This is a genomic window from Paenibacillus sp. sptzw28 (genome assembly GCF_019550795.1).
In the GTDB taxonomy this organism is placed as follows: domain Bacteria; phylum Bacillota; class Bacilli; order Paenibacillales; family Paenibacillaceae; genus Paenibacillus_Z.
This window is the reverse complement of record NZ_CP080545.1, coordinates 887,501-945,171: the sequence shown is the minus strand read 5'-3', so window position 1 is coordinate 945,171 and position 57,671 is coordinate 887,501. Positions and strand designations below refer to the sequence as shown.

Genomic DNA, 57,671 nt, shown 5'->3' with positions numbered 1-57,671 from the left:
AGTCAATGGGAACTCATAATCAGAAATCATCCGAACACTGCCATTTATAATTAGAATGTCTAATGGATTTACACCCGCAGCTTTTACGTTAATGAGAACCTCATCGCTATTGATTATCGGTATTTCCACCTCATTCAGTTCCAGTCGAATTTTTTTTGAATACTTGTGCATTTGCGCTGCTCTCATGTTTTATCCTCTTTCTATGCATAATCAGTGTTTGCGGAAGATGTATGGCGTACAATTTTCAGTTGTACGCCATTTTCACCTATACCTATTGTTACCTGTCTTGAGCAGCTAATTCATTCATCGTTGAGTAATCCGTATATCCCTTGCTTCCGTGACCAAAGAATGTTGCCGGATCCGCTTCATTCAATGGCGCACCTTTTTGAAGTCGTTCCACTAAATCTGGATTAGCTAATGACCATACACCGACGGGTACGAGATCAGCAAGACCACTATCTATGTCAGCGCTAAGATCTTCCAGTGCCCGTCCAGCCCGATTAACTAACAATGGATTCGTCCAGAGGGAACGAATGTCTCGGAGCAGTTCTTCATTTCCGAGGTGCATAATATGAAGGTAAGCTAAATCCAATTGGGCTAATTCTTGCACCAGGTAACGGTAAAGTTCAGGACCTTGTTCACCATCTTGAATTCCCCCAAGAGGGGTCCCTGGCGATATGCGGAAGCCAGTTCTTTCGGCTCCAATCTCATCGACGATAGCTCTTGCTACTTCAATGGCGAAGCGAGCACGATTTTCTATTGATCCGCCATATTCATCCGTCCGCGTATTCGAACTTAACCCGATAAATTGATTAATCAGATAACCGTTAGCTCCATGAATTTCAACACCGTCAGCTCCTGCTGCAATAGCTGCCGCAGCCGCCTTGCGGAAGTCTGCAATGGTCGTTTGAATATCTTCTTTACTTAACTCACGTGGTACGGGGATATCCTGCATGCCTGTAGCAGTAAACATTTCTACACCTGGCGCGATGGGGGAAGGTGCTACGGGTTGTCGATGATGGGGTGTATTGTCGGGGTGCGACATACGACCGGCATGCATCAATTGGATATACATATACCCACCTGCTCCATGCACTGCATCTGTAACTTTTCTCCACCCTTCAATATGCTTTTCCGTATAGATCCCGGGAGACCACAAGTAACCTTGACCATCATCTGAAGGTTGCGCACCTTCTGTAATAATAAGTCCCATGGATGCGCGCTGGGCGTAATAAAGGGAAGCGTCCTCTCCTGGCGTACCGTCTTCTTGAGCTCTACTACGTGTCATTGGTGCCATCGCTAACCGATGAGGCAAATTCATTTTTCCGATATTCGTTTTACTCCACAATTTTTCCATTCTTCCATATTCCCCTTTTCCAATGATGTTATCCCATCAATCGAATAAATATTACAGCTCTTCAAGGATGGGATAGATTTGCCCTCTCAAATTGAAATCATAGTTCTGGTCTACGATCCCTACCACTTCGTTGCTATCAAAAAGATCCAGCATGAAGCTCGCCATTTGCTTGGCAGTATGGTACTTAGGCAAGTTGGCTTTGTAATCAAAATCTTCGACATCGATTGATTTTTTCACGAATTCCGTTTCCGTTATGGCTGGTGCTAGAATTTTTGCCTTTGTTTTCGCGCCTTTCAGTTCGAGTTCTTTTGCTAGCCCTTCTGTGAAGGCACTCACATAATATTTAGATGCAGAGTAGGCAACACTACCGACAGCAATGACATATCCGAGTGCTGATGATACGTTAATTAACTGAGTACCTTCAACGTCAGCATAATCTCGCACATATAGTGTTGAAAGGATGGTCAAGGATTCGATGTTAACGCGTAACATGGTTTCGACTTTTTCCAGTTTCTGCTCGGCTACGAAGGAGCCTTCACCAAGTCCTGCATTATTAATCCATGTCTCGATTTGATATTCCTTTAAATCGTTATACAGTGTATAGGCTTGATCCGTAACCGACAGGTCGCTTGTACGAATCACAATATCTACTTCAGGATGGTTATTTTGGATCGTCGATTTAAGCTCTTCTAATTTGTCCAATCTTCTGGCTACCAAAATCAAGTTTTTGCCACGTGCAGCAAACGCCAATGCTGTCTCATATCCAATGCCGGAGCTTGCTCCTGTAATCACGGTGTACTTCATATTAATCTCTCCTCCAAAAGTTCGGATTCATGTATAATTAAAGAACGATCGTTCTAATTAGAATGAAAAAAGTTAGATCTAACTTGCTTTTTACTATACCATTTCTAGAACGATCAGTAAAGAATTTTTTAAAAGGATTAAATCCTACCTCTGCCCAGAAAGTGACCCCGTTGGTCATCATACCTAAAGTTCCGCTCTTTTACGATCAGGATACAAGTTTTTTTCTCAGAGAAAGACAAGAACTTCTATCGTTGCAACAAATAAGGGTGTTCAGCTGCCCCTTCAGCTATACCTGCTGTTTGCCCGCATTATTATGGTATTCAAAAATGACGCTGGTTGTAATCACGTTCAATCTAATACAGCCAGCGTCGTATCAACAATATCCTTTAGCTTTTGTTGATCCGTCGTGGTTTTAACCAATGTGCGTAGTCCCAACCAGGCATTCATTAGAAAGCGAGACATAACTTTAGCTTCAAGGTTAGCCCTGATTTCACCGGTTTGCTGCCCTTCCTGAAGAAGTTGAGTCAAAAACGCTTCAGTCTTGGAATAACTTTTCTCAACCAAGGATGCAACTTCCGGATCCAATACGCCCAATTCCACACCCGAATTCACAAGTAAACATCCCAGAGGCTCTCCTTCATTTCTCAATGTCGATTCGAACATTTCCCGGATTAATTCCTTGACCCGCTTTTGCTTTTCAACGAGGAATCTCATTTTTTGGGTTTGCTTAGCCTCATACCGTTCAAGAGCTTTCATAAACAAGGCATGCTTATCCCCAAACGTATCATAGATACTTCTCCGATGAATGCCCATAAAATCAACTAATTCCTGCATTGAAGTTTTCTCATATCCTTGTGTCCAAAACAGTTGTATTGCTTTATCCAATACTTCATTAACTTCAAATTCTTTGGATCTTGCCATTGTTATCACCTCAGATAATCATTATACATTTAAGTGAACGGTCAGCAAACTGGATGTGAAAAAAACAAGAATAAAATCAAGCGTGGCACTCGATTTTATTCTGTGAAAACAATACACGATGATTCAGATCGGTTTAACGAAGGATTCTTCGTTTGTCCGCTTGTAACCAAACCGGATTCCAGCCTTTTTCCAACGGGGAATGTTTAGGTGAATCTTTCATTGAATTAAGTTATGTTCTATCCCATAAACGCTTTCAACGCAATCACCGCATTGTGCCCACCGAAGCCGAAGGAGTTGGATAAGCCTATGGTCGCCTCCGCTCTTCGAGCCGCGTTCGGTACGTAGTCCAAATCGCAATCGGGATCCGGATCCTTCAGGTTTATGGTCGGCGGAATGATCCCCTCCTGTAAGCTTTTCACAAGCGCGATGGCCTCGACTCCGCCGGCTGCACCAAGCATATGGCCTGTCATGGATTTGTTGGCTGTAACCGGGATTCGGTAGGCATGCTCGCCAAACAGTTTTTTTATGGCAGCCGTTTCCGATTTGTCGCCGATATCCGTACTCGTCGCGTGCGCACTTATGACATCCACTTGTTCCGGATGAAGGTTCGCTTCGTTGAGTGCCATTTTCATGGCTTGGTAGGCTCCTGCTCCCTCGGGATGGGTCGCAACCATGTGATAAGCATCTGAGCTGCTGCCGTATCCGATTACTTCTGCATAAATATTGGCGTTTCTGCGTAAAGCGTGGGAGAGCGACTCCAGCACCAGAACACCGGCGCCTTCCGCCATGACAAAACCATCTCTTCCGGCGTCAAACGGACGGCTCGCCTGAAAAGGCTCCTCGTTTCTAGTCGATAACGCGGTGGCATTTCCAAAACTCGCTAACGAGATTTCGGTAATGGCTGCTTCCGTTCCCCCTGCTATTATCACATCCGCGATACCGGAACGAATGACACGCATTGCTTCTCCGATAGCTGTATTTCCGATGGAACATGCGGTTACCGGAGATAGTGTAGGACCTAGGGCTCCGAATTTGATGCTGATAAGTGCTGCGGCCATATTCGATATCATCATAGGCACTAATGTCGGACTTACCCTTCCTGGCCCGCGTTTACTTAGAATGTCTTTTTGCTCCAACAGCGTTTGGATGCCGCCGATACCCGAGCCGACGTACACCCCCATACGTTCACGGTCAATCCGCTCCAAAACAAGGCCTGAATCGTTAATTGCTTGTTCGGAAGCTGCGACGGCGAACTGGCAAAATCGGTCCATTCGCCGCACATCCTTACGCTCGAAATGCGCCTCAGGGTCAAAATTACGCACGATTCCCGCTATTTTCGTCTTATGTCTCGAGGTATCGAAAGTATCGATCAGGGAAATACCCGATTCGCCACGAATCAAACGACTCCAGAAGCTCTCGACATCATTTCCGAGCGGCGTGATAAGGCCCATCCCAGTAATCACTACCCGTTCCATTGTTATTCCTCCCTTTGTAAGTCCTGTCTTGCTCTTATCTTGTCACTTCAGTTATCCTATTACAAGTTGTAGTTTATTATAGTATAATAAGTACCACTTTAAGGACATTCCCGAGGAGGGGATCGCATAAATCGCCAAACGAGACTGCAGGCGCTATCCGTGTTCCTGAAAGCTCAAAGAGCCAAGATTAGTCCGGAAGCGGCCGGAATACCCCCGGGAACACGAAGAAGAACTTCTGGATTAAGAAGAGAAGAAGTAGCCCAATTGGCAGGCGTCAGTCCTACATGGTATACATGGCTGGAGCAGGGAAGGGACATCAAAGTCTCGTCGTCAGTATTGGATTGCGTAGCTTCTGCATTGAAACTAACTGTCGATGAACGGAAATATTTGTTTTCTCTTGCGCTGGAGACTAGCTCGAACATTTCAGGAGCAAGTCTGTTCCAGGAGGGGCAGCCGCAAATTAGCGCAGCCTTGTCCAGAATTCTTCGGGAACTGCGCTACTGCCCGACGATCATCTCCGATCGGCGATGCTGGATTGTCGGCTGGAATGAGGCTGCATCCCACGTGTTTATCAACTTTGACGACGTGGATCCGGAAGAACGCAACTTGATTCCACTACTGTTTACGAGGAAGGAATTTCGGAGACTGGCTGTCAATTGGGAGCATTTTGCAAGCGGATTTCTTGCGATTTTTCGCTCTTATTACGGGCAATATGTGGAGGATGAGTGGTATGATCGATTTCTCGATGAGATGAAGGAGCGACATCCTGATTTCAACCGGCTGTGGGAGCAAAGCAAAGTAAGCTCCGCTCCAGAGGTTACAATCGAATTTCGCCATTCAAAGGCAGGGAAAATGTTGTTCGAGCTAACGTCTCTGCAGTTGCACGGCAGTGCTGATTTACGCTGCAGCATTTATACGCCTGTGCTGGGATCCTCTACGGAATCCAAATTAAAGCAACTGCTTGATGCTTAATCCGCTGGCTCCCGAAGAGTGTGCCACTTCTTCGCAGAATTCACTACACTAAACTGCTCGTCCGTATTATGAGGTCAGCCATTGCGCACGGGATCACGGTCCCACGGGCACCCCATTCTAAGTTCAGCAATTGTTTTCTTGGAGAATTTCACCCTTCTCTAAGGCTACTCCATATGTAGAAGCCAATTTAAGTCGATGTTAAGCTGCTTTCTAAGTTGAATCAATGTTTCCGAAGATGGCTTAGTAATATCTTTCTCAATTTCACTTAGCCTTCCTTGCAATACGGCGTGCTGTGTTAACAGACGGTCCATTGCGCTTAACCAACTGGGTAGCTATTTGTGTCGATAACAATACACCCGCCCGTGGCGGGTGTATTGACAGTAATGATCTGCCCGGTTGAGCTAAGCTTTAGCGGGTCTGTAGGTTACCAAGAGGGAACCAACCGAAAGTGTTTTGACGTCCACGAGATGGAAGTCCTTCCGCTCCTTAAGATTGTCAAACAAATGCTCACCTACGTTGACCACAACCGGGTGCATGACTATCTGATATTCGTCAATAAGATTTGCGTTTGCAAGTGATCGCACGAGCGTTGGACTACCGAAAATAACAATGTCGCCACCGTCACCATTTTTTAGGTCCTTAATTTGCTCTTCTATATTACTGCCGGTCAATTGTTTTGGAGCTTCAAATTCTCCCCATTTTAGCTTGTCGAGCGGGCGGGCGCTTGTTACAACTAGTTTGTGGGCGTTGTTTATCTTATCACCCAGGCTTGAACCACCATCGTCCCGTTTGGCCCCTCGAATAGTCGGCCACTTTCTAGAGAGGTCTTCGTAGGTTCCGCGGCCAAGCAAAATGGTATCAGCTGTCTCGAAAATATTTAATAGATACTGAGAACCTTCCTCGATGCCAGCGCTATTTCTCCAGACCGCCCAGTTGGTTTTGTCCTCGCTTGGGTCGCCAGTGACAACTCCATTAATAGTACTGTGAATGAATAGAATGATTTTACGCATTAACTATCGTCCTTTCTATATTTTATTCGACATTGCTACTATAGCGGCCTAGGGCATTACATATTGGCCTGCAAATCATTCTCCGCTTTTGGCGCTTGCCCCTCCTCTGAAGCTTGATTCCACTTCGTTATGTGACTCTACTCGGTCCAATATCTCCATACTTTGGATTGTTTCGATTTTGAAGGACACCTCACTAATGATAATCGTAATTTTGTTTCTCATTTATTTAGACGAAATCAGATTACGATATTCATCGGTGTATTTGTTCAGGAAGCCCAAATCGGGAAAATAATTTTGTACTAATGAAATTTTGGACGTGGTATACTTTCTTGTCCTTTATTTCAATAATGTGAATACCCCAGGGTACCAAGTAGGAGTCTTCACCGCTTGGCACATACTGTGCGAAAGCAGGATAACCCCCATTCGCCATAATCGGCAAAAACCGGGATCCCTCACAATGCCAGCGTGTAAGCGCAAAAAACTTGAACAAATCGTCTTTGCCGCGTACCCACATTGCGAAAGGCGGCATTGACAGACGGCCTTCCTCATGAAACAACGCTACCAGCGCATTGATATCAAATTGTTCGAAGGCTTCCACATACCGTGATAGCAGCTCACGATCAGGTTCGACATCCATCATGCTAAATTCGTCAGAATGAAGTTTCGCTCGGTCCATCGTTTCTCTGGCTCTTTGAAGGGCGCTGTTCACCGCTGCTGGTGATATTTCTAAAGTTTCACCGATCTGTTTGGAGGACCATTCGAATACATCCTTCAAAACAAGAACAGCACGTTGACGGGGTGGTAATATTTGTAAGAGTGCAATAAAACAGAGTTGAAGGGTATCTTTACGAATGAGAATATCTTCCGGACTATCCGAGAAATCAGGGGCAGGCCAAATCCAAGATGAGTCAGGAAACTTTTCGCGGGGTTCGACGATGAGTAACGCTGGGTCGGATAGGTCAACGGGACGAGTGCGGCGTTTGGCTTGTCTTAGCTTGTCTAGACATAAGTTTAATGCAATACGATAGGCCCATGTTTTGTATGAGGATTCCTGCCTGAATGAATTCCAACTTTGCCAAAAACGAATAAAGGTTTCCTGAACAGCATCGTCTGCGTCATCGATGGATCCTAGCATTCTGTAACAGAACGATGTTAACTCAGGCTTTAAGTTCTCAAATAACTGAAGCTCTAATGCTGTTTCGTTCATCTTGGCCTCCTTTTGACGGGCGAAACATCCTTTTCACACACGCCACCGAACCGATCGTCTCAATTTTATAAGCCACTGTTCGTCTTGAATAAAATGAGAAAGTACTACCTAAATAATGGGGAGAAACTTCGCCACGTATCTCTGAATCTATATAATCTGACTATTATATCCTTAAATTAACATTAACCGCAACTCTCCGCTTTACCACTAATTTTGTGATACGGTTCACCGCGCTGTCTGTAACGGCACGTTTTTTTGAACGCCACTTGCAGGGCAGCACCAAAAGACAATTGTATTTTTATTCAATGTATAATTTAAAAATATGAAAACTGCAGGAATAACTATGTCTGCTTTAGTAAGATCCGCTGAGCTTAAAGATTTAACGAGTTTGACCGAATTAATGTATGAATATATCGTTGGCTTTTATCAAAACCCTGGCCCGCCTATCGATAACGTCCATCATTTGATTCGAACCCTCTTTGACAAACAACATGGTATCCAATTCGTTGTAGAAGAAATTGGTAGACTCGTCGGTTTTGCTACACTCTACTTTACATTTAGCACGATGAAAACAGATAAAATTGCTGTCATGAACGATCTCTTCGTCAAAGAACCCTTTAGAGATACAGAACTGGAATCCCAACTCTACCTGGCATGTAAAAAATACTGCATAGATCGGGGATACGCCAATATGACTTGGATAACATCAATCAATAACACACGAGCTCAATCTTTCTTCAATAGAATGAACGCGATCCAAGGGAAAGACTGGGTTCACTTCTCCATTAACTAAGCAGCTCCGGGTGGCGTCTTCCAAAAAAAAACTTGCCGTTACTTGTGATACGGTTCACCGCGCTTGATCTTAAACTATTCTGCCCGTCCCTCAATTTTAATGGTTTATCTTACATATACTCATTCTTTAGTAGGATTTCATCGCATATTCTACTACGATCTCCTATTGATGAAGTCATGATTAGTCCTCCTAATAATAGAGAAGTCCCAATGGAACCATCGGGACTTCTCTGGGTGTGAATATAACTTTGGGTTACACGCTTTATTTGTCAGTAACAATCTTTATTTACCAGTTACAATCTCTATTTAGCAGTTACGACCTATATTTAACGCATTCATCCTTCACATAAATAGTCCCGATGAGCTAACAGAGCATCATCGGGACTGTACTAGAAGTTCCTTAACTTATTATCAATAAACACCCGTTAACTGAGTTCTACTCACTATTACCAGGTTCCAACTTTAATGTTTAGTTTCCATCTTTTTCAGTCTAATACTTTATTTTCCAGTCTAAAACTTTATTTTCACAAGACCCCGGCGTTCAAATCGGACCTGATCTTACTCCCTTATACTGCCAACATTGTGCTTCACCTCTCCTCATTGGGACGGTATCCTTATCGCACATATACGTTACAGTCCGGACTGACAGGTAAACAATGAGTTCCGTCAAAGACAGAACTCATTGTTGCCTATAAGGAATTACTCTTACTGATTTAACTCTTTATTTCAACTCTTGGTTCGCTCATTCCGCAGCTGTGTTGTACACGTTAAACTCTGCGACGGACCACCAGTAACCCTCACTGCCGGTGCAGACGACCTTGATGTAGCGAGCTGTCTGCATTGGGAAGGTGATCTGTTGGAGTGGACCGGTTCCTGTTACAGAAGTAACCTTGGTCCAGTTCGTTCCATCCGTAGATACGAATACGTCTGAGCTTCTCGCATAGTCATTGCTGCCGCTGCCGGAATCGATCACGATCTTGTTGAAAGTCTGCGTTTGCCCCATATCCACTGTAAACGAAAGACCATTATACTGCCCTGTTCCGGAGCTATACCGAGTGCCAAGACTGCCATCCAGCATATTTCCGGGCACATCGCCCCACGGACTTACATCCGTAGCCGTTGCGGTCCAACCCGTCCGATAATCTGCAGCTGCGTTGTACACATTAAACTCTGCGACGGACCACCAGTAACCCTCATTGCCGGTGTTGACGACCTTGATGTAGCGGGCTGTCTGCGCTTTGAAGGTGATCTGTTGGAGTGGTCCTGTTCCTGTTACAGAAGTAACCTTGGTCCAGTTCGTTCCATCCGTAAATACGAATACGTCTGAGCTTCGCGCATAGTCATTGCTGCCGCTGCCGGAATCGATCACAATGTTGTTGAATGTCTGCGATTGTCCCATATCCACTGTAAACGAAAGACCATTATATTGCGCTGTTCCGGAGCTATACCGAGTCTCAGAATTGCCATCCAGCATATTTCCGGGCACATCGCCCCACTAGCTTACATCCGTAGCCGTTACGGTCCAAGTCGACTTTGAGTTGTACACGTTAAACTCTGCGATGGACCACCAGTTACCCGCACTGCCGGTGTTGACGACCTTGATGTAGCGAGCTCTCTGCGTTGCGAAGGAGGACAGTTCGACTGGGCCGGTTCCTGTTACGGAAGAAACCTTGGTCCAGTTGGTTCCATCCGCAGATACGTATACGTCTGCGCTTCGCGCATAGTCACCGGTGCTGCTGCCGGAATCCATCACAATCTTGTCGAAAGTCTGCGTTTGCCCCATATCCACTGTAAACGAAAGACCGTTATACTGCCCTGTTCCGGAGCTATACCGACTGTTAATATCGCCATCCAACATTTTTCCGGGCACATCACCCCATGGACTTACATTCGTAGCCGTTGCGGTCCAACCCGTCCGCTGTAGCGCAGGAGGAAGTCCTATAACATTGAACGGAGATCCGCCTGCATATACTCCGCTGCTTCCGTATACAGAAGCCGTAACCGTCCCCGATGGAACCCCGTTCGGAACGTAAGCGGTGATGCTCGATTCCGACCAGCTCTCTATGTTGGCCGGGATCGATCCGAAAGTCACCGTACCCAGCCCCTGTAAGTTACCGAAATTAGAACCGTTGATCGTAATCATATAGCCCGCTATCCCTTCGTTCGGCGTCATGCTGCTGAAGGCCGGTGCCCTGAAGCTTGACGAATCCCTAGTTGTGAACATCGCTGAAGTCCCGCTGGGGAGCGTATAGGTAAACGAGCTATCGGTGGATATCGGGAAGCTCTGGCTGCTGCCGGTTCCATTGTATACGACGGTAACCTGAGTTCCTTCCGGGCTGGTCCAGTTCTGCAGCTGAAGGCCGTTTGATACCGATGTCGGAGCTGCGATCGAACCGGAATCCGTTCCATTCGAAGGCCCGTATACATTGATTTCACCAATAGACCACCAGAAACCGGATGGTGCGGTATTGACGATGCGAATGTACTGTGCCGTCTGTGTTGGCAGCGTGATGTCTATCCTTCCTATGCCCCCGCTGCCGTTTGCAATCGCGCTGCCCCAATTGACGCCGTCATTTGAAACATATACCTGATATTTATTAATGTAGTCGAATGAACTGTTTACGCTGTTATCAAGGACAATTTGATTGAAGCTCGCAGGGCTCCCCAAATCGATCTGGAACCAGTCGCCGTTCTTCTGCCCATGTCCGTTGGTCCACCTTGTGTTGATATCGCCGTCAATCGCGTTCTTGGCCAAATCCCCGGCTGCATTCCCGGTCCCATCCCCAACCGAATTCGAGGAAGACGTGACGGTCCACCGGCTGCGGTTCAGCGCCGTTCCTCCTGTCTGGATCGAAGCTCCGGACGGAAAGGAATACGTGAGAAAGCTATTTCCGGTACGGATGGTATTCTGGAGGGGCAGTAATGCCGGATCGTACGTGATCGTAACCGGACCTGATCCCGGCTGGAACGTAAAGTCATGTGTCGGATCCGAGACATTCGTCGCTGCCGGGGCATGATTTCCGTTCTGCGGAGGTCCAGCCCACTTAAACGTGACGGCATTGCCGGCATTCAAGGTGTAGTCGAACGATCGCGTTCCATTTGCAACGCTGAAGGTCTTCGCGGCGTCCCCCGAGTTATACGCGATCAGGACCTTCGATCCATCCGGGTTCTGAAACGCGACATCCTCTATGCTGCCTTGCCCAAAGGTATTCGAGTAAATTCGATAGGCTCCGGGCTTCACAAACTTGCTGGCTTGAGCGAGTGCGTGATAGTCCACATTGTAGGATACTTTTCCGTTAGTCGGATCAATGGTAACCAATCCGCGCATCATAGGTATACCATTCGTGTCGCTGTTGAGCGGACCCATATCGGGGTCGAGTGCAATGTTCCATAGCATCACTCCATTCGCCCAATTGCGCGTACCATTGATAATCCAAGTATGAAGTGCATCAGAGAACGCTGCCTGGTCACTTGCTTGCCAAGTACCCCCAGTGGCTTCCGTGATGAAAGCTTCTTTACTTGGATAGTTGTTGTGGACCAGAGTTTGGTAAATAGGACTGCCGCTGTAGACATGCCATCCGGTTCCAACGGCGTACTTGGAGGCAGCGGGGTCGCTAAAAATCTTCTCGGGATACGAGGGAACATCCCAGTTGTGATCCCAAGCTAAAATCTTCGCGGGAATATTGTTAGCATCAAACGCCTTGCCCATCTCCTGTATCAACTGGGTTTCCTGGTAAGCGGACAGGAACATGCCGGGCCAGGTGGGAGTGCCCATCGGTTCATTTTGCGGCGAAACATAGGATATGGGCACACCGGCTTTTTTATAAGCTTGTATGAACTTTACAAAATAGCTCGCGAGCGTAGAATAGTACTCGTCCTTAAGAGTACCTCCTATCATAGAACCTGAGGTCTTCATCCAACCTGGCGGGCTCCACGGGGTAGCCGTGATTTTGATAGACGGATTAAACGAGAGAGCCTGCTTCAATGCCGGAATGATGTACGCCTCATCATGCTGGATCGAGAAGTTGGCTAGCGCCCCATCCGTTTGTCCCGCTGGCATGTCGTCATAGGAATAATTCCCGGATGCATTTACATCCGTAGCGCCCATCGGAGTGCGGAGTAAGCTCAGGCCGATGCCTGACGAGGGATCAAACAGATTTTTTATCAGCTCCGTGCGCTGAGCATCCGACATTTTGTTCCCAATAAGCCAAGCGGAAGAGTCGGTCATGGCCGCCCCGAAACCTTGAACTTGTTGATACTTGCGGCTTTCGTCGACCTGGATCGTAAGCGGGTTATCCGTTTGCTTTGGTGTGAATGCCAAATCGTCTTTGCGGTCAACATACGTGCCGGACTGTACGTCTGTCAGCCAAACCTGCACGGAAGCGCCATTTGGAGCTTGCAACGGCTGCGCTGATGCTTGTTCAGCACTTTGGAAGGCGGGTGCGACAGCGAGGCTCATACTCAAAACAGGCACTAAAAGTAACTTATTTTTTAATTTGCCCATGCTCATTCCTCCGAATAAAATTTTTCAATGGATCACGGTCTTTGTATACGCTTCCATGATCGCCGAAATACAACCCTCCGCATTTCGGCGGAGAGCCGGTGTTCAAATCGGACCTGGACTTACAACGTAAATTCACCGCTCACGCTATTAATTTAGACAACTACAATTTATACATTTTTACTTTATAAGGTATCTCGTTCTTCCCATTGCAAAAAAACGATAATCCTAATGAGGATGGGGACGGGTAAATCAAATCTGTGATCGCGACAAGTCCATCGCCCGCAAATAACTCCACTGATGAGCGATCTACAATAAGACGCAGCTGCAGATACTGCAGATCTGGCGGCAAGACAGCTTGATGTTTGCCGGGGAAATGCTCATGAAAATCAACGACTCCCGATCGAGTGCGGTCTACAAATACTGCCGATTCCTTCACGGAATATCCTGCCACTGTTTCTTCCTGTTGTGATGTTCTTAGTTTAAACCCAAAGGAGTCGATGCCCTGGACAGGCTCAAATTCGGCTACAATTTCATACGTTACCAGTTGCTGATCCTTCAATAACAAATTAAGCTCGTTTACAGCTTCCCCTTCCACCTCTAGAAGAGGAGTTCTGAACTTCTCCAGTTCCAGCACAGGACGTTGAATCAATGCTGCTTCGCCATTCCTTGATTCCAGTGTAAGCTCTCTTGGAATCGTCATGGCCCCCCTCCAGCTCTTGGTAGGAGTCGTACTTGCATATCTCCAATTACTCATCCAGCCGATATAGATTCGGCGTCCATCTTCTTCGGGGATGTCCGACCAACTTACGCCTGCATAATTATCCCTGCCATAATCAAGCCAGCGAATGGTTTGGGAAGCTTCATCCGGCATGAAGGTACGACCGTCAAAATGCCCGGTAAAGTACTGGGTTCTTGAACCTTCCTTGATGTCAGGCTCGTTGCCAATGCTTACTAGGAAGACCCATTTCAGTTTCGTTTTGTCCCCATCAACCGGTAACGCGAACAAATCAGGACACTCCCAGACGCCGTCATGGGAACCGATTCCTTTACCGAATTCGCTGCTAAAGGTCCATTCTTTTAAATTGGTCGAATGGTAAAAGCAAACCGTTTGACCGCAAGCGAGAACCATCACCCATCGCTTCGTTTCTTCATGCCAGAAGACCTTCGGATCCCGAAAATCGTCATATTTGTCAGAAGAGATAACCGGATTACCTTCGTATTTGATCCAGGTCCTTCCGGAATCATGACTATATGCAATACTTTGGGTTTGATTAAGTGTCAACCCGTTATGGTGAGTAAAAATAGCGACAAGCCCAGGCTTTCCGCCGAAAAAACCCGTTGTATCGTTCCAATCTACCACAGCGCTGCCTGAAAAAATCATGCCATTCTCATCGGGAGCAAGCGCTACAGGGAGATGTTCCCATGTCATAAGATCCCTGCTTACCGCATGTCCCCAATGCATCGCTCCCATTTCCATTCCGTATGGATGGTGTTGGTAGAAAAGATGATATTCCTCATTAAAATAAACCAGCCCATTCGGGTCATTCATCCATTCCGCCGCAGGAGAAAAATGAAACTTGGGACGGTACTTCTCAACTTTTAAAATAGACAAAATCTTCTCTTCCTCCCTATCCTTATCTCATATACGCTGTAGTCAAAAATTGGCAGGCAAACAATGAGTTCCGCCCAAAGACAGAACTCATTGTGACCTGTATGGATGAATTGAGCTTACTGATTTAACGATTCTTGAATTTCTTGCGTGATTTGGTCGCCGCCTTCTTGTTTCCACTGCTGTACAAATGTATCGAAGCCGCTGATCGGTTCTTGGCCGACAATGATTTTGGAGAACGTTTCATACTCGAGTTTTTTCAGATTGGCCCAACGTTTGTCCATCGTTTTGGTTCTTGCATAAGTCAAGGTGTTGACCCACTTGAACTTGCCGCTCACATAAGGCTTCAAGCCGACGCCAAAAGAATAAATCAGTCCGAAATCATTTGCGTTGTCCCCGGAGAAATTCCAACCCGAGATGTTATTATTGTCGTACGGCTTAGTTTTGTAAGCGACCATCTTGTCGAATATCGGGATCGCGCTTGGATCGTAGCTATTGAAGTAATCGTGTGCCTGGTCGACCGTCACCTTGCCGGCAGTATATTTGTCCATTTCCTGCAAGATCCTGGCTGGACCGTCCGCGAGAGAGAACGTCTGAGCAAACGGGAATGGATAATCCCTCAAAATCGCTTGCTGGTCCTTGTCGACGATGTTTGCCAGGCCTTTTACATAAAGATTCAGCATTTTAATGACGGCTTCCGGGTTTTTGGCGTCCTTGCTGATAACCGCAAAGCTTGCGGCCGCGTTGCCGCCTTTCGCCTGGTAAATGCCGTCTGCGCCGGAAGGCAGAAGATAAGGCTGCCAGTTGGCTTTTTTGTCGTTTTTCCAGCTGTTTCCGACCTCGGTGAACGGTTCCCACCAAGTACCGAAGAACAGCCCCGCTTTGTTGTTATTAATCAGATCATACGTGTTTGTCGTCAGCATGCCCGGAGAAATCAGCCCTTGTTTGTAAATATCAGCCAACTTCTGAAGAGCTTCCTTTGTTTCAGGCAGAGTGGAACCATAAACCGCTTTGCCGTCGCTGCCCTTTAACCAAAATCCGGGGAAGGAATTATAGGAGGAGAATATGGGATCGAAGTGCGCGTTGAAGTTCTGGTTGTCCATATCCTGATACAGCGGCCCGTTGTTCGGCGGACCCACAAGACCCTCTGTATCCGCTTTCCCGTCACCGTCCGGATCTTTCTCTTTGAACGCTTTCGCCACGGCTTCAAGCTCATCCAGGTTCGTAGGCGCCTTAAGCCCCAGTTTATCCAGCCAATCTTGACGAATCCACATAACAGACAAGAAATCCGGAAGCGGTTTGGAGGCAGGAATGCCATACATCTTGCCGTCTTGCTTGACAAGGCTGTCGAACAGTTCCTTGTTGGAGTCATATACTGCCTTCGTCTGATCACTTGCGTATTGATCCCAAACTTTAGAGATGTCCATGGCAAGCCCGGCTTTGACAATCGCCCTGTACTGGGTATAAGTAAGATTAATCAAGTAATCCGGGATTTTTCCGCTTGCGATTGCCAAATCCACCTGCTTCCCATAGTCGGACGCGACGAATTCATTTTTGATCTCAATGTTGTACTTATCCTTAAGCATTCTTGTGTATGCATTGTCATCCAAGGATTGGCCGTCAGGGTATTTCGTATTCGGGTCCGTCCATGTTCCCCTCGTAAGGACGGTCAGCTCCGGTTGCTTGCCAAACGGATCCGCTTTCGTATCCGTTGTTGCGGCAGGCTCCTTGGTAGAAGTCTTGTTGCCGTCCCCATTACCGCCATTGCCGCTATTGCCGGTACACCCCGCGAGCAAGGAAGCGACAATCGCCAAGGACAAGGCTGCTGTGCTCGCTTTTTTGATGAAGCTAGATTTCACCATACTTAAATTCCCCTTTTATTATTATTTATGTCAAAGGATGTTATCCCCGGACAACAACACCAACGGACACGCAGGTTAGCCCTTAACGGATCCAAGCGTAATCCCTTTCACGAAATACCTCTGCAAGAACGGATAGATTAGCAGCACCGGAATCATCGCCACAAAAATCTTGGCCGCATTTAAGGAATCGTTATTCAATTTGGACATCTGTTCGAGTTGTTCGATGGACATGGTCGCCATACTTTGCAGGTTTGTCGAGACGACTAACTGCTGAATATAGGTTTGGAGCGGATAGCTATCCGCTTTCGTGGACAGGACCATCCCTGCAAAGAAATCGTTCCACTGCCCGACAATCGTGAACAAAAGGACGGTCGCCAATACGGGCTTCAGGAGCGGCAGAATGACCTGCAACAAAACTCTCCACGGGCCGGCCCCGTCGATTTTCGCCGCCTCTTCCAGCTCTTCCGGCAGGTTCTTGATAAAGTTCGTAATCAGAATCAGGTTGAATATCGGAACTCCGCCGCTTAGTACCAAGCCCCAGACGCTGTCCATCATGTTGTAGTTCCTCATGGTTATAAACCAGGGAATCAACCCGCCGTTAAACAACATGCAGAAGATGAATGCCCACATCAGTAAATTGCGTCCCGGAAATTGCTTGCTTGTTCTGGACAACGGGTAAGCAGCCAGCGACAACACCAGCATCGTCAACGCCGCTCCAAGAACGACTCGTTCTACCGATACCCAAAACGCTCTAAAGAAACCGGAATCCGACAAAATCGCCTGAAACGAATATAAATTGAAGCCAATCGGAAAAACAGATACAATTCCCGCTTGCACGGCTGCGTTGTCACTTAACGCAATCATCAAGGTATACCAGAGAGGCAGCAAACACAGCAGCGTCAAGCAAATGAGAAAGATTATATTGATTACGTCAAACGCTTTTGATCCCAACAAACGATTCCCGGTCACTTTGTTTCCTCCAAACTCAGAAGATTCGATAGCCCACAAGCTTCTTCGCCAGCCAGTACCCTGCAGTAATGAGGATAAAGCTGACGACCGATTTCAATAAACCAACCGCTGTGCCAAAACTGAAATCAAGCCCCTGCAGCCCTGCGCGATAAACATAAGTATCAATAATATCTCCGGTGCTGTACACGAGCGGGTTGTACAAGTTGTATACCTGGTCGAAGCCTGCATCCAAGATGCCTCCAAGCGACAAAATGGCTAAAAGTGCGATGGTGCTGCGAATGCCCGGCAGCGTTACATGCCACATTTTGCTCCAGCGACCCGCCCCGTCCATCTCTGCCGCTTCATAGAGCGTGTTGTCAATACCGGTTAAGGCGGCCAAATAGATGATCGAGTTGAAGCCGAAGTTCTTCCATACATCCGATCCGATAATGAAACCCCTGAATAGATCAGCCTTTTGAAAAAATTGGACAGGCTCGAAGCCCATAAATTCCAATAAGTTGTTTACCGGACCACTAAACGAAAAGATTTGCAGCATAACTCCGGATAAAATAACCCAAGATAAGAAATGAGGCAGGTATACGCTCGTTTGAATCGACTTGACCAAGAACTTTTGTCTTAGCTCATTGAGCAGCAAAGCGAATACTAACGGAACGAACAAATTGCCGACAATTTTGCCAAAGGCAATGACCAATGTATTCCACAAAGCAACCCGCGCATCGTTCAATTCCAACATATATTGAAAATTTTCAAGACCGACAAATTCCGAATGCAAAATCCCTTTTCCCGGGTTGTAATCCTGGAATGCCATCACAATCCCAAACATCGGAATGATTTGAAACATAACCAGCCAAATAAAAGCCGGAACAAGCATGATCAAATAATGCTTCACATCGGGATTCTTCCTATGATACAACGAAGCCTTTGAGATCAAACTCCTGCGCTTTAACCCCACATTTTCATTCATCAGGTTAGTATTCACCAGCAGGTTTCCCTCCACATTCTTTAAAGATTTGCAAAGTAAGAGTTCGGCAGGATCCGCCACCCCTCGAACAGCGATTGCGTCTTCACGATAAATTTTGCGCCGTTTCCTGAATAAACTAAGTTTTTATTCATCCTCCCATAAAGTTTTCGTGAATATCTATGAATACGTATTACCAATGTGGAAGCACTTACATCGCTAGCATATACCTTGATTAATCATTTGTCAACGTCATACTAGAAGAGAGGTTTGAGCTTAAAATTTCATTGGCCAATTTTGGGTTTATTCACACTTTTGGAATACGATTTCTAATATGTAAATAATATTTCTTGAATAATTTAATTTTTATTCAGAATATATTATTATGCTTGGTTTTATGATATAGTAGCTTTGAAAGGAGCTCATCCCGATGGCAAAAATGACTATGAAGGAAATAGCCAAAAAGGCAAAAGTGTCCCAACCGTCCGTATCCCGGGTCCTTAATGGCCATAAAGGAGTAAGCTTAGAAATCGTCAATGCCGTTATGAACGTGGTTAAAGAGGTTGGCTATGTTCCCAATAAAGCGGCTCAAACGTTGAAAAGAAACAGTACGAACATAATTGGCATATGCACAAGGGAGATCTACAATCCTTATTTTGTGGAGATCATTGATTCGCTGGAGCTTGAAGCGAGGAAAAACGGGTACAATGTTCTGTTTCACAACTCCAAATACAATCCGGTAACAGAATGGGAGAACATACAAAACTTTGTTTCCCGGCAGGTGGATGGGATCATCATCGTGCCTTCAAGTGATTTTAACCTTGAGAGGATTACAAAACTGGAAATCCCTACAGTTGTGTTAACCAATAATAAAAAAATGCTCGACAGTGTCGGAATCAATCATCTTCAAGCAGGCAAACTGGCTGGGGAAAGCTTCATTCATTCAGGACACAAAACATTTGGATACATTGGATCGATACGAGATGATGAAAAATTTTACGGTTTCGAAAGCGTTTTGCAAGAAAACGGCTTTACGTTTGACCCAAAAAACTTCCTGCTGGTTGAATCTTCCAATGACAACTTTATGATTCGCAGATATATCGAAAACTATCTGGATCAGTCGGAAAAGCTTGAATTTACATGTCTTTTCGCGGAAAATGACATCATGGCCCTTGAGTTCATGAAAGCCGCGGAGAAAAGACAAATTCGGGTTCCCGAAGACGTTAGCATCATTGGTTTTGACGATACGTATCTGTCGAAAATTATGGAGATTTCAAGCATCCATCAACCGATTAGGGAAATGGTAAAGACTACTTTTGAAATACTCCTCAGCCGTATCAATCAAGAGGTGCCCTCCAGTTTGGTAAATATTATGATGGAACCCACATTGATCGAAAGAAAAAGCTCTAAGTTTAAACGAAGGTGATTTACCTTTAGACCCTCGTATTTAAAGCGGTTGTACCGGAGGTTATACCGGAACAATCGCTTTTTTCGGCCGAAATTCATTAAAACAGTCTGGGGAGTAGGTTATAAAGTGTATCCGCCCGTCTGATTCGACTTAAGGAGTGACCCCAATGTCCATACAATTTACGATTCCATTCATTTGGTCTTCTTCTCGATTGAAGTGAATATCGGCCGATTTGCCAACCAAACAATATGGTATAAGAGTATTAATTTTATCCCGATCTTGACCATTGACGTTAAGACCTTTTTACTGAATATTCTTATGATGGTGCCTTTTGGAATCTGCCTGCCGTTGCTGGGATCTAACTTCAGGACCGCTGCTAGTGTCGCGAAGTCTGCACTTTGCGTAAGTCTTTCACTTGAGGTTATGCAAATGATTATCCGGGTTACGCTTGGCAGCGGCAGAAGTACCGATATTAACGACATCATCGCTAACACGCTCGGAGGTGTATTCGATTTCCTTATTTATAAAAGGCGGACACATGTGAAAGCTGTTCGATGTATGATGGACCGGTATCGACTGGGGTAGGTTGCCTACAAATAATGAAAAACCGGAATCAGATGAAACCATCTGATTCCGGCTGCATACCTTTACTGAACAATTGAGGCCGGGGCCCCCTGCTTTCCGGCACTCATCCGCAGCTTCAACATAAACACAGCTACGATCGCCAGGATGACGCCAATCATTCCGATCCATGTTATCGATGATAGGGACACTTGATCGATCATGATCCCTCCAATTCCTGCACCGGCCGCCATGGATAATTGCATCATGGATTGGTTAAGGCTTAACATGATTCCCGAATAATTCGGTTCAATCCGCACCAGATTCAATTGCTGCGTCGGACCGGAAGACCAGGCTGCAAACGACCACAAAACCAGTATGCCAACAATAGGCAGCCATGAATTGGTGAAGGCAACGGTAATGGACAGGAGAAGGAGTGCTGCGACGTGCAGAAGCATTCCCCCGGTCAATGTCGGGAACACGCCCCATTTATCCGTGCTGAACCCGCCAAATTTCGATCCGACTAAGCTGGCGATGCCGAAAGCCAATAAGACGCCGCTCAGCATTCCCTCGTTCAAGCCTGCGACATCGAGGAGATAAGGCGAGATATAGGTATAGGCGATCGAATACCCACCCAACCAGAAGAAGGTAATTCCAAGTCCAAGCGTTACATTTCCGTTTTTCAAAAAGGCAAGCTGCTTCGACAAAGGAACGGGAGCATCCCCTTTGATTCGAGGTATTGCGGCGTACAGAACAACCATCGCCAGCAATCCCGCCAGCGCCAGCAAACCAAACACCGACCTCCATCCGAATTCAGCCGCTACGATTCGTCCAAGAGGAACACCGATAATTAAGGAAGCGGTAAATCCCATCACTACAGTAGCAATGGAGCTCGCTTGTTTACCTGGTGCGGCAATTTTGGCGGCAATGTCCAATGCTGTTACCACGACCATTCCGGCGCCTAAAGCCATGATGATGCGGGCTACGACAAAGAGTTCATATCCAGGCAGAACAAAAGAGAGAACATTCCCTAACACGAATATGCCGAGTGCCGTAACCAACAGTTTTTGCCTTTCCACTTTTGCCGTCAACGCCATGAGGATCGGAGTAAAGATGGCGTAAACGAAGGAAAAAATCGTTACAAGCTGACCTGCCGAAGTAACCGAAATACCCATCGTATCCGAAATCGTATCTAAGATGCCGGAAATAACATACTCGGATGTACCGACCAAAAAACTAACCAATGCCAAAATATAAATTTTCCACGTATTAGACAATGAGATCACGTCTCCTAAAACTCATTTTGTTATTTTTAATCAAATTAACTTTTAAAATACATTTAAATTAATACATATCTCGATATATCGATATGTTGTGTGAAAAAAAACTGAATACGTATCAAGTATTCAGGATAAATTAGAGTTCACCATTAAAGAACGCTGCAATTTTACGTATATTTTCTTCATCTCTTTTGTAATACGTATATTTTCCTATACGTTCCGTGTGAATCAGACCAGCTCGTTGAAGAATGGACAAATACTGTGAAGCCGTTGACTGTGTCATATTCAGCTTATCTGTCACTTGACTAACGCAAACCCCAATTTTTCTCATATCAACTCCTTCGTGGGGGATAAAATGGTTTTCCGGCTCTTTGAGCCATTGTAAGATCTGCAGCCTGGACTCGTTAGACAACGCTTTAAACACTTCAATAGGATCCATACTTTTATTATATCGATAATTCACGATATGTCAATTGGGTATTTTTAATTTATCTGCGTATGGGATTATTGAAGCAGTACACCTGTAAGTTAACCAGTAATCTTGAATTTTTCGATGATATCCTGTAAGTCGTGAGCCATTTTGCTGAGCATATTCGCGGAGGATACAATTTCCTCCGTGCTTGCGTATTGCTCTTGGACGCTTGCGGAAACGTCCCGCGTGAATACCACGGTATTCTCCGCGACCTGATTTATTTTTTGCACGGACCGGGCGGCTGAGGGATTGATGGACAATCCTGTCGGTCTGAACGGATATGTTCCCGATCATTGATGTGAAAAGAAAATAAAGTAGTAGACTGGATAAGTTGGTCCCACGCGGATTCGAATTATAAAACCGTCAGATCTCGTAAAATAAGTATTAGACTGGCCACAACTTTGAAAACAGCGGCAGCCGTGGACGAGAAAATAAAGTCCTAGACTGACGCTGTTTTATTGAGCTAACGTTCTCCGTTAGCTTAATCTTCTTCCGATACTACTTGAAATTTGATAAAAGCTCACCCTTGATTATTTAAAGTTTGGATTTGTAACTACTTTTAATTGATCACCTATTTTTTCACAGTCAGGTGAGGACTCTTATCAAGAAGAGGCTGCGCTTCTTTTAAGGCAACTTTTCGTAGTCGATGGCATACCAGGCATTGAATGCCTTATGGCATTCGCCCTAATAAAGCTTTTTATCGGTAAATTTCCGCGCATTCCATGCTTGTAGGTTGGTAAAAACAATGATTTTTCCAAGCACCCGCGAGCGGTTGACCGTACCACATTGCGGGACAAGCTTGAGATGTTGGCCCCCACGGGTTGAAATACCACAGCGAGTATTTTGAAGGCCATTCTCGCCAGCCTTTTATGGTCTGTTCAGCTAGCCGCCGCTCTCGTTCCCGTGACTTCAGATAAAAATCGGGTTCTAATATGGCGTCGAACATGGCATCGTCATTCATATAATGATAAATAACATCATTAATATTGTTGACGTTCTTGAAGTCCGAACACCTGACTACGGCCCGATTAATCACGACAGCGCCAACCGTTAACATACCCTTTTCGCCTTCCGCCTGTGCCTCGCCCCTCATAAGCCGCGCCAACAAATCAACGTCAGACGACCTATACTTAACCCTTGCACCCATGGCAAAACCCCCTTTAACTGGTTAACACACTATATTCACATTTTGGCAAATGTTCGTTGAAAATAAAGTTCTAGACTGGAGTTGTTGATCTAATGTGGATTTTTAATTATTAATTTGGCAGCCTTCGCAAAATAAGTTTTAGACTGTTCCAATAAAGTAAGCAGCGGCGGACTAAGACATGAAAATAAAGTCTTAGAATGCCGCTGCTGTTTCAGCCTGATATTGAACTAACATTCCCCAGTTAGCGTAACGATTAGTTTTAATCGAACTCTTAGTTAACATTTGATGTCGACGGAAAGTGATTGTTCCTAATGTTAAGTCAACAGAAACTCTACTACTTCAGCCTTCAGCGTTTCGTGAAATTGCAAGCGATCAAAGCCGGGCGGGTCTTGCGAGGGGGGAAAGGCTGGTGAAATCATCTCAGCTGGGAAAGGAGTCAGGAAGGAATAATGTCCGGCATTCTCCACCGTCCGGTAGCGAATCATTTGCGGTTCAGCAACACTATTATTCATGATGATCTGCGCGTGAAAAAGAGGTGTGTAAGGGTCTTGCTCGGCATCCAACATGAGAATGGGGAGCCGAACGTTGCTTAATGCTCCCTCATTACGGAACCAAACGGACGCCGGGGCTAGCAAAATCAGGGACCGGATGCGTGAATCATAAGGAACATCGATCTGCTGCGGCTTCCCATCCGGGCTCTCAGTAGGGAAGGAGGTCGGGATGCCGCCAGCTGCTGCAAGCGCGGTGTAGCCCCCCATGGAATGCCCGATGACCGAATGGCCACCCGGTTGGAGAAGCCCCTTAAACCTCTCATCTTCAAAAAACCAGTCGGCTGCCATGCGAAGGTGCCGGGGGCGATAGGTGAGGTTTTGGACAGTACCTTCCAAACTATTATCGTTGCGGTTATTGAATGGATGTTCGAGCAGGCCAACGATAAAGCCGCAGCGCGCCAAATGCCGAGCGAGCGACCGGTACACAAGCGGTGAACCGCCTGTACCGTGTGAAATGAGGACTAGCCTAAATTTACCATCCAGCGGCGCTGCGTCTCTGGCCACCTCCAACGAGTACGGCCCTATCCTATCAGTCTGTTCCGGTGCATCTGTCGGATACATCACGATCATGGGAACGGTCAACCTCAATGCGTTGTCGGTAATTTGTACCTCGCAGCAACCTGCATATACTTCAACAATGTCTTCTATTTTGTTCATCTTGATCTCTTCCTCTCCTTGAGTTACATGCTCCTAATATGGCGAGCCAACGGGAATATATATGTCTAATACCGAATCCTCGTTCATCGGTCCTAGATATCGATGGTCGTAACGCACAAACTCCGGGCAATTCGTACGAACGCTGCCTGACTGGGGTAACCACGTTTCATAAATGTACTGGAACGTATCGTTGAGTCTCGATAATGTCCCCTTATGAGTAAAAACCGCATAAGTTACCACTGGGAGCAGCTTAGCGACCATTCCCAAGGGAACTACACTTTCCTCGCTAGCCACCTCGACACAAGCGATATACGTGATTTCCCATTGCCTACCTGTAAGTTCAATGACCGCATAAAATATGTCTTCCGTATCCGGCTTTCGCTCAATTTCAAACAAACGCTGCCTAAAGCTCCGCCATAGCTTTCCGACCTCGTCCGAATTGACACCCGGTATTGACATGCCGACCAGATGTAGCTTATTCAGGCAGACAAAAGCTGGCACGAGGGAGACGCTCTTATTCAAATGCTGTAGCCCCACTTCATCCAAAGGAAGCTTCTCCATTGCCCGGAACAGCGTGTCCTTCATGTCCCTTTGCTTTCGAAATTGTCCAGGCGAGATGGAGAACATTTTCCAAAAGGATCGGGCGAAGGATTCCTGAGACTCGAACCGGTACAAGATGGCAATATCTATGATCCTTTGGTTGGTATAAAATAAATCGTATGCTGCTTGTGTCAATCTTCGCTTGCGTATGTACTCCGAGACGGAGTTTCTCGTAACCGATAGGAAGATCCGGTGAAAATGGTACGGCGAATAGCCCGCAGCCTCCATAACCTTGGTGCTTAAGCTCTGATCGGTCAGATGATCCTCAATATAGGTAATGGCCTTGATTACCAAATCCTTATAATCCACTTTAATGCCTCCATATCGATATACTCACTTTACGACAGATGGAACGCTCTGTTTTGATATTTTTTGCGGAATTTTACTTTACCCAACAGCAAATACTACTTTCCAAGCGCAGATAGTTTCCTAATCAGCCACACTCTTCGGTTCGCCAAAAGAGCGACCTCTGGCAATTGCTCAGTCTCGCTGGTTTTAAACAAATCTGACCGTCCCTCGGTTAATGATGCATCGTTAGTCTAAGACTTTATTTTCCTGGTCTACAACTTTATTTTCTTAGTCTACAACTTTATTTTCCAGTCTATTACTTTATTTTCGTTCTACAGCAAAATGACCGTTGGCGTGCGGGGTGGGTCACATGTGTGCCAGGGTGTCAAAACTTAAAAAAGTAGCCGATCGTTTGGCCGGCTGCCGCTGTGTAATGGTTGAACTCCCGTTAGCTGAAATGACCAGACCTTGGTAAGACGATAAAAATAATAAAAGAAATGAAAATTATCTATCCAGCTCCTTTAAGCAGTTGTTAAATCCCATTCATATATACAAACCCTTTTCTTCATCTGCTGGAACTTTCTTTTCAATAACCAAATCTATTTCTTCACCACTTATGACGAGAAAATAATCATTACGTGTAATCCAGACAATCAAGCTGCTGACCGTGATGAGCCTTCAGGCGAGTGATACTGTCGGGTCCTATATTGAACGAAAAGTGATCACGACCTTGTTCAGATCGAGTTGTTTCAGGGCACCGTTAACATCTTGTTGAGCAATCATCTTGGCATCCCATATGTCATTGATGATAGAGAGTCGGCTATCCTGCTGGAATAGGCAGCTTGATAAGGTGACTTAGAGTGACCCCAAAGTTACTTAAAGTCACCTTATCTTTTCAATGTTTATTGCCGATATAATCAGTGTGCGATTTTTGCATTTTTATCCACGAAGGAGATGATGGACTTGTAGAATAAAAGCATTCGTCCAAGTTGGAAGTATTCGAGCGGCAAGGCAAAATGTTTACATAGTACTGACAAAACGGTATTATAATTGATGTTGTCGGAAGGAATTGGAATAGAAATTTGTCAAAAGCAAACTTGTTGAAAAACAAGGACGCAAAGCCACGGGTCTAACGTTCTATGAACTATGATGGCCGGGTTACCAAATTCACGACTTGTGGCACTGGCGCTTTTAGTTATAAAAGCTTTTGGTCCACGCGTCGATAAAGAGAGAGGGATTCGATGATCATCGTCACCAAACCGTATGTCTCCGAAGTATTGGCTCAAACGCTGCGCAAATACGAAGTTCCCATTCTAAAAGCGGATGATGTTCACGTATCTAACGAAGCGGAACTGAACCGTTTCTCAGAACAAGCTTTTTTTCACCGATTTACAAGCAGCCATGAACCCCAGCCTCTTTTGTGCAACTCCGAAGCATCTTTGCGTCTCCTCGGTCAAAATCTTCAGAACCGCCCTGCTTGGCAACAGGCCGGCATCTTCAAAAACAAGGCTGCTTTCCGTCAGTTGATGAAGCCGGATTATCCTGATTTATATTTTCAGAGCTTACACTTGAACGAATTGGACTCAATCGATCCGGCCAAATTGCCGTACCCGGTTATCGTCAAGCCTTCGGTCGGGTATTCCAGCATCGGCGTATATCGGGTTGAGAACGCGGGTCAGTGGAGAGAAGCAATCCGCTCTACGCGGCAAGCCCTCACCATAGGCGCAGACATGTACTCGGAGGACGTAGTCAATGCCAACGAGGTAATTATAGAGCAGTGGATCGACGGTACGGAATATGCCATTGACGCTTATTTCGATTTCGATGGACAACCGGTCATATTAAATGTATTTGCACGCAAATTTATGCACGAAAGCGATACAAGCGACCGAATATATTATACAAGCAAGCATGTCATCCAGGAAATGTTAGTACCCTTGACCGAGTTTTTATCCAAAATCGGCAAGAAGCTGGAGCTCCGCAATTTCCCTTTGCATGCGGAAGTGCGGAAAACGAGCAAAGGCAGCGTCGTACCGGTGGAAATCAATCCATTCCGGTTCGCGGGATGCGGAACAACCGAGTTAGGGATTCACGCTTACGGTATCAACTCCTATGAAAGCTTCTTTCTGCAACAAAAACCCGATTGGCAGACTATCACCAAAAGCATGGATGATGCGGTATACAGCTTCTTTTGTGCGGAATACGAGCTGGATAGCGGCCACAACATTCTGGGATTCAATCATGAAGGCTTCAAGCAACATTTTCAAAACATATTGGAGTACAGGGTCATGCCGGAGGAATTCAATATGTTCGCAGTTGTCTTTTACCGCAGCGAAACCATGCTGGAGAATCATAGGCTGATTAAGTTGAATTTGGATTCCTATATAATTAGAGGACAAGCCGGTCAAGCCAATTCAATGAGTTCCTGACCGGGGAACTGTAAAGAAAGAGGAGACTCTTTTTTTACAGTTTTCTTTTGAGCCTGTTGCGAAAATTGTTGAAATTTGCAGTATTATGCAAATTTATGCCTACAGTTATTATATTTCTTAAAGGGGACAAATTACGTGAAATCAGCCTCAACCAAATTAGTAAGCGCCCTGCGCTTCAAGGATTCCATCGTAAAGAAAATTTCTTTAGCCGCCATTGTACCGCTTTCTCTCTTTTCGATCATCTTCAGCTTAACGCTCTATTATTACTCGATGCACATTATCGACAATCACCTGTTGCCCAGCTTTGAGCAAGTTCTGAAAACAAACATGAATACATACAGTGCCAGCGTTACGGCTGATTTGGTCAATAAAGCCAAAACAGATAAAGACTCTTATCAGAAACTGCATGAAATAGCAAACCGCATTAGTAAAAACGACAATGTGCAATTAGTCTATATTATGAGTAAAGTGAACGGGCAGGACGTTATTTTGGTCTTGAGCGGGACGGACGACTATTTAACGCCTTATCCCTTTACTCCCGAGCAGGCTGCGACGTTGTCCCGGCCTTCGGAAGTGATTTTCAGCAAGATTTATGAAGATGAGTACGGTGTGCATAAATCCGTCTATTTTTCCATTGCGGGAACGGATTCCATGTTAGGCATCGATATGAATGCCAAATTTATTAAGGACTTGAAGAGTAATGTTATCACGATATGTTTGGTGCTGTCCATCGCCTTCATACTGATCGGAACAGCGATTATGATCTTTATCTCGACCAGAATAACCAAGCCTCTTATCAAACTTGTCGGGCATACCCGGACAGTGGCGGAAGGGGATCTGAGCAAGCGGATTTTAGTTGAGAGCCATGATGAAATCGGCCAATTAATGTCTCACTTCAATCGCATGACGGAGCAACTGAAGAAAATGATCGAACAAGTCAGGGACACGACAACATATGTACAAGCTTCCACCGATGAAGTTTCGAAGAGAACGCAGCATTCGACAGATATGATATATGAAGCTGTCGCATCGATTCAGGAAATCGCCTCAGGGAATGAGACAATGACGAAGGTCATCTCGGAGAATGCCAAGGCCATTCAGGAAATGGCATCCGGCATGCAGCATATCAGCGAATCGATCCAGGAATCGTCTGATGAGTCTTTCGCCATGGCCCAAGAGGCGGGTCAAGGGGAACAGATCGTCAGCCAAGCAGTCAGTCAGATGGATACGATATCCCAAGCGGTCGCCCGCTCTACCGCCTTGGTGCATCAAATGAATGAGCGTTCCCGTGAAATTAACGGTGTGGTCGATATGATTAAGGAAATTGCCGGCCAAATTAACCTGCTCTCGCTGAATGCCGCAATCGAGGCAGCCCGTGCCGGCGAACACGGCAGAGGCTTCGCCGTCGTAGCCGATGAAGTCCGCAAGCTGGCAGAGCAGACGGCTACCTTCTCAGACCAAATTTTCAGGACCATTCATTCCATTCAAGAAGATACCGTTAAATCGGTGAATGCGATGAGCACCGTCACTGAAGAGGTAAAAGCCGGCACCCTCTCCGTTCATGAGGCGGGAAAAACATTCGGAGTCATCAAAGATTTAACGATGAAGGTGTCCGACAAGTTCCAAGCCGTGTCGGCAGTAACTCAACAGGTTTCCGCCATGGTAGAGGAAATTTCGTCCAGTGCGGAACACATCACCGAGATTACCCGTTTGTCCGAGGATAACAGCAAGAAAATGGCCGCATCGTCGCAAGAGCAGCTTGCCACCTTGGAAGAAACCGCCCAGTCCGCGGAACTCCTCCGCGATCGTGCGGTGCAACTGAGCGAACATGTCAACCAATTCAAGCTGCAGTAAACCGCCCGAACAAACAAAATTAGGCGCAGTCCCTTACCGGGGGACTGCGCCTTTGTTAGAAACCCCAACCAATCCTCAATTTCCTTCTTCACTAACAGCAAGTTGTACAAAGAAAATAAAGTATTAGACTACAAGTGTTAATGTGGCGGCGGTTTACAAGTTAGAAAATCGCCTGCCTTCTAAAGATAAGTCTTAGACTGGACCCGAAATCGACAAATCTGTTCAGTGTAGGGTTTTTAATCTGTTTTGCATATTACATTATAGTTAGTGTCTCAAAGAAGCGCATTAAAACGTAATAACATTAAAGTTCGTACCACGTATTTACATTAAAGATGGTTTCTAGTTCACATCTACCCAGACTGTTTGTTGATATACTTAGTTTTGCAGCGAAATTTAAAACAGCCAAGCATAACTGGTTATACATGAAAGGTAGGCATGAGGCTAACTTGTCTTGAAGAAGCCTATGGCTTCTCCTCTTCTCGCGAATCATGCCCATAGAGGCTCTGTGAGTAATAGTTACAATTGAGACTAAAATGGACCAAAAAAACCCGGAATTATGGCAACGAATGAGATTTCAAACAGAAACTATCCAATGTAAAGAGATAGTGTCGCAGGAGAGTACAGCTTCCGATATTTAACGAGCTGCCGATCCGGATTTTGGTCCTTGGCTAAAACCCGGCCATTTCCCAATTTAATCGCTCTGCTCTCCCTTTCCGTTTCAAAATGTCACTAATAAAATGAAACGTATCTAAATTAATTTTAGGACATTTTGAGACGAAAATATAGGAGTATTTTCCGCGTCTCAAAAAGCATGCTTTATGACACTCCGAGCTTAACAACCGGACTCTCTACTCTACAAGGTAAATCCATTTATCGTAATAGTAGCTCAAAGCGGCGTTCAACTAATGTAACCCTTAAAAGTTAAAATCGGTCATCCTTAGCTTAGGATGACCGATTTTTCTGCTCAATCGAGTTGCTTTTAAGGGATTTTATTAAAAAGCTTAATTTGTGATACTACGCCATCTTTTACCTCAAATACCAAGTAGTCGTACTTTAGTTGGTTACTTATTTCATATGCACAATTGTTTGGGTCAGTTCTCCCATCCTCAGCAATTTTTATACCTGGATAAGCATCCTTCATCTCTTGAACTGTATTACCCAATTCAACTCCCTTTGAGGTAGCATAACCTTTTTTAGAGACACTCATTGTCATAATCCAATATGTCTTACCGTCACCTTTAGGGGAGAATAACTCCATCTCAAGTCCATCGTACGTTAGTTTTTTTAGAAATGACCCTGTTAAAGTATCTCCTTTTACTTCTTCAATGTCTTGAGAAAGTGGTTTTCCCAAAACTTGTTCTAAATTAACTTCGGTATCCAAATCGTGGAGCGCAATAATTTCACCATTTGCCTTTATTGAAAATTCCTCGACTTGACTTTGTTCTTGATTCTGATCTACTTGAGTTTGCTCTTTATTTTGATCAACTTGAGTTTGCCCTTCATTCACGGATGGGGCAGGTGTTGTTTTCGTCACATCACTTTGCTCCTGGCACCCTAATATTAAAGCCAAACTCAAAAACAGCATAGGTACAATGAATTTTTTCACGTCTTTACTCCTTTTTCCTCTAATTTTCTTCCCTTTGTTCTTTAGACGTAATCAATAAAGTTTTGTTGCTCCATGATTTACTTACGTCGATAACAAGTTCTTCTTTTTACAGATATCACGAGTATTCCAGTTAATCTGCGTGTTATTGCTCCGAATCATGCATCAATAATAGGAAGAAAGACAGGGGCTAATAATATCCCCTGTCTATTTTTAATTATTGAATAGTATACGCACGTCCAATGGTATCAGCGTTTATTGAAGTTAGAGGAGCAGTTGGATGCTCATAATATTGTGGCCAGAATGACTAAATAGTAGTACCAGTGGCAGCGCCGGTCGCAGTTTTTAGGTTAATCGACCATCTATGGATACTAGGTGTACTCATAGTAAATAAGGTGGAAGACTTTGTCCACGTACCGGAAGAACCTCTCTTATAGTACAGTTCAATTTTAGAAACGTCATAAACATTTGTTGTATTATCCGTGCAAGCATATGCGTTAATATAAAGGACATTGGCAGATATCGCATCGCCTGAAATAAAATCGAGATGGGAACCGTTATTCCACTCAGTAACCCAACGATAGAAACCGTACAACTTGTAGGTTAAGGAAGCTGTGGAGGTTGTCATGTGAAAATGAAGGTGCGGTGCATATGATTTTTGGGTATCAACGACACCGATTGACTGACTCGTGGTGAACGTATCACCAATTTTTATACCTGTAATGGAATCTCCTGTAGGATTAATGTGTAAGTAACGGACATAGTAACCATCATACGTGCCATTTCCATTAATATCATGGTCTAAAATTACAGATCCTAGTTGGCTTGAGGTATCGTGGTTAACAGCAACAACTTTTCCTGGTAAGATTGGGTATACAGGGGTTCCTGCAGCTGCCTGAAGGTCAGTTCCTTGGTGAGGGTTCGTTCCTGAACTTCGAGGCTGATTGACTTTACTGTTTACTCTGGACCATACATCGTTCGATCCTGAGCGAATAGGAGAGCGCGCATTTCCGGAAGGAAGGTAACTCCCGGTTCCATAGCGTTCTTCAAAAACGTGGCTATAATCAGCGGCAAATGCAGAAAGAGGCAAAGACGTAAGAGCAACTAGTAAAACTAGAAAGAAAAACCGGTTTTCTTCATATTCACGGCTCCTATTCGACTTCGTTAACATTTAGAATGTAGGTTTCTTCAACATCGGAATCTTTTTGACGTACATTGACGAGAAACTGACTTTCACTTATCCATTGCCCGTCTGTGAAGAATGTGCTTGTTGGTTCTTGCATTTGTTTCACTTCTTGCGTCTGCAGATTAATCAAAACTAGCGTACGCTCGGGTTGAGTTGAGTCAGGGGCATTAAACATCATGACCCAAGGACTACCTTCCTTTGTACGTATAGGTCCAACACGGTTAAGCGATTCAAAAGTCAGATCTTTACGTTCATTTGTCTCCAGATTCGTGATTTTCAGCTTGCCGTACTCCTCTTGATGGATTAGATAAGGATAAGAGAGACCCGCATCTAAAGCGAAATCGACCACAACACTTGTTTCCTTGGTTTTAACATTTACCTTTTCCACTTTTTCGGCACGGCGAACATATACTTCATTTTGTGCTCCCCAACCAATAACCGAGTAGCCACCATCCGTAACCGGTTCTTCTTGACCGGTTTTCAGATCTTTCACCCACATTTGACCATTAAAATTGTCATCGTATAGGACATTCCGAGTTGAATGGTAGAGAAGCAGGTTTCCATCTGGGCTTACGACGGCATTGGTGCCCCATGTTGGAACGAGATCCTCTACATATTTTTTATCTAATTCCTGAATGTCATATTGGCCTACTTGGTTTGCTAAGATCGGTTGAATAGTATTTTGGTTTACATCAACAGCGTATAAATTCCCATCATACTCCATTATAGTAGAATTCGAGTTGGGCCAAGCGGTCAAAATGTATTCCTGATCGTTATTGCTTAACAGAACCGATGTATGTCTATCGGAGAAAATGTCGAAATTTGATGAAATATACAGGTAAATTTAACCAAATTAGAAAAATGAAACTGAACTAATAGGCTTGATTGTTCTAATTGCGTCTTTCTTAACTTTAGGTGTGGATAATGAAAGCCTAAAGTCAGTTGTCATGACTACAGCTGTACCATCTACGTGAGGATGCTGAATCCCAAGCTTCTTCGCAATCTCGATCGTTCTTTCTAAGGGGAACGAAAGAGTATGATGAATTCTACCTGTCTTCCAACCCTTATGACGTGTTATCCAGCCTTCTGAAGCAATCTTATTGTCGTGGGCTTGAATAAAAGGCTGATAATCGGCTCCTGTACCTGCACCTCTGCCCTTTTTAATATAATTTTCTTGAAGTTTAGCGATTCTTGCTCCACGTTTAGACATGAAAACAATCCTCCGTAGCGAATTAAATTAGTACAACTATTTGAATATTCAATTGAATATTCAAGTAGAAAAGATGGCCTCGCCCTATTAAAGGCGAGGCCATCTTATGAAGAAGGGAATATATTCATGATGATGCTTGTCGTAAGGATATCCCTTAGCCGCACGCTCTCACCCAGATAACTATAGCAACTATAACTTATTTTTTGATTATTCTCAATATAATGATAAAAGCACAGTATAGGGCACTCTCATTTGCCTTTCGTGTGTTTGGATGGTCGTGCTGCCTTTAGCTTTTGAATACTCTGAAAATACCGCTCAAGTTTTTCGCCTGAAATGGTGTTGATTTGGATTACTTTACACTCAATATACTCAGTGTATAAAGGTCTATCGATAAATAGATATTGAAATTCTCCCTATCATATATGATTTGCTCAGTCCATGGACCTTGCAGTCGAGCTTTTTCAAACCACTGGTCTTTGATTGCTAGGTCACAGGTATAATATTGGTCATTAAACTTTATACCGCGCCATGTAACTTCAGCAGATCCATAAGTCACCGAAGTTTCCATACTTGTACCACCACCTACATCAAGGTTTAGGATACAATAATATCCGTTTTCCGATAATTTTAAACCTGTGTCTATCAAATCCTTATTTACGCCCGAGAATAAGCCAATTCATATCTATGCTGAATTTATGATGCAATTGTATCATTGTTTCAACAGAGGGATTAAATTTATTACTTTCTAAATCACTCAAGGTCCCTTGTGAAATCCCAATCATCTGAGCAAACGCGACTTGATTAAGGTCATGTGTCTTTCTGATATGCTTGATCCTCTCTCCAATAGAATGCATAATCCTTCCCCTTCGCCATAAAAAAAGTAGCCCCGATTGATTTATTCATCGGGGCTACTCTAGGTGATATTTTTGAATTGACAACAATATATGAACTGGCCCTCATTTTACTGAGACACTAACATTAATGTCTATACACTAACATTATTGTCCCGACACCAACATTAATGTCTATACACCAACTTTAATGTCACCGGACAAATCACGAAATTATTCGTTCGACCTCTACTCCACAGTAACGCTCTTCGCTAGATTCCGCGGCTTATCGACATCGTTGCCGCGAGCGAGCGACGCGTAGTACGCGATCAGCTGCAGCGGAACAACGGATAGAGCTGGGGACAACAGTGGCAGCGTCTTCGGAATTGCAAACAGCTCGTCGACGGATTTGCCGAGTTCAACCTCAGTACCGTCATTAACTAGAGCGAGCACATGTGCGCCGCGCGCTTTCACTTCTTTAACGTTGCTAAGTGTTTTCTCATAAAGCTCTTCCTGCGTGATGAGAGCTATAACCGGTATGCCCTCTTCGATTAACGCAAGCGTGCCGTGCTTGAGTTCACCCGCCGCGTAGGCCTCGGAGTGAATGTAGGAAATCTCCTTCAGCTTGAGCGATCCTTCCTGTGCAACTGCAAAATCAGAACCGCGTCCGATGAAGAACAGGTTGTTGTGCTTTGCTATCGACTCAGCTACCTGTTTAAGCACATTCGCTTTCTCTAGAATGCTCTCCACTTGATCAGGCAGCTTCTGCATCGAAGCAAGGACTTCCGCGATCCATTCACGCTCGCGAGTTCCCCTGATGTCGGCAAGGAACAGACCGAGCAGGTAAAAGGCAATTAACTGTGACGTATATGCTTTTGTCGAGGCGACGGCAATTTCCGGTCCCGCCTGCGTGATGATGACATCATTCGCTTCACGCGCAACTGAACTGCCCACCACGTTCGTAATGGCCAATACACGCGCCCCGCAGCGCTTTGCCTCGCGTAATGCCGCCAGGGTATCCGCTGTTTCCCCGGATTGGCTCACTACAATCACAAGAGTATCCGGCGTAATGATCGGCGAGCGATATCGGTACTCGGAAGCAACATCCGTCTCAACCGGAATACGAGCCAGGCTTTCAATTACGGTTTTACCAACTAGTCCGGCATGAAATGCCGTTCCGCAAGCGACGATATGAACCTTGCTGATTGCACGGATTTGGTCGGGAGTCATTCCGATTTCTTTCAAGTTAACTGAGCGGCCATCCTCCGAGATCCTGCCCATCATTGTGTCGCGATAGGCTTTAGGCTGCTCGTAAATTTCCTTCAGCATGAAATGATCGAATCCGGCTTTTTCCGCCGTTACTAAATCCCAATCGACATGAAATATTTCCTTGGAAATAATTTCGCCCTCAATCGTCATTAGTTCGACGCCGTTCTTTGTCAGAATAGCCATTTCACCGTCGTTCAAGATGTACACATCGCGCGTATGCTCGAGGATTGCCGGTATATCAGAACCGATAAAGTTCTCGCCATTACCGACCCCGATCACGAGCGGACTTGCAAAACGAACCGCTACCAGCCGATCCGGCTCATATTCGGTCAATACGCCGAGCGCGAATGCGCCGCGCATCCGTTTAACCGCACGCTGTACCGCCTTGACGATATCTCCGTCATATTCGTCGGCGACCAGGTGAGAGATGACTTCCGTATCTGTCTCGGATACGAAACGGTGTCCTTTTGCCGTTAATTCGTCCTTCAAATCAAGATAGTTCTCTATAATTCCGTTATGCACAACGGAAAACTTGTGCGAGTTGTCCGTATGGGGATGCGAATTCTCATCCGACGGCTTACCGTGCGTTGCCCAGCGTGTATGGCCGATACCGACGGAACCGTGCAGCGGGTCACCGCCCAACTTTTCCTCAAGAATGGCAAGACGGCCCTTCGACTTGCGGACTTCAAGCCCATTCTTCGTGAAAACGGCAATACCGGCGGAATCGTACCCGCGGTACTCCAGCTTCTTGAGCCCTTCGATCAATATATTCTGCGATTCACGTTTACCGATATATCCTACAATTCCACACATATTTGAATTGACCTCCGTTTTGGGTAGTATTCCCGTTTTAAACGGATGCCAGCATCTCAACGTGACGGCACAGGCTGATTATGGTTACTAACGACAATTATTCATGTAAGATATCGCGAGAAACCTTTCTGTCCGAGCCGCCTCATCAGCCGGCATCGTAAGCAAACAGGCAGAAGAACCAGCGGATAACGCTGAATTATTCTTCTTTGGAACGTATAGCAAATCCGAAAAAAACAATAACAAATAACGCGCAGTCCCAAGACTTTTATGCGAGGGAACAGCTCTGGTAATTAACTTTGCGGCTTCTGCATACCACAGCCGCTTTCAATCATGCGCTTTAACACGGCGTAATACGGCCTCCGTTGCCGTCACGCTATGTTTACCCTACTTGAGCATTCCGCCGAACCTTTGTCGGACCGGTCACCCGGTCGTTTTCGGTATCGGCTTACGGTTGAATGCATAACCGGGAGGTCCCCGCCGAACATTCGAACACCTCCACCTCGTCAGCTTGCCATCCGTTCATTTCCCGGCTATCCTAATCGCCTGGACGTGAACGGCAGTGCGCAAGCTCTGGCGCTTGTAAACCAAATTACCTCTGCCCTCGCTTTCAATTCCGGAATCATACTTCCTATCATATTCATTTTCATGTAGAGGTGCAACCGAAACTTTTGCACAACCTTTACAATATGGGAAATATATGAAACAGCGGCTTCAGGTGCACGATAAATAAACCGGCACCTAAGAAACCGCTTGTGTCCAAACTTATTATTAATCATCATAATAGCTAATGCCCTTAATTCCGTTCTAATGCATGTTATTAACTACCGTACTAGGTACAGCCACTATACCCCGCCGAGCTCAGTTTTCACTGTGTCCGCAATACGGGTGACATAAGCCTCCACTTGATCCTTTTCCGGTCCTTCAGCCATGACACGGATAAGCGACTCGGTCCCTGACGCACGAACAAGCACACGGCCGTTATCGCCAAGCTCATCTTCCACCGCAGAAATCGCCGCTGCAATTGCCGGATTATCGTTGTATTTGCTCTTGTCGGCCACTCGAACATTAACAAGCACCTGCGGAAATTTGCGCATAAGGGTCCTCAAACCACTCAATTTCCGGCCCGAGCCGACAAGCGTGTTAACAAGCTGCAGAGCGGTCAATATGCCGTCACCGGTCGTATTGTAGTCAAGGAAAATAACATGCCCCGACTGTTCGCCACCCAGATTAAATCCGCCGCGCCGCATTTCTTCCATCACGTAACGGTCGCCAACTGCTGTCTGAGCCGTCTGCAGTCCATGCATTTGCGCAGCTTTAAAGAATCCGATATTGCTCATTACTGTCGTTACAATGGTATCGCCCTTCAAGGTGCCGGCTCGTTTCATTGCGTCCCCGCAAATACAAAGAATAAAATCGCCGTCCAACTCTTCGCCGTTCTCATCAATTGCAATCAGCCTATCGGCGTCTCCATCGAACGACAGTCCAAGATCAGCGTTATGCTTAAGCACTTCCTCGCGCAGATATTCCGGATGTGTGGAGCCGACGCCGTCATTAATGTTCAGTCCGTTCGGTTCGGCGCCAACGGTAATAACCTCCGCACCGAGCTCGCGAAAGACCGAAGGAGCAAGCGAGTAAGCCGCTCCGTTTGCGCAATCAAGGACAACCTTCAGCCCGGCAAATGAATGGGATACCGTTGTCTTGAGGAAATCCAGATAGAGCCGCTTTCCATGCTCCTCGTCCATGACCGTCCCGAGTTGTGCGCCTTCCGGCCGCGGCAGCTCATCCGACCCTGCATCCATTAGACGCTCGATTTCTAGCTCGGTATCGTCAGAGAGTTTAAAGCCGTCGCCGCCGAAAAATTTAATGCCGTTATCCTCGACCGGATTATGCGAAGCCGAAATCATTACTCCAGCATCTGCATTAAGTACACGTGTCAAATAGGCAACTGCCGGCGTCGTCACAACCCCCAGCCGCACAACGCTTGCGCCGATGGATAACAATCCCGCTATCAGCGCAGCTTCCAGCATTGGACCGGAGATGCGTGTATCCAGTCCGATTACTACCTTTGGCCTCTCAGCCTTACCCGTTAACACATAGCCGCCGCATCGGCCGATTTTATATGCCAGCTCCGGCGTCAGTTCACGGTTGGCTACCCCGCGTACGCCGTCTGTTCCAAAATATTTCCCCATTGTCGTATTGTCCCCTTAATATTTGCAAAATATAGACCAACACTATCACAACACATACTTTACCGGCAAGCGTTGTGCGTTTCCTCTGGAGGAGGCAAGCCGTACTTCACGCTCTTAACCGCCGCTTCCGCCCTCACTGGGAGCGCTGCCGTTATCCGTGCTTTGGTTTGCGTTTACGCTTTCAGAACCGGAGCCCGCATCGGATGGCTGCTCAGTGACGCCGGTGGCGGCATTTGTACCGTCTCCTCCCGTCGCAGTGCCTGCCTCATCCCCGCTTCCGGTTATACCGCCGCTTCCGCCCTCCATACCGATCGGCGGCGAGCCGCTTGTAGGCTGGGCGCCGTCTGCAGAACCGGCTCCCGACGTGCCGTCCGTAATTTCTACAGTAATGCTGAGCGGATGATCCGAAGCTTGGTCCACAAAGCGCGGCAAGTGGACATCGAGCGGTACTACATGGCTGCCTGGCCCCAGCCCGCTCAAATCCGCAATAAGCTGTACATCCTTCGAGCCCACCTCGGCCAGCACGTTCGGCGCCCCCTTTACAGGAACATCAAGTGTACCGTCAGCCGGCATCGCCAGCTTAGCTTTAAGTCCATCGGACAGACCGATGAGCGTTACCGCCTGTTGGGGCAGTACCTTGGATTCCGAAGAAACAATCGTATAATTGATGGTGACCTTTGGCGGGTCCACCGTTGCGATCCCATTCTCGGGCGGGATATCGAGCTCCATAGAGCCGGATTCAGTTAGCTTAGACAAGTCGATATTGATCCCATCATAGAATTCGTACTTATCAAGTTCATCCTGAGGCCCATACACGGTGATCTGCTCCACACTGGCGGTGAACGAAGATATCGCTAGACCATCCGGCAGCTTACCGGTAAAACCGATTTGCAGCGGCAGGTTTTTGAACGGCTTCGTAATCGGTACCTCCACTTCAACCACACTGGGATTCACCTGCGCTTCTTTGATCTCTTTACCGTTCTTGTCGAGAACAAGGACCTTCAGTTTCTTCTCGTTGACCGTTTCCTCTTCGCCGTCAACCGATAACTTCCCGCCGACAAAACCGACCTTCTCCATCAGATCCTTCGGAAGCGTCACGTGTACGCGATTGTTAGGCTTCACAATCGGCGTTCCCAGCTTGTAGCCGTTACCGGGAGTCCCCACGGCTTGCACCTGCAGCTCGAACTCCTTCGTTATCATCCTCTCGAGCACAACCGTCACATTAAGCGGCTGGGTATCGGTTATTTCAATGCCGAGAGGCTTGCTCACGGATACCGGCAGCACCTTGGTCCCTTCCACAGCGTGGCTCACGTCTACCGTAACCTGAAAATCATCAGGCGTCGTTTGCAGCAATAAAGAACGCGATCCACGCACGGTGAGAGTGACTTGGGCAGGCTCCAACGCGCGAAGCGCGTAGTTATTCTCATCCAGGCCAACCACCTTTACCGGCACCGAATCGATTTCTCTTGTTTCAGTGAGTGAGGCGACGGAATTAGGGGATCGATCCGAATCAAAATGAACGACTGCCCACAACAGAATGCCAATCAACAGTGAAATGATCTTGAGAGCGGTCGGGTGGCTTAACCACTTATCCATTTCCCTGGCCTCCTTTCCGTCTCCAGAAAGGCGTCTTCGAGCCGTTGCGTTCTTGCGTTTTCGAATTCGGATTAAGCTCCTCAAACAGCTTGGAGATAAGCGATTCTTCCTTGATATCGCGCACAATCATACCGCCGACGGCAAGCGACACTTGTCCCGTTTCCTCCGAAACGATAACCGAGACGGCGTCACATACCTCTGACACGCCAATCCCCGCGCGGTGACGCGTACCAAGCTCCTTACTGATGAAAGGATTTTCCGAAAGCGGCAAATAGCAGCCAGCCGCCATAATCTGATTTCCCCTTACAATAACTGCGCCGTCATGAAGCGGGGTATTCGGAGTAAATATATTGATAAGCAGCTCGGAGCTGACGATCGATTCTATCCGAATGCCCGACTCGATATAATCGGTCAGTCCCGTACTGCGTTCGAACACGATCAAGGCCCCGATTTTTCGTTTGGACATAAAGTTTACGGATTTGATAATCTCCCCGATCCGATCGCTTATATCCCGCTCTACAACCGATGAACGGGCGAATAATTTGCCGCGTCCGAGCTGCTCCAGCGCCCGTCTGAGCTCCGGTTGGAAAATGATCAGAATCGTAACCACACCGAAGGTGAACATCTGATTCATCAGCCACTTGAGCGTATACAGATTGAACCACGTGCTGATTGCCCAAGTTCCGACCAGAACGAAAATCCCCTTCAAGAGCTGAACGGCTCTCGTCCCGCGCACCAGAAGAATCAATTTATATATAATATAGCTGACAATGGAAATATCAATAATATCCTTGATCCATTCTTTCCAAGTCAAATCGTTAAAGTAACTCATGCGTCAACCCCCAGCGACCGATTGCACAGGTATCCATAATCCTTATATCGGAATCTCAACCTTATTGTTTTCTAGAAACGGGGCCGCAAATCCTTTTTTTTTGCAAAAAAACCTCCCTGGTAAGGGAGGCAGCCGGGTCAGTAGGCCAAACTGCTAATCGAATGCGTAACTTTGTACCAAAACCAGTCCAGCGCCTGATCGATTGTTTTAACTTTTCCGGAAATATGGGCCGTCGACGCTTGATACAATGAGCCTTCTATGACCGTCACGTTTCCATCAACGTCACCGAGTACATTGGCTTTCCCGTTCTCGATCGTGAGATCGCCCTTTACGAGCGCGCCCTCGGGCACCGTTACCGTATCGCCTTCTATGACCAGCTGCGCCAGGTCCGTTCCTCTTACCGTAAGGTCCGTGTCCTGCTGCCACATCGCAAGAAAGCTTGAGAACATAACAAGGGTAAATACGGCGGCCACCGTGACGGCCGGATGTTTGCGAATCCATCTGGTCCAGCCAGCCTTGCGCCTCTTCAGAGGGAGCCCGCTCATAATTCTCTTCTTAAGCTGTAAAGATTGATCTGCACCGGCGACAATGCGTGCATCCATCAATTTATGGGTCAGCGCCTCAGTCCGCTCCAACTGCTCGAACCTTTCCCGGCAAGCGGGGCACGCAAGCAGATGGGTTTTTAGCTGCAGCACATCGTCATGGGGAAGCTCGTCGTCCAAGTAATCGTGCATCCAAACGAGTGCGATATTGCAATTCATGGCAGCCATTCCTTTCCTCATTGTGTTTCGCAGTATTATACGTTACGTGCGGCGGACAATGATGTTTCACTTTTTTTGCAGATCGCACTCAATCCAAATTTTACATAAAAAAGCTCCGCCATCGACTACAGCTTATGCTCCAGCTTCTTGCGGAGGAACTCCCTGCCGCGGTGAACGCGGGTTTTGACCGTCGTTACCGGCATATCGAGAACCTCGCCAATTTCCTGCAGGGACAGCTCCTGCAGGTAACGAAGTACCATCACCGATTTATACTTCGCCGGAAGAGTATCGATCGCCTGATGGATAATCCTCTGCGTGTCCGAAAGCAGCAGTTCGCTCTCGGGTGTCCGGTCGTCGCTTGGGATCATCGCATATCCGTCGAGCCCTTCGTGATCGTTCGATTCGGCGTCAAGCGAATAAACCGGCTTTCTTTTGCGCAGACGGTCGATACACAAATTGGTCGCAATCCGGTAAATCCATGTCGAAAATTTCATCGTATCGTCATACCGCTCAAGATTATTATAAACACGCAAAAAAGTATCCTGCACAACATCTTCCGCTTCCTGGCGGTTGTACAGCATCCGGTAAGCCATATGATAAAGCTTGTCCTGATACATATCAACGATCTCGGAAAAAGCCCGCTGATCGCCCTTTAGAGCCAACTGCGCCAATCGCGCCTCAACTGATTTCACCGTTTCTCCCCCAGACGCGCCGAATGCCCCATATTCTGCGAGGCGTAAGCTCGGCTATGCCGATCCCAATGAGGATCAGCCCAATTCCTACCCATTTCCAAAAGCTTAAATCTTCCCCGAGCACAAGCCAAGCCGCTATTGCCGCCACCGGCAGCTCCATAGACCCCAGAAGCGCCGACAGACTGCTGCCGATCCGCGGAATACCTACATTAAATAAAATTGTCGGAATCACCTGACCGAGCGTTCCAAGCAGTACTCCCCAGCCATAATCGTTCCTTCAAACTGACCAGCTCCCGCCTTCGAACCGAACAGCAGTGCTACAAGCACAAAACCCGCGCTCATCATGACAGTGGATTTGATAACCGGATCCATATCGGCGTCCAGTCGACCGGTCAACCAAATAAAAAGACTGTACGTAACAGCCGACAAGAGGCCGAGTACGACTCCCTCGGAATCAATACGGGTCAGATCGTTTTCCAGCAGCCCAACCGCAAGTACTGTACCGGCCATGACGACGACAATCGCCGCCATACGGAATTTGCCGGGCCATCTACGGTTCCAGAGGCTATCCAGCAAAATGGTAATCCATGTAAACTGAAAAAGCAATACGATCGCAATCGATGCCTCCAGCCTCTCGAGCGCTTGATTATATAATATCGTCGTCAGAAGAATTCCGCATGTGCCAATGACTGCAAGCTTGATCCACGGACCGCGAAACGGGTTCTTCCACCGCTTTAACCGCACCAAAGCGATCAGCCACAGGAACAGCGTAGCGACGCCGGTCTGATGTACCGTTACCTGTTCAAACGTAAAGCCCGATTCATATGCCTGCTTGATAAACGGCGATAGAAGCCCATAGCAGGATGCTCCAAGCAGGACAGACAGTACGGATAACCAATAGAGCGGATCGCGCCTCATGTGGAGATCCTCCTTTCACACATGCCTTGAAGCGCTCGTCTCTACCAAAAAAAAGCCGGACGCCCGGACGGCCATATGCCGCCGGGCGTCCAGCCCTATACAAAACCCGGGATTAATTAATCAGCCCGTATTTCGCAAACCAGCCGCAATTCCGTTGATGGTAAGCAGCACTTCACGCAGAAGCAACGGATCGTCTTCTTCGCCGCGTGAGCGAAGCTCGCGCAGTTCGGTAAGCAGCTGAACCTGCATATAGCTGAGCGGATCCACATATGGATTACGCAGCCGGATCGACTCCTGAATGACCGGCACATTATCAAGAATATCCGCTTGCCCCGTTATCTGTAGGATTAACCGGGACGTCCGCTCATATTCCTCTTCGATCTGAGCGAAGATGCGATCGCGTATAAGGGCATCCGTAATCATGCCTGCATACTCCTTGGCAATAAGCAGATCCGCTTTCGCGAGCGCCATCTGCAAATTGTCAATGAGCGACGTAAAGAACGGAAACTGCCCATACATCGTTTTTAATGTTTCCAGGCGCTGCGGATCATCCTGCACATAGCTGTGCAGCGCTGTGCCGGCAGCATACCAGGCCGGAAGCAAATAACGGCTTTGCGTCCAAGCGAACACCCATGGAATTGCGCGTAAATCCTCGAACCGGTCGCTGTTTTTCCGTTTTGACGGCCTTGAGCCGATATTCAGCTCGCCTATTTCCGGTAGAGGCGTCGACTCCTTGAAGAAGGTCAGAAAATCAGGATCGCGGAAAATCAAGTCCTGGTATTTCTGCAGAGCCGTTTCGGAAATACCCTTGGAAATCGTCTCCCATTCGGCTACAGCAGCTGCTTCCTGCTCCGGGTATTTGGACAGCCTCGCCGCAGTAACGAGCGCCCATGTTGCCTGCTCCAGACTGCGATATGCAATACCCTTCATCGAATAACGGGACGAAAGCACTTCGCCCTGCTCCGTGATTTTGATGCCGCCGCCTACCGTGTGCGGCGGTTGGGCCAGAATGCTGCGGTTCAGCGGCATTCCCCCGCGTCCGAGCGCTCCGCCGCGGCCGTGGAAAAACTTCAGCTTTACGTTGAACTTCCTGGCTGCACTCGTAATGGCATTTAACGCCACCCTCAGCTCCCAGTTTGCGGTTACCACGCCGCCATCTTTATTGCTGTCCGAGTAGCCCAGCATGATTTCATGCAGATTACCCCGCGCTTCAACCGCCTGGCGGTAGATGGGAAGAGCAAACAGCTGCTCCATGATGCCGGGAGCTGCATGAAGGTCGTCTATAGTCTCAAACAACGGCACAGCCTGCAGCGTACATCGTATATTGCCCCCGGACTCCTTCCGGAATAAACCCACTTCCTTGGCAAAAACCATCACTTCCAGCATATCGCTTGCGCCTTGCGTCATGCTGATCAAATAGCTGGATATGCAGTTAACGCCGAATTCCTGCTGTGCCCGGTATATGGTGTGGTATACGTCCAAGCATTCGCGCGTGCTTTCCGAATAGTCAAAGTGCGGCGAAGTAAGAGGACGAGGATCGTTCAGCAAACGATGAAGCAGTTCTATTTTTTCTTCCTCGCCAAGAGCGGCATAATTGTCCGATATGTTCATGTTGGCAAGTACTTCGGTCATCGCATTCTCATGCTCTTTGCTGTGCTGACGAACATCCAGCGCAGCAAGATGGAAGCCGAACAGCTCCACCTGCCGAATTAGCTTGCGAATATGCGTATCCGCAACATAATCCGCGAAATGCTGGCGAAGGCTTGTGTCGATAAGCAGCAAATCGTCCTTAAGATCCTCCGCACTATTGTAACGGCTTGGAGAGCCTTTCAAGGCGTCATTGCGCGTGTTCGCCAGCTTCTCAAGCATATAGCACAGCTTAACCTTGTACGGTTCCTTCTCGTTGCGCCACATTTCCACGCTGCGCAGCTCGACCTGCTCCCGGTCACGCTTCATTGATTGCAGCAGCTCGTCTGATACCGTAACAATATTAGTGCTGAAGCTCAGCTGGCCCATCAAATTCTTAAGAAGCTCCTCATACTTGTCCAGTACCAGTCCCCGCTGGAGCGTCAGCGTCTCCCATGTCACCTTCGCCGTAACCGAAGGGTTACCGTCCCGGTCCCCGCCAATCCAGGTTCCGAATCGGAGGTAAGCCGGAACGTGCCAGCGCTCATCAGGATAGTACTTGTCCAAACAGCGTTCAAGTTCCTCATATACGCTCGGAAGCACCTCAAATAACGTCTCGTCGAAATAGTACATTCCGTTACGCACTTCATCGATGACCGTGGGCTTGCGGTCGCGCAGCTCGTCCGTTTGCCACAAGGTAAGAACTTCGTTCAGCAGCTTCTCACGCAGTTTCTCACGCTCACGGTAAGTAAGTGTGGGGCTGTCGAGCTCCATAACCTGGCTTGCAATGCGCTGATGGATATCAAGCACTGCGCGTCTGGTCGCTTCCGTTGGATGAGCCGTCATGACAAGCTCCAGAGAAATTCCTTCAATCATAGACTTTACTTCATTTACGGCGATCCCTTGTTCCTTCAATACCTGAACGGCGCTTTCAATGGAGCCCGGCTGTACCGTCTCCCCTGCGGAGCGTTCATAATCCCGTTTGCGGCGAATCCGGTGGTTCTGCTCTGCAATATTAACCAGCTGGAAGTAAATCGCGAATGCCCTGATCACCTGATGGCGATTCTCGGGACTTAGCGCATCGATAACGCTTTTAAATTCGTCATACAGCTCGGGCACAAATTCCGCGCGCAGAGCCTTGCTCATTTCGCGTATCTTCTCCACGATTTCGAGAAGCTCGTGGCCGCCTTGGTGTACGAGCACATCCCCTAATATATTGCCCAGAAAACGAACATCCCGACGTAATAAATTGTTCGAGTGCGGTCGGTTGGCCGTTAATGTCGATGCAGTCTGTTCCGACATGATTAATCCTCCTCAAGTTTTGCTCCAGCAAAACCACATCGCAGCATTCGCGCCCGCATGCCCTGCGGACGTCTTTTTTCACTTTAACCATCATACTACAAAATAAAGAACGGTTGAAGCTTTTTCGTCCATCTGATAAAAATGGTAAAGCCTTGATGGGTCACACTTCCCGGTTCACTATCCGTGATTTTGACCCACGAAAAAAAAGCCTCGAAGCTCGAGGCTCTGGTTTGGCTCATGAACTGCAGCTTATACTCATTCTTTATAAAATACCAGCACTGAAAAAAGTCCGGACGGCTCAGTAACGCCATCGTCCTCAGTCGATATAGCCGACATTGTTCGATACTCGACATCAATAACATCACTGCTATCCAGTGTTCCGAGAAATTCGTTGACCTGGTTTTCAAGCTCATCAGGAATACTTGAAGTGAATATCTTCACCTGCTTTGGCAAACGGGTCACCTCCTCTTTACTAAAAAGATTCGGCAAATCGGATGCTTTATCCTGCCTGTGCGTCAAATGCAAAAAGAAGCCTAGTAGAAAGGCTTCTCGATTGATGTCATTGTTGGAGCGGGTGATGGGAATCGAACCCACGCTACCAGCTTGGAAGGCTGGAGTTCTACCATTGAACTACACCCGCAGCAGATTATGGTCGGGACGACACGATTTGAACATGCGACCCCCTGGTCCCAAACCAGGTGCTCTACCAAGCTGAGCTACGTCCCGTTATGAATATCTGCTTTAATGTTAAATGGCGTGCCCAGAGAGATTCGAACTCCCGACCTTTTGATTCGTAGTCAAACGCTCTATCCAGCTGAGCTATGGGCACATATTATGGAGCGGAAGACGGGAATCGAACCCGCGACCCTCGCCTTGGCAAGGCGATGCTCTACCGCTGAGCCACTTCCGCATTTTTCGTTTCAGTCGAATTATCTCAAGCGCGACAAGTAATAATATATCACGCCCTTGGACAAAATGCAAATGTTTTTTCAAAGAAAAACTATTCAGAATATTCAATAGAACCTGGCGACAAGATCCTTCCCCACTTGAACCCTCTGGTCTGCCGTTAACTTCGGGCAAGTATAGCAATATCCATGTCCTTCGGTCAAGTACGCGAGACAGCAGGACGCTTTAACCGGCAGCTTCTCACCGGGATTTCTCGGATCATACACCATGCGAAACTTAACTGCCAGTGGATTGCTTTGACGTCCAAAGACGGACCCCTCCATCTCTTGTATGTAATCCCAATCCGATTGCACTTGATTAAACAATAGCGAATCAGGTTGCTGGAACGACTGGATACGACATTTGTGGTTGTACATGCCGGTTGCCAGGAGCGCCCATAGATGTCCGCTGTTCAATCCCGTTTCCAATGTCATTATTTCTATTAATGGACGGACGGTGCCCCCAAACAGCAGCCCAAGCAGATTGGAGCGCCATAAATCACGGTTCTCCTCTGCTGCCTGAATAATATTGGGGAAGGTCGGTAGGAAGGCCAATACGGTATAATCGCCTCTCCTGTACATAAGAAGACTCCAATTGGAAAGCGACCAATTCATTGAAGATCCGCTTAAAGACATCATCGATTGCGCTGCACTGCACAACCCCTGGAGCCAGGAAGCGAAATATGTCGCTGCAGGAGTTAAATCTTTAGCTTTAAGTGCTTTGGCATATAGCTGCAGAAATCTGCTTGCCGCTGCCGGCTGCACCAAATTTTCGAATGAACACTCAAATTGCACACTCTCAGGTCGCTGGAACAGAATATGGTATTCATTCTCCAATTGCTCCGGAGTCAGAGTTGCACTCATTAGCCCGATACCGCCAACAAGGATCCCACTGGAACGCCATTCTCACTTATCCTTTGTTTAGGCTGATCTTCATGCCGCACGAGAGAATACGGCAAACAGAGAGGCAAGCCCGTTCGCGGGTCGGGAATAACATCTGCTTCAATCCCGAACACGTCCCGCAGTACTTCCGTAGTCATTACCTCTTGAGGCGTACCTTCAGCGGAGACTTTTCCTTGTTTAATTGCAATCACATGATCAGCATAACGGGAAGCATGGTTTAAATCATGCACCACCATTATTATTGTTCGCCCGGAACTTTCATTTAACTGTCTCAGCAGTTCCAGGACCTCAAGCTGGTGAGCCATATCCAGAAATGTAGTGGGCTCATCAAGAAATAAAATATCGGTTTGCTGAGCAAGCGCCATTGCAATCCACGCACGCTGACGCTGCCCGCCTGACAATTGATCGATGGCACGATCCGCAAACTCGGACATACCGGTTGCTTCAATCGCCCATTGAATGACAGAACGGTCCTCACGGGAAAGCATACCGAACCCTTTTTGATAGGGAAATCGCCCATATGCTACAAGCTCAGACACTGCAAGTCCATCGGGAGCCACTGGACTTTGCGGCAGAATGGCCAACTGTTTGGCCACCTCCCTTGTCGATTGCTTATGAATGGATTTACCGTCGAGCATCACTACCCCGGACGAAGGAGCCATTATGCGTGACATCGTTTTAAGAATGGTTGACTTACCCGAGCCGTTAGCACCGACGAGCGCAGTAATTTTCCCATGAGGGATCGCGACAGAAAGATTTCCTACAATAATTTTATTCTCATAGCTTATATCCAATTGCGATGTAATTAAACGAACCAAACTGTACCGGCTCCCTTCAAATTTCAAGCTTTTATATGGAAAATGATAATTGTTCTCACCATCTCCTCAAATGATAACCATTCTCAATTCATTCGTCAAGTATTGTTTCACCAGAGATCGCCAATTCGGGAACTTTATTCTCCTTTTAAACCTGACAGCGTAACGCCTTTAATGAAGAAATCCTGCGCCAGGAAAAATATCGCGATAAGCGGAATTATACTCATTACCGTCCCCGCCATGAGAACAGGCCAATCCGTTGAGTACATCCCCTGCATGGAAGCAAGTCCGAGCGGCAGCGTCATTTTATTTTGCGAATTAATATAGACGAGCGGTGCCAGAAATTCGTTCCACGTCCCCATAAACACAAATACGCCTAAAGTTGCCATAGCCGGTTTTGACAGCGGAATAAATACTCGCCAATAAACGCCAAACGGAGTACATCCGTCGATTTTGGCGGCATCCTCAAGCGAGGAGGGGATCGTCAGGAAAAATTGGCGCAGCAGAAATGTGCCGAAAGCCGAAACAAGCGCGGGCAAAACCAAGGACCAGTGGGTGTCAATCATATTATAGCTTCGCATGATAATAAAATTCGGAATCATCATTACTTGCGCGGGAACCATCATCGTAGCGACATAAAGACCGAACAACGGCTCCCGGTACTTGAATCGAAGCCGGGCGAACACGAATCCGGCCATGGAGCTGGTAATAAGCTGTGCTATGACAACCATAACCGATATTTTCAAACTGTTCCAAAAGTAAGTCCCAAACGGGAAACGATCGGAAATATGCAAGTAATTCTCCCACTGAAGCTTTTCCCCAAACAGCTTGGGCGGAAAAACAAATACTTCACTAAGCTGTTTGAGTGAAGTGCTGATCGTCCATATAAAAGGCAGGATCATCGTTATCGCCCCGGCAAGCAGAATAAGATGCGCACTGATGCTTAAATAGATGTTTTTCCTCATGTTTTCTGTCCTCCTAATACAAGCCCCATTTTTTCTGGCGCCAAAATTGTATCATCGTAATAATGAAGACCATGAAGAAAAGGATGTACGCCATGGCGCTCGCATAACCCATGTTGAAATACTTGAACGCATTTTCATATAAGTAATGAACCATAACGGAGGTTGAGCGTGCAGGTCCGCCCTGCGTCATCAGGAACACCGTATCAAATACCTGGAACGAACCGATGAAAGAGATAACAGTTACAAAGAAGGTCGTTGGCGAAAGAAGCGGGATCGTGATGTACATGAATTTCTGATGCCGCTTTGCTCCATCGATATCCGCCGCTTCATAGTAGCTATCGGATATTCCCTGCAGCCCTGCAAGAAAAATAAGCATATTGAATCCGAGGTTTTTCCAGATGCTTGTTATGATCACAGCAGGCATTGCCCATACCGTGCTGGTCAGCCAATCGGGACCGTTAATGCCGACCAAGTCGAGAAAGTAATTAAGCAAGCCGTATTCCGGGTTGTAAATGAACTGCCACACTACTGCAACCGCCACCATGGATGAGACGACAGGCAGGAAATAAGCCGCCCTGTAAAACTTCTTGAAGCGGATATTCTGATCAAGCGCAACGCCGAGAAACAACGAAATCACTATGCCTGCAGGTACCGATACACCGGCAAAATAGATCGTATTCCAGAACACTTTAATAAACGTTTGGTCATTCAGCAGATCGGTGTAGTTTTGCAAACCTACCCACTTCATCGGGGACAGCATATCCCATGAAGTAAAGCTGAGAATAAAGGACGCAATGACCGGAATCAGAGTAAATGCAAGAAATCCTATAATATTGGGCAGCAGCAGCAGCGCAGCCCATGTGGCGTCTTTACGCAGCAGTCCTCTGACAGTAGAAGTGTGCCCGGATGGCGATGCAAGCTGCTGTTTTTCAACGCTGGTGCCGGCCAGTCGATTTTCCGCATTCATATATCGTCACCCCATTTGTAAAAAAGCCCCAGAATCGGCTTCCGGGGCTTCTTTTCTCATTTTGCAAGCTCAATGTTCGACCTGGTTTCAATGTTCTTCATCGTATCGTCGACAGATTGGCCGGAATACCACAGTTTATCGGTTTCTTCCGTTATTATGTCATTCACTTTATTTTGTGTGATTAAGGCAAATGGATAAGATTCTGCACTTTCAAAAAATTTTACCAATTCCTTAAACCCTTCCGGGTGCACTTTGCTGTTATACCATTTCTTGATTCCATCTTCAGTGTAGAGCGATTTCCGGTTTGGCATCCACAAGCCTTCACTGATCAAATCGGTTTGATATTCTTCCGAGGACAGGAACTTCAGAAGCTCCCAGGCCTCCTGCGGATGCTTCGTATTCGCTGACGCAGCATGAACATGTGCCTGACCGTGCGTAACCGCATTCTTGAACTTGGGCAAAGCGGCAACGCCAACCGGGAATCCCATCGTCGCAAGCTCCTGAAGCGACCAGGAACCGTCAACTACCATAGCTACCTTGCCGGTTTGCAGCATCTGATTCGCCTTCATTCCAATGCTTTCCAGCGTTTTGGCGGTTGGCGAGGCACCGTCCTTCACGCGCAAGTCCAATACACTCTGCATGACTGCTTTGGCTTCCGCTGAATTCAAAGCCATTTGCGCATTATCGCCTGTGAAGATGTTTCCATCGTTCGAAATAATTTCTGCAGCGGTCATATAGAAATTTTCAAGGCCGAAGGCGCCGTACTGCGTAACTTTATCCCCGGCTTTAAATGTCAATTTTTTGGCCGCGTCGCGGAACTCCTCCCAGGTCCATGCTTTGGAAGGGTCACTCGGCGGATATTCCATGTTTGCCTTATCAAATACCGCTTTGTTATAATAAAGTACGGGTGAAACGGTACAACTGCTGACTCCGTAAATTTTTCCGCCGATATCCATTATTTTCGCTGCTGAAGGAATGAATTCGTTTAATGACATTTCCGATTCGAACATGGTCGTTAAATCAAGCAGTACATTCCGTTTCTGGAATGCGCGGTAATCGGTAGCGCCAAGAAAGAACACGTCCGGAGCCGCATTCCCGGCCAGCATGGTCAGTAATTTCTGTGTATATTGCGCACCTGGAACCGGTTGATAATCGACTTTAATATTGGGATTCTCCTTCATGAATTTCTCTATGCCCTTCTTGACGCTTTTCGTTTCCAGAGGACTTGCTTCCCAGCCCATAAACTTCAGCGTAACTTTTCCCTTTCCGGTTGCAGCCGTATTACCGGAACTTGTGTTGTCCCCCGTGCCGCTTCCACCACCGCTAGAGCAAGCGGCAACCACTAATGAGCATAGCAGCACAATAAGAATAGTCCGAGCATTTCTCATCTGAAAGACCCTCCTCCAAATAATTGAACAGGCTTCTCTTTCGATGTTACACGGAGATAGTAACCGATTACACGTTCATAATATCACAAGCTTTTATCTGTGTAAGTAGTCGCTCAACAACATTAGGTGGACGAATCCGACTTATTGTAATCGCTTTCTTTTTCCAATTGACAGCGGGAGGCGACATCATGACGTTCTTAAAGACATCCATCAAAAAGCCGGTCGAGTTTATCAGCTGCGGACACTTTATGTCAGATGCTCCGTGGCGCCATGCAAATCGGTCCATTGATTCATTTGAGATCATCATCGGGGTTCACAAATGCCTCTACATCGAGCAGAATCTTAGACAGTACGAGGTAAAGCCGGGTGATGTTTTGCTGCTTCTTCCGGGCAGCGCTCATAATGGGTATAAGGAATGCGAAGAAGGCGTTTCGTTCTTCTGGTTTCATTTTCTGACCAATGAGCACTATGAGCTCCTAGACGAGGGGTGTTTAGATGATGAATTGTCTGATCTGAACAAGCCTGATTTCGTAAAATTCTGCTCGAATGTATACCTGCCGATTCTCTCTAAGCCAGCTGCAATCGAAAAGGTAAATATCTTATTCCAGCAGCTCCAGCATGTTGCAAATGCCAATTATTATTCGCGGCAGGCGGCACATTATATAGCCACCTCCCTGCTGATCGAATTATCGGAACAGATGATTAGCGATCATCAGAAATCTCCGGAAAAACCCCAGGGCGAACGCAACATCGCGGCAATAATTGAATGGATCCGAATCCACGCCCTTGAAGACCTGCAGGTTTCGATGATTGCTGAGAAATTTAACTACAATAAAGACTATCTCTCGCGGTTTTTCAAAAAGAGAACCGGCTATAACCTACAGGAGTATATCCATCTTATCAAAGTTTCCAAGGCGAAGGATCTTCTTACCCGAAGCTCGAGAAGTATAAAGTCAATATCCGAAAAAATCGGGATACACGATGATAAGTACTTCATGCGCCTTTTTAAAACATATGAAAACATGACTCCCACAGAGTATAGAAAAGCGTTTTATAAAAATCATACCAACAATCATTAAGTTTCCGTGCATCAATGCTGAATTAAGTATCAATCGACTCTGAAACCCACGTGGGCAGCATACCTCGTTTTATGCGGTATTTAACGCTATAAAATAAAAAAAGCTCTCAGGATCATAAGATCGTGAGAGCTTGATTTATGTAGTTGGTGCGCGTAGAGGGACTTGAACCCCCACGGTCGCCCGCCAGATCCTAAGTCTGGTGCGTCTGCCAATTCCGCCATACGCGCACGATTTGTATGAACCATTTTCAATTAGGTAGAAAATGGTGAGCCATGAAGGACTCGAACCTTCGACACCCTGATTAAAAGTCAGGTGCTCTACCAACTGAGCTAATGGCTCAAAATAAAATGGCTGGGGATCTAGGATTCGAACCTAGGAATGACGGAGTCAAAGTCCGTTGCCTTACCGCTTGGCTAATCCCCATTAATGGTGGAGGCTGACGGGATCGAACCGCCGACCCTCTGCTTGTAAGGCAGATGCTCTCCCAGCTGAGCTAAGCCTCCAGGAAAGTTGTGGATGGTGACCCGTAGGGGATTCGAACCCCTGTTACCTCCGTGAAAGGGAGGTGTCTTAACCCCTTGACCAACGGGCCATATGTACTGGAGCTCTCAACCGGGATCGAACCGGTGACCTCATCCTTACCATGGATGCACTCTACCTACTGAGCTATGAGAGCATAATGGCTCCCCGAACAGGACTCGAACCTGTGACAACTCGATTAACAGTCGAGTGCTCTACCAACTGAGCTATCAGGGAACGATATTTCGGGTTAATTACACCCTGAAAACTGGATACGAACAGTTGTGAAACTCCTTTAGTCTTACGTTAACCTAAGAGCAGCGTGCGAAGTGAACGTTCAGGTGAACGTTCGTAGGATAAGCCCTCGACCGATTAGTATTCGTCAGCTGCACGCATTGCTGCGCTTCCACCTCGAACCTATCAACCTGGTCGTCTACCAGGGGTCTTACGAATTGGGAAATCTCATCTTGAGGGGGGCTTCACGCTTAGATGCTTTCAGCGCTTATCCCGTCCGTACTTGGCTACCCAGCGGTGCTCCTGGCGGAACAACTGGTACACCAGCGGTACGTCCATCCCGGTCCTCTCGTACTAAGGACAGCTCCTCTCAAATTTCCTACGCCCGCGACAGATAGGGACCGAACTGTCTCACGACGTTCTGAACCCAGCTCGCGTACCGCTTTAATGGGCGAACAGCCCAACCCTTGGGACCTACTTCAGCCCCAGGATGCGATGAGCCGACATCGAGGTGCCAAACCTCCCCGTCGATGTGGACTCTTGGGGGAGATAAGCCTGTTATCCCCAGGGTAGCTTTTATCCGTTGAGCGATGGCCCTTCCATGCGGTACCACCGGATCACTAAGCCCGACTTTCGTCCCTGCTCGACTTGTAGGTCTCGCAGTCAAGCTCCCTTATGCCTTTGCACGCTACGAATGATTTCCAACCATTCTGAGGGAACCTTTGGGCGCCTCCGTTACATTTTAGGAGGCGACCGCCCCAGTCAAACTGCCCACCTGACACGGTCCCTGTACCGGATGACGGTACCAGGTTAGAACTCCGATACGATCAGGGTGGTATCCCAACGATGCCTCCACCGAAGCTGGCGCTCCGGCTTCCAAGGCTCCCACCTATCCTGTACAGATCGTACCAAAGTCCAATATCAAGCTGCAGTAAAGCTCCATGGGGTCTTTCCGTCTTGTCGCGGGTAACCTGCATCTTCACAGGTATTAAAATTTCACCGGATCTCTCGTTGAGACAGCGCCCAAGTCGTTACGCCATTCGTGCGGGTCAGAATTTACCTGACAAGGAATTTCGCTACCTTAGGACCGTTATAGTTACGGCCGCCGTTTACTGGGGCTTCGGTTCATAGCTTCGGGTTGCCCCTTACCACTCCCCTTAACCTTCCAGCACCGGGCAGGCGTCAGCCCGTATACTTCGCCTTACGGCTTCGCACAGACCTGTGTTTTTGCTAAACAGTCGCTTGGGCCTTTTCACTGCGGCCCCCTCGGGCTATTCACCCTACCGAGGCACCCCTTCTCCCGAAGTTACGGGGTCATTTTGCCGAGTTCCTTAACGAGAGTTCTTCCGCGCGCCTTAGCATGCTCTGCTCGCCTACCTGTGTCGGTTTGCGGTACGGGCACCATCACCTGGCTAGAGGCTTTTCTCGGCAGCGGGAGCACATGACCTTCGGTACTGTAATTTTCCCTCCCCATCACAGCCCAGCTTTATCGGTTAACGGATTTACCTATCAACCAGCCTCACTGCTTGGACGGCCTATTCCATCAGGCCGCGTCACTACCCTTCTGCGTCACCCCATTGCTCATAACGGCTTACGGTGGTACAGGAATATCAACCTGTTGTCCTTCGACTACGCCTTTCGGCCTCGCCTTAGGTCCCGACTTACCCTGAGCGGACGAGCCTTCCTCAGGAACCCTTAGGCTTTCGGCGGACAAGATTCTCACTTGTCTTTTCGTTACTCATACCGGCATTCTCACTTGTATGTCGTCCACCAGTCCTTACGGTCTGACTTCAACCTGCATACAACGCTCCCCTACCCCAAGACACTTTCGTATCTAGCCATAGCTTCGGTGGCGTGTTTAGCCCCGTTACATTTTCGGCGCAGAGTCACTCGACCAGTGAGCTATTACGCACTCTTTAAATGGTGGCTGCTTCTAAGCCAACATCCTGGTTGTCTGGGCAACTCCACATCCTTTCCCACTTAACACACACTTGGGGACCTTAGCTGATGGTCTGGGCTGTTTCCCTCTTGACGATGGATCTTAGCACTCACCGTCTGACTCCCGGATATAAGTACATGGCATTCGGAGTTTGACTGGACTTGGTAACCCTTGGCGGGCCCGCACCCAATCAGTGCTCTACCTCCATGACTCTTTACTCCGAGGCTAGCCCTAAAGCTATTTCGGGGAGAACCAGCTATCTCCGAGTTCGATTGGAATTTCTCCGCTACCCCCACCTCATCCCCGAATTTTTCAACATTCGTGGGTTCGGGCCTCCAGTGCGTGTTACCGCACCTTCACCCTGGACAGGGGTAGATCACACGGTTTCGGGTCTACGTCCACGTACTCATGCGCCCTATTCAGACTCGCTTTCGCTGCGGCTCCGGCTTCTCACCTTAACCTTGCACGGGAACGTAACTCGCCGGTTCATTCTACAAAAGGCACGCCATCACCCCTATAACGGGCTCTGACTTTTTGTAAGCGCACGGTTTCAGGTTCTTTTTCACTCCGCTTCCGCGGTGCTTTTCACCTTTCCCTCACGGTACTGCTTCACTATCGGTCGCTAGGGAGTATTTAGCCTTGGCAGATGGTCCTGCCGGATTCCCACGAGGTTTCACGTGTCTCGCGGTACTCGGGATCCGTCTCGGAGAGTGCTGACTTTCGGCTACAGGGCTTTTACCTTCTATGGCGGGCCTTTCCAGACCTCTTCGTCTACCCAACACCTTTGTAACTCCATGTGAGACGTCCCACAACCCCAGGAAGCAAGCTCCCTGGTTTGGGCTAATCCGCGTTCGCTCGCCGCTACTGACGGAATCACTATTGTTTTCTCTTCCTCAGGGTACTTAGATGTTTCAGTTCCCCTGGTATGCCTCCACTTGACCTATGAATTCAGTCAAGAGTGACTGCCCATTACGACAGCCGGGTTTCCCCATTCGGACATCCCCGGATCAAAGCCTGCTTACGGCTCCCCGAGGCATTTCGTTGTTCGCCACGTCCTTCATCGGCTCCTAGCGCCTAGGCATCCTCCGTGCGCTCTTACTAGCTTAACCTGGCTCCGGTGCCGCGATGGCTGCTCCCGTTGCCGTCTTCTTTCCCCCACATAATGTGGAGGAAAAGCCGGCAAAAGTCGCATCCATTCGCAGCACCTACGCTGCATTAAGTAACACTTAGCTAAAGGATGTTTCATTTGTTCGTATCCAGTTTTCAAGGTGCAATGTCGATAACACTTTTGGTGGAGCCAAGGAGGATCGAACTCCTGACCTCCTGCTTGCAAGGCAGGCGCTCTCCCAGCTGAGCTATGGCCCCGTTTAAGTTAGATGGTGGGCCTTAGTGGACTCGAACCAC

General features: G+C 47.1%; 45 protein-coding genes, 13 tRNA genes, 1 rRNA gene, 1 pseudogene and 1 riboswitch (2 of these 61 running past the window's edge). Of the genes and pseudogenes, 7 read left to right on the top strand and 53 right to left on the bottom strand.

The genetic code is table 11. The annotated features are described in order from the left end of the window. The 5 genes from KZ483_RS04450 to fabF form a co-directional block, all read right to left on the bottom strand. Positions 1–186: the 5' portion of an NADP-dependent oxidoreductase gene (locus KZ483_RS04450; RefSeq protein WP_220351528.1), read on the bottom strand. 813 nt of this gene lie to the left of the window's left edge; 186 of the gene's 999 nt are visible here — the first part of the coding sequence; its start codon is at positions 184–186; its stop codon lies off the left edge, out of view. 91 nt (positions 187–277) lie between these two features. Next, complete coding sequence (locus KZ483_RS04445; protein WP_220351527.1) at positions 278–1,357, bottom strand: alkene reductase; 1,080 nt, start codon at positions 1,355–1,357, stop codon at positions 278–280. 51 nt (positions 1,358–1,408) lie between these two features. Continuing rightward, positions 1,409–2,161, bottom strand: coding sequence for an SDR family NAD(P)-dependent oxidoreductase (locus KZ483_RS04440; protein WP_220351526.1), 753 nt, complete (start codon positions 2,159–2,161; stop codon positions 1,409–1,411). A gap of 348 nt (positions 2,162–2,509) precedes the next feature. Then, positions 2,510–3,082 (bottom strand): TetR/AcrR family transcriptional regulator, encoded by a 573-nt coding sequence (locus KZ483_RS04435; protein WP_220351525.1) that lies wholly within the window; start codon positions 3,080–3,082, stop codon positions 2,510–2,512. A 236-nt stretch (positions 3,083–3,318) separates the two neighbouring features. Then, a complete protein-coding gene (gene fabF / locus KZ483_RS04430) occupies positions 3,319–4,557 on the bottom strand; it encodes a beta-ketoacyl-ACP synthase II (RefSeq protein ID WP_220351524.1) in 1,239 nt (412 codons plus the stop codon). 126 nt (positions 4,558–4,683) lie between these two features. Between fabF and KZ483_RS04425 the strand changes: the two genes are divergently transcribed. Then, on the top strand, positions 4,684–5,529 hold the full coding sequence (locus KZ483_RS04425; protein WP_220353257.1) for a helix-turn-helix transcriptional regulator: 846 nt from the start codon (positions 4,684–4,686) through the stop codon (positions 5,527–5,529). A gap of 164 nt (positions 5,530–5,693) precedes the next feature. On the opposite strand, the gene KZ483_RS29025 is transcribed toward KZ483_RS04425, so the two are convergent. The 3 genes and pseudogenes from KZ483_RS29025 to KZ483_RS04410 all read right to left on the bottom strand — a co-directional run. Continuing rightward, positions 5,694–5,840, bottom strand: a complete 147-nt coding sequence (locus KZ483_RS29025) for a helix-turn-helix domain-containing protein (protein WP_220351523.1) — start codon at positions 5,838–5,840, stop codon at positions 5,694–5,696. Between the two features lie 90 nt (positions 5,841–5,930). Continuing rightward, positions 5,931–6,539: a dihydrofolate reductase family protein gene (locus KZ483_RS04415; RefSeq protein ID WP_220351522.1), complete on the bottom strand. Its 609-nt coding sequence runs from the start codon at positions 6,537–6,539 to the stop codon at positions 5,931–5,933. Between the two features lie 250 nt (positions 6,540–6,789). Next, positions 6,790–7,749, bottom strand: a pseudogene (locus KZ483_RS04410) (sigma-70 family RNA polymerase sigma factor); the annotation flags it as partial. Between the two features lie 340 nt (positions 7,750–8,089). Here KZ483_RS04410 and KZ483_RS04405 point away from each other — a divergent pair. Further along, positions 8,090–8,539, top strand: coding sequence for a GNAT family N-acetyltransferase (locus KZ483_RS04405; protein ID WP_220353256.1), 450 nt, complete (start codon positions 8,090–8,092; stop codon positions 8,537–8,539). 741 nt (positions 8,540–9,280) lie between these two features. Here the strand turns inward: KZ483_RS04405 and KZ483_RS04400 are convergent. The 6 genes from KZ483_RS04400 to KZ483_RS04375 all read right to left on the bottom strand — a co-directional run bounded on the left by KZ483_RS04400 (position 9,281) and on the right by KZ483_RS04375 (position 18,353). Beyond that, entirely contained in the window at positions 9,281–10,012 is a 732-nt protein-coding gene (locus tag KZ483_RS04400; protein ID WP_258881696.1) for a discoidin domain-containing protein, read from the bottom strand. A 21-nt stretch (positions 10,013–10,033) separates the two neighbouring features. Beyond that, entirely contained in the window at positions 10,034–12,940 is a 2,907-nt protein-coding gene (locus KZ483_RS04395; RefSeq protein ID WP_220351519.1) for a discoidin domain-containing protein, read from the bottom strand. A 262-nt stretch (positions 12,941–13,202) separates the two neighbouring features. Continuing rightward, positions 13,203–14,654 carry a glycoside hydrolase family 32 protein gene (locus KZ483_RS04390; protein ID WP_220351518.1) on the bottom strand — a complete coding sequence of 484 codons (1,452 nt, stop codon included), beginning with the start codon at positions 14,652–14,654 and terminating at the stop codon, positions 13,203–13,205. A 116-nt stretch (positions 14,655–14,770) separates the two neighbouring features. Beyond that, on the bottom strand, positions 14,771–16,513 hold the full coding sequence (locus KZ483_RS04385) for an extracellular solute-binding protein (protein WP_220351517.1): 1,743 nt from the start codon (positions 16,511–16,513) through the stop codon (positions 14,771–14,773). A 75-nt stretch (positions 16,514–16,588) separates the two neighbouring features. After that, positions 16,589–17,482 carry a carbohydrate ABC transporter permease gene (locus tag KZ483_RS04380; protein WP_220351516.1) on the bottom strand — a complete coding sequence of 298 codons (894 nt, stop codon included), beginning with the start codon at positions 17,480–17,482 and terminating at the stop codon, positions 16,589–16,591. A gap of 16 nt (positions 17,483–17,498) precedes the next feature. Then, the gene (locus KZ483_RS04375) at positions 17,499–18,353 is read right to left on the bottom strand and encodes an ABC transporter permease (protein ID WP_258881695.1); all 855 of its coding nucleotides are present in this window, start codon (positions 18,351–18,353) and stop codon (positions 17,499–17,501) included. A gap of 517 nt (positions 18,354–18,870) precedes the next feature. Between KZ483_RS04375 and KZ483_RS04370 the strand changes: the two genes are divergently transcribed. Both KZ483_RS04370 and KZ483_RS04365 read left to right on the top strand, forming a co-directional pair. Further along, positions 18,871–19,866 (top strand): LacI family DNA-binding transcriptional regulator, encoded by a 996-nt coding sequence (locus KZ483_RS04370; RefSeq protein WP_220351514.1) that lies wholly within the window; start codon positions 18,871–18,873, stop codon positions 19,864–19,866. A 198-nt stretch (positions 19,867–20,064) separates the two neighbouring features. Continuing rightward, the gene (locus tag KZ483_RS04365) at positions 20,065–20,433 is read left to right on the top strand and encodes a VanZ family protein (protein ID WP_397376179.1); all 369 of its coding nucleotides are present in this window, start codon (positions 20,065–20,067) and stop codon (positions 20,431–20,433) included. A 62-nt stretch (positions 20,434–20,495) separates the two neighbouring features. Here KZ483_RS04365 and KZ483_RS04360 read toward each other — a convergent pair whose 3' ends face one another. The 5 genes from KZ483_RS04360 to KZ483_RS04340 form a co-directional block, all read right to left on the bottom strand. Then, positions 20,496–21,686, bottom strand: a complete 1,191-nt coding sequence (locus KZ483_RS04360; RefSeq protein ID WP_220351512.1) for an MFS transporter — start codon at positions 21,684–21,686, stop codon at positions 20,496–20,498. A gap of 139 nt (positions 21,687–21,825) precedes the next feature. After that, positions 21,826–22,128 (bottom strand): ArsR/SmtB family transcription factor, encoded by a 303-nt coding sequence (locus KZ483_RS04355; RefSeq protein ID WP_114380449.1) that lies wholly within the window; start codon positions 22,126–22,128, stop codon positions 21,826–21,828. A 730-nt stretch (positions 22,129–22,858) separates the two neighbouring features. Beyond that, positions 22,859–23,308, bottom strand: a complete 450-nt coding sequence (locus KZ483_RS04350; protein WP_220351511.1) for a cell wall hydrolase — start codon at positions 23,306–23,308, stop codon at positions 22,859–22,861. Between the two features lie 314 nt (positions 23,309–23,622). Beyond that, positions 23,623–24,516 (bottom strand): alpha/beta hydrolase family protein, encoded by an 894-nt coding sequence (locus KZ483_RS04345; protein ID WP_220351510.1) that lies wholly within the window; start codon positions 24,514–24,516, stop codon positions 23,623–23,625. Between the two features lie 33 nt (positions 24,517–24,549). Then, the gene (locus KZ483_RS04340) at positions 24,550–25,425 is read right to left on the bottom strand and encodes a GyrI-like domain-containing protein (protein ID WP_220351509.1); all 876 of its coding nucleotides are present in this window, start codon (positions 25,423–25,425) and stop codon (positions 24,550–24,552) included. A gap of 1,059 nt (positions 25,426–26,484) precedes the next feature. After that, positions 26,485–26,570, top strand: a riboswitch (cyclic di-GMP riboswitch). 75 nt (positions 26,571–26,645) lie between these two features. On the opposite strand from KZ483_RS04340, the gene KZ483_RS04335 reads away from it, so the two are divergent. Next, on the top strand, positions 26,646–27,833 hold the full coding sequence (locus KZ483_RS04335; RefSeq protein WP_220351508.1) for an ATP-grasp domain-containing protein: 1,188 nt from the start codon (positions 26,646–26,648) through the stop codon (positions 27,831–27,833). A 135-nt stretch (positions 27,834–27,968) separates the two neighbouring features. After that, positions 27,969–29,687 carry a methyl-accepting chemotaxis protein gene (locus KZ483_RS04330; RefSeq protein ID WP_220351507.1) on the top strand — a complete coding sequence of 573 codons (1,719 nt, stop codon included), beginning with the start codon at positions 27,969–27,971 and terminating at the stop codon, positions 29,685–29,687. A gap of 979 nt (positions 29,688–30,666) precedes the next feature. Here KZ483_RS04330 and KZ483_RS04325 read toward each other — a convergent pair. The 24 genes from KZ483_RS04325 to KZ483_RS04215 form a co-directional block, all read right to left on the bottom strand. After that, positions 30,667–31,293, bottom strand: coding sequence for a hypothetical protein (locus KZ483_RS04325; RefSeq protein WP_220351506.1), 627 nt, complete (start codon positions 31,291–31,293; stop codon positions 30,667–30,669). Positions 31,294–31,597: 304 nt separating this feature from the next. Further along, positions 31,598–32,461, bottom strand: coding sequence for a M23 family metallopeptidase (locus KZ483_RS04320; RefSeq protein WP_220351505.1), 864 nt, complete (start codon positions 32,459–32,461; stop codon positions 31,598–31,600). Then, on the bottom strand, positions 32,442–33,200 hold the full coding sequence (locus KZ483_RS04315) for a TolB-like translocation protein (protein ID WP_220351504.1): 759 nt from the start codon (positions 33,198–33,200) through the stop codon (positions 32,442–32,444). The genes KZ483_RS04320 and KZ483_RS04315 overlap by 20 nt, the downstream gene beginning before the upstream one ends. A gap of 129 nt (positions 33,201–33,329) precedes the next feature. Further along, complete coding sequence (locus KZ483_RS04310) at positions 33,330–33,686, bottom strand: PDDEXK family nuclease (RefSeq protein WP_258881534.1); 357 nt, start codon at positions 33,684–33,686, stop codon at positions 33,330–33,332. A gap of 650 nt (positions 33,687–34,336) precedes the next feature. Beyond that, positions 34,337–34,540: a helix-turn-helix domain-containing protein gene (locus KZ483_RS29020; protein WP_220351503.1), complete on the bottom strand. Its 204-nt coding sequence runs from the start codon at positions 34,538–34,540 to the stop codon at positions 34,337–34,339. 225 nt (positions 34,541–34,765) lie between these two features. Beyond that, entirely contained in the window at positions 34,766–36,598 is a 1,833-nt protein-coding gene (gene glmS, locus KZ483_RS04300) for a glutamine--fructose-6-phosphate transaminase (isomerizing) (protein ID WP_220351502.1), read from the bottom strand. An 842-nt stretch (positions 36,599–37,440) separates the two neighbouring features. Continuing rightward, a complete protein-coding gene (gene glmM / locus KZ483_RS04295) occupies positions 37,441–38,787 on the bottom strand; it encodes a phosphoglucosamine mutase (RefSeq protein WP_220351501.1) in 1,347 nt (448 codons plus the stop codon). Between the two features lie 114 nt (positions 38,788–38,901). Next, complete coding sequence (locus tag KZ483_RS04290) at positions 38,902–40,383, bottom strand: CdaR family protein (RefSeq protein ID WP_220351500.1); 1,482 nt, start codon at positions 40,381–40,383, stop codon at positions 38,902–38,904. After that, complete coding sequence (gene cdaA, locus KZ483_RS04285) at positions 40,376–41,215, bottom strand: diadenylate cyclase CdaA (protein ID WP_220351499.1); 840 nt, start codon at positions 41,213–41,215, stop codon at positions 40,376–40,378. The genes KZ483_RS04290 and cdaA overlap by 8 nt, the downstream gene beginning before the upstream one ends. A 137-nt stretch (positions 41,216–41,352) precedes the next feature. Then, a complete protein-coding gene (locus KZ483_RS04280) occupies positions 41,353–41,985 on the bottom strand; it encodes an anti-sigma factor family protein (protein WP_309568640.1) in 633 nt (210 codons plus the stop codon). A 116-nt stretch (positions 41,986–42,101) separates the two neighbouring features. Further along, on the bottom strand, positions 42,102–42,668 hold the full coding sequence (gene sigW / locus KZ483_RS04275; protein WP_220351498.1) for an RNA polymerase sigma factor SigW: 567 nt from the start codon (positions 42,666–42,668) through the stop codon (positions 42,102–42,104). Continuing rightward, on the bottom strand, positions 42,655–42,900 hold the full coding sequence (locus tag KZ483_RS28275; RefSeq protein WP_258881533.1) for an EamA family transporter: 246 nt from the start codon (positions 42,898–42,900) through the stop codon (positions 42,655–42,657). Before KZ483_RS28275 ends, sigW begins: the two co-directional genes overlap by 14 nt. After that, positions 42,897–43,586 carry an EamA family transporter gene (locus KZ483_RS04270; RefSeq protein WP_258881532.1) on the bottom strand — a complete coding sequence of 230 codons (690 nt, stop codon included), beginning with the start codon at positions 43,584–43,586 and terminating at the stop codon, positions 42,897–42,899. The genes KZ483_RS28275 and KZ483_RS04270 overlap by 4 nt, the downstream gene beginning before the upstream one ends. A 120-nt stretch (positions 43,587–43,706) precedes the next feature. Next, positions 43,707–46,514, bottom strand: coding sequence for a phosphoenolpyruvate carboxylase (gene ppc, locus KZ483_RS04265; protein WP_220351497.1), 2,808 nt, complete (start codon positions 46,512–46,514; stop codon positions 43,707–43,709). A gap of 255 nt (positions 46,515–46,769) precedes the next feature. After that, the gene (locus tag KZ483_RS04260; RefSeq protein WP_220351496.1) at positions 46,770–47,108 is read right to left on the bottom strand and encodes a sporulation protein Cse60; all 339 of its coding nucleotides are present in this window, start codon (positions 47,106–47,108) and stop codon (positions 46,770–46,772) included. Continuing rightward, a tRNA-Gly gene (locus tag KZ483_RS04255) sits at positions 47,081–47,154 on the bottom strand. Before KZ483_RS04255 ends, KZ483_RS04260 begins: the two co-directional genes overlap by 28 nt. 9 nt (positions 47,155–47,163) lie before the next feature. After that, positions 47,164–47,240, bottom strand: a tRNA-Pro gene (locus KZ483_RS04250). A gap of 26 nt (positions 47,241–47,266) precedes the next feature. Then, a tRNA-Arg gene (locus KZ483_RS04245) sits at positions 47,267–47,343 on the bottom strand. 6 nt (positions 47,344–47,349) lie between these two features. Further along, a tRNA-Gly gene (locus tag KZ483_RS04240) sits at positions 47,350–47,424 on the bottom strand. A 103-nt stretch (positions 47,425–47,527) separates the two neighbouring features. After that, positions 47,528–48,322 carry a (2Fe-2S)-binding protein gene (locus KZ483_RS04235; protein ID WP_220351495.1) on the bottom strand — a complete coding sequence of 265 codons (795 nt, stop codon included), beginning with the start codon at positions 48,320–48,322 and terminating at the stop codon, positions 47,528–47,530. Further along, positions 48,322–49,179, bottom strand: coding sequence for an ABC transporter ATP-binding protein (locus KZ483_RS04230; protein WP_220351494.1), 858 nt, complete (start codon positions 49,177–49,179; stop codon positions 48,322–48,324). Before KZ483_RS04230 ends, KZ483_RS04235 begins: the two co-directional genes overlap by 1 nt. A gap of 134 nt (positions 49,180–49,313) precedes the next feature. After that, positions 49,314–50,141, bottom strand: a complete 828-nt coding sequence (locus KZ483_RS04225; protein ID WP_220351493.1) for a carbohydrate ABC transporter permease — start codon at positions 50,139–50,141, stop codon at positions 49,314–49,316. A 13-nt stretch (positions 50,142–50,154) separates the two neighbouring features. Continuing rightward, positions 50,155–51,108 carry a carbohydrate ABC transporter permease gene (locus tag KZ483_RS04220; RefSeq protein WP_220351492.1) on the bottom strand — a complete coding sequence of 318 codons (954 nt, stop codon included), beginning with the start codon at positions 51,106–51,108 and terminating at the stop codon, positions 50,155–50,157. 56 nt (positions 51,109–51,164) lie between these two features. After that, complete coding sequence (locus tag KZ483_RS04215) at positions 51,165–52,496, bottom strand: ABC transporter substrate-binding protein (protein WP_220351491.1); 1,332 nt, start codon at positions 52,494–52,496, stop codon at positions 51,165–51,167. A gap of 23 nt (positions 52,497–52,519) precedes the next feature. On the opposite strand from KZ483_RS04215, the gene KZ483_RS04210 reads away from it, so the two are divergent. Next, positions 52,520–53,575: an AraC family transcriptional regulator gene (locus KZ483_RS04210; RefSeq protein WP_258881531.1), complete on the top strand. Its 1,056-nt coding sequence runs from the start codon at positions 52,520–52,522 to the stop codon at positions 53,573–53,575. A 144-nt stretch (positions 53,576–53,719) separates the two neighbouring features. Here KZ483_RS04210 and KZ483_RS04205 read toward each other — a convergent pair. The 10 genes from KZ483_RS04205 to KZ483_RS04160 all read right to left on the bottom strand — a co-directional run. Further along, positions 53,720–53,802, bottom strand: a tRNA-Leu gene (locus KZ483_RS04205). A gap of 36 nt (positions 53,803–53,838) precedes the next feature. Continuing rightward, positions 53,839–53,914 (bottom strand) — tRNA-Lys (locus tag KZ483_RS04200). A gap of 9 nt (positions 53,915–53,923) precedes the next feature. Next, a tRNA-Gln gene (locus KZ483_RS04195) sits at positions 53,924–53,998 on the bottom strand. Between the two features lie 4 nt (positions 53,999–54,002). Then, positions 54,003–54,078, bottom strand: a tRNA-Val gene (locus KZ483_RS04190). A 14-nt stretch (positions 54,079–54,092) separates the two neighbouring features. Then, a tRNA-Glu gene (locus KZ483_RS04185) sits at positions 54,093–54,167 on the bottom strand. An 8-nt stretch (positions 54,168–54,175) separates the two neighbouring features. After that, positions 54,176–54,251: transfer RNA gene (locus KZ483_RS04180), tRNA-Thr, on the bottom strand. A 4-nt stretch (positions 54,252–54,255) separates the two neighbouring features. Further along, a tRNA-Asn gene (locus KZ483_RS04175) sits at positions 54,256–54,331 on the bottom strand. A 115-nt stretch (positions 54,332–54,446) separates the two neighbouring features. Next, positions 54,447–57,376 (bottom strand): 23S ribosomal RNA (locus tag KZ483_RS04170). 180 nt (positions 57,377–57,556) lie between these two features. Continuing rightward, positions 57,557–57,632 (bottom strand) — tRNA-Ala (locus KZ483_RS04165). A 12-nt stretch (positions 57,633–57,644) separates the two neighbouring features. Then, a tRNA-Ile gene (locus tag KZ483_RS04160) sits at positions 57,645–57,671 on the bottom strand (it continues 50 nt past the right edge of the window).

Coding starts and splice junctions, on each gene's coding strand:
- KZ483_RS29025 (WP_220351523.1), bottom strand. CDS start 5,840: ATGGACCGTCTGTTAACACAGCACGCCGTATTGCAAGGAAGGCTAAGT.
- glmS (WP_220351502.1), bottom strand. CDS start 36,598: ATGTGTGGAATTGTAGGATATATCGGTAAACGTGAATCGCAGAATATA.
- glmM (WP_220351501.1), bottom strand. CDS start 38,787: ATGGGGAAATATTTTGGAACAGACGGCGTACGCGGGGTAGCCAACCGT.
- KZ483_RS04315 (WP_220351504.1), bottom strand. CDS start 33,200: ATGGAGTATGATGGGAATTTATACGCTGTTGATGTAAACCAAAATACT.
- KZ483_RS04310 (WP_258881534.1), bottom strand. CDS start 33,686: ATGTCTAAACGTGGAGCAAGAATCGCTAAACTTCAAGAAAATTATATT.
- KZ483_RS04335 (WP_220351508.1), top strand. CDS start 26,646: ATGATCATCGTCACCAAACCGTATGTCTCCGAAGTATTGGCTCAAACG.
- KZ483_RS04370 (WP_220351514.1), top strand. CDS start 18,871: ATGGCAAAAATGACTATGAAGGAAATAGCCAAAAAGGCAAAAGTGTCC.
- KZ483_RS29020 (WP_220351503.1), bottom strand. CDS start 34,540: ATGCATTCTATTGGAGAGAGGATCAAGCATATCAGAAAGACACATGAC.
- KZ483_RS04280 (WP_309568640.1), bottom strand. CDS start 41,985: ATGGCTGCCATGAATTGCAATATCGCACTCGTTTGGATGCACGATTAC.
- KZ483_RS04235 (WP_220351495.1), bottom strand. CDS start 48,322: ATGAGTGCAACTCTGACTCCGGAGCAATTGGAGAATGAATACCATATT.
- KZ483_RS04385 (WP_220351517.1), bottom strand. CDS start 16,513: ATGGTGAAATCTAGCTTCATCAAAAAAGCGAGCACAGCAGCCTTGTCC.
- KZ483_RS04445 (WP_220351527.1), bottom strand. CDS start 1,357: ATGGAAAAATTGTGGAGTAAAACGAATATCGGAAAAATGAATTTGCCT.
- KZ483_RS04320 (WP_220351505.1), bottom strand. CDS start 32,461: ATGTTAACGAAGTCGAATAGGAGCCGTGAATATGAAGAAAACCGGTTT.
- KZ483_RS04435 (WP_220351525.1), bottom strand. CDS start 3,082: ATGGCAAGATCCAAAGAATTTGAAGTTAATGAAGTATTGGATAAAGCA.
- KZ483_RS04215 (WP_220351491.1), bottom strand. CDS start 52,496: ATGAGAAATGCTCGGACTATTCTTATTGTGCTGCTATGCTCATTAGTG.
- KZ483_RS04400 (WP_258881696.1), bottom strand. CDS start 10,012: ATGCTGGATGGCAATTCTGAGACTCGGTATAGCTCCGGAACAGCGCAA.
- ppc (WP_220351497.1), bottom strand. CDS start 46,514: ATGTCGGAACAGACTGCATCGACATTAACGGCCAACCGACCGCACTCG.
- KZ483_RS04355 (WP_114380449.1), bottom strand. CDS start 22,128: ATGGATCCTATTGAAGTGTTTAAAGCGTTGTCTAACGAGTCCAGGCTG.
- fabF (WP_220351524.1), bottom strand. CDS start 4,557: ATGGAACGGGTAGTGATTACTGGGATGGGCCTTATCACGCCGCTCGGA.
- KZ483_RS04375 (WP_258881695.1), bottom strand. CDS start 18,353: ATGCTTGTTCCGGCTTTTATTTGGCTGGTTATGTTTCAAATCATTCCG.
- KZ483_RS04405 (WP_220353256.1), top strand. CDS start 8,090: ATGTCTGCTTTAGTAAGATCCGCTGAGCTTAAAGATTTAACGAGTTTG.
- KZ483_RS04345 (WP_220351510.1), bottom strand. CDS start 24,516: ATGAACAAAATAGAAGACATTGTTGAAGTATATGCAGGTTGCTGCGAG.
- KZ483_RS04440 (WP_220351526.1), bottom strand. CDS start 2,161: ATGAAGTACACCGTGATTACAGGAGCAAGCTCCGGCATTGGATATGAG.
- KZ483_RS04220 (WP_220351492.1), bottom strand. CDS start 51,108: ATGAATGCGGAAAATCGACTGGCCGGCACCAGCGTTGAAAAACAGCAG.
- KZ483_RS04415 (WP_220351522.1), bottom strand. CDS start 6,539: ATGCGTAAAATCATTCTATTCATTCACAGTACTATTAATGGAGTTGTC.
- KZ483_RS04290 (WP_220351500.1), bottom strand. CDS start 40,383: ATGGATAAGTGGTTAAGCCACCCGACCGCTCTCAAGATCATTTCACTG.
- KZ483_RS04225 (WP_220351493.1), bottom strand. CDS start 50,141: ATGAGGAAAAACATCTATTTAAGCATCAGTGCGCATCTTATTCTGCTT.
- KZ483_RS04270 (WP_258881532.1), bottom strand. CDS start 43,586: ATGAGGCGCGATCCGCTCTATTGGTTATCCGTACTGTCTGTCCTGCTT.
- cdaA (WP_220351499.1), bottom strand. CDS start 41,215: ATGAGTTACTTTAACGATTTGACTTGGAAAGAATGGATCAAGGATATT.
- KZ483_RS04350 (WP_220351511.1), bottom strand. CDS start 23,308: ATGGGTGCAAGGGTTAAGTATAGGTCGTCTGACGTTGATTTGTTGGCG.